At 44.6% G+C, this 57,200-nt stretch carries 59 protein-coding genes and 1 pseudogene (1 of these 60 running past the window's edge); 26 read left to right on the top strand and 34 right to left on the bottom strand.

The window, feature by feature from the left end; genetic code table 11:
- Positions 1–826, bottom strand: partial view of a tripartite tricarboxylate transporter permease gene (locus tag LOR49_RS13935; protein WP_240377365.1) — the 5' portion only. It extends 695 nt beyond the left edge of the window; the window shows 826 of its 1,521 coding nt (coding positions 1–826); its start codon is at positions 824–826; its stop codon lies beyond the left edge, outside the window.
- A 615-nt stretch (positions 827–1,441) separates the two neighbouring features.
- Between LOR49_RS13935 and LOR49_RS13930 the strand changes: the two genes are divergently transcribed.
- On the top strand, positions 1,442–2,686 hold the full coding sequence (locus tag LOR49_RS13930) for a YbfB/YjiJ family MFS transporter (RefSeq protein ID WP_240377364.1): 1,245 nt from the start codon (positions 1,442–1,444) through the stop codon (positions 2,684–2,686).
- Between the two features lie 215 nt (positions 2,687–2,901).
- On the opposite strand, the gene LOR49_RS13925 is transcribed toward LOR49_RS13930, so the two are convergent.
- Both LOR49_RS13925 and LOR49_RS13920 read right to left on the bottom strand, forming a co-directional pair.
- Positions 2,902–3,801, bottom strand: a complete 900-nt coding sequence (locus LOR49_RS13925; RefSeq protein ID WP_240377361.1) for an AEC family transporter — start codon at positions 3,799–3,801, stop codon at positions 2,902–2,904.
- A gap of 518 nt (positions 3,802–4,319) precedes the next feature.
- Entirely contained in the window at positions 4,320–5,789 is a 1,470-nt protein-coding gene (locus tag LOR49_RS13920; protein WP_240377359.1) for a potassium/proton antiporter, read from the bottom strand.
- Positions 5,790–5,946: 157 nt separating this feature from the next.
- Here LOR49_RS13920 and LOR49_RS13915 point away from each other — a divergent pair, with 157 nt between their 5' ends.
- From LOR49_RS13915 to moaC, 3 genes are all read left to right on the top strand, one after another.
- Positions 5,947–6,270: an ion channel gene (locus LOR49_RS13915; RefSeq protein ID WP_240377357.1), complete on the top strand. Its 324-nt coding sequence runs from the start codon at positions 5,947–5,949 to the stop codon at positions 6,268–6,270.
- Positions 6,271–6,441: 171 nt separating this feature from the next.
- Positions 6,442–7,743: an NCS2 family permease gene (locus LOR49_RS13910; RefSeq protein WP_240377452.1), complete on the top strand. Its 1,302-nt coding sequence runs from the start codon at positions 6,442–6,444 to the stop codon at positions 7,741–7,743.
- 45 nt (positions 7,744–7,788) lie between these two features.
- Positions 7,789–8,283, top strand: a complete 495-nt coding sequence (moaC, locus tag LOR49_RS13905) for a cyclic pyranopterin monophosphate synthase MoaC (RefSeq protein WP_240377354.1) — start codon at positions 7,789–7,791, stop codon at positions 8,281–8,283.
- Between the two features lie 163 nt (positions 8,284–8,446).
- Here the strand turns inward: moaC and cynS are convergent, their stop codons facing one another.
- The 4 genes from cynS to LOR49_RS13885 form a co-directional block, all read right to left on the bottom strand.
- A complete protein-coding gene (gene cynS / locus LOR49_RS13900) occupies positions 8,447–8,905 on the bottom strand; it encodes a cyanase (protein WP_240377352.1) in 459 nt (152 codons plus the stop codon).
- 171 nt (positions 8,906–9,076) lie between these two features.
- Positions 9,077–9,403 (bottom strand): DUF1516 family protein, encoded by a 327-nt coding sequence (locus tag LOR49_RS13895; RefSeq protein ID WP_240377350.1) that lies wholly within the window; start codon positions 9,401–9,403, stop codon positions 9,077–9,079.
- A 140-nt stretch (positions 9,404–9,543) separates the two neighbouring features.
- A complete protein-coding gene (locus tag LOR49_RS13890) occupies positions 9,544–10,113 on the bottom strand; it encodes a DUF421 domain-containing protein (protein ID WP_240377349.1) in 570 nt (189 codons plus the stop codon).
- 56 nt (positions 10,114–10,169) lie between these two features.
- Positions 10,170–12,329, bottom strand: a complete 2,160-nt coding sequence (locus tag LOR49_RS13885; protein WP_240377348.1) for a type IA DNA topoisomerase — start codon at positions 12,327–12,329, stop codon at positions 10,170–10,172.
- A 217-nt stretch (positions 12,330–12,546) separates the two neighbouring features.
- On the opposite strand from LOR49_RS13885, the gene LOR49_RS13880 reads away from it, so the two are divergent.
- The 6 genes from LOR49_RS13880 to LOR49_RS13855 all read left to right on the top strand — a co-directional run bounded on the left by LOR49_RS13880 (position 12,547) and on the right by LOR49_RS13855 (position 18,791).
- On the top strand, positions 12,547–13,353 hold the full coding sequence (locus LOR49_RS13880) for a 2OG-Fe dioxygenase family protein (protein WP_240377347.1): 807 nt from the start codon (positions 12,547–12,549) through the stop codon (positions 13,351–13,353).
- A 545-nt stretch (positions 13,354–13,898) separates the two neighbouring features.
- Positions 13,899–14,942: an ABC transporter substrate-binding protein gene (locus LOR49_RS13875; protein WP_240377346.1), complete on the top strand. Its 1,044-nt coding sequence runs from the start codon at positions 13,899–13,901 to the stop codon at positions 14,940–14,942.
- 78 nt (positions 14,943–15,020) lie between these two features.
- Entirely contained in the window at positions 15,021–16,034 is a 1,014-nt protein-coding gene (locus tag LOR49_RS13870; RefSeq protein ID WP_240377345.1) for a FecCD family ABC transporter permease, read from the top strand.
- Complete coding sequence (locus LOR49_RS13865) at positions 16,031–17,068, top strand: FecCD family ABC transporter permease (RefSeq protein ID WP_240377344.1); 1,038 nt, start codon at positions 16,031–16,033, stop codon at positions 17,066–17,068. The genes LOR49_RS13870 and LOR49_RS13865 overlap by 4 nt, the downstream gene beginning before the upstream one ends.
- Before the next feature lie 70 nt (positions 17,069–17,138).
- Complete coding sequence (locus LOR49_RS13860) at positions 17,139–17,963, top strand: ABC transporter ATP-binding protein (RefSeq protein WP_240377343.1); 825 nt, start codon at positions 17,139–17,141, stop codon at positions 17,961–17,963.
- Positions 17,964–18,053: 90 nt separating this feature from the next.
- Positions 18,054–18,791 (top strand): IucA/IucC family C-terminal-domain containing protein, encoded by a 738-nt coding sequence (locus LOR49_RS13855; RefSeq protein WP_240377342.1) that lies wholly within the window; start codon positions 18,054–18,056, stop codon positions 18,789–18,791.
- Between the two features lie 409 nt (positions 18,792–19,200).
- Here LOR49_RS13855 and LOR49_RS13850 read toward each other — a convergent pair whose 3' ends face one another.
- Genes LOR49_RS13850 through LOR49_RS13840 form a run of 3 tightly spaced genes read right to left on the bottom strand, consistent with a single transcriptional unit; the run spans position 19,201 to position 20,327 of the window.
- On the bottom strand, positions 19,201–19,443 hold the full coding sequence (locus LOR49_RS13850) for a hypothetical protein (RefSeq protein ID WP_240377341.1): 243 nt from the start codon (positions 19,441–19,443) through the stop codon (positions 19,201–19,203).
- Positions 19,424–19,939, bottom strand: coding sequence for an RNA polymerase sigma factor (locus LOR49_RS13845; RefSeq protein WP_240377451.1), 516 nt, complete (start codon positions 19,937–19,939; stop codon positions 19,424–19,426). Before LOR49_RS13845 ends, LOR49_RS13850 begins: the two co-directional genes overlap by 20 nt.
- Positions 19,940–19,955: 16 nt before the next feature.
- Positions 19,956–20,327 carry a group-specific protein gene (locus LOR49_RS13840; protein WP_240377340.1) on the bottom strand — a complete coding sequence of 124 codons (372 nt, stop codon included), beginning with the start codon at positions 20,325–20,327 and terminating at the stop codon, positions 19,956–19,958.
- A 312-nt stretch (positions 20,328–20,639) separates the two neighbouring features.
- Between LOR49_RS13840 and LOR49_RS13835 the strand changes: the two genes are divergently transcribed.
- Both LOR49_RS13835 and LOR49_RS13830 read left to right on the top strand, forming a co-directional pair.
- On the top strand, positions 20,640–21,836 hold the full coding sequence (locus LOR49_RS13835) for a cytochrome P450 family protein (protein WP_240377339.1): 1,197 nt from the start codon (positions 20,640–20,642) through the stop codon (positions 21,834–21,836).
- 178 nt (positions 21,837–22,014) lie between these two features.
- Positions 22,015–24,426, top strand: a complete 2,412-nt coding sequence (locus LOR49_RS13830) for an EAL domain-containing protein (protein ID WP_240377338.1) — start codon at positions 22,015–22,017, stop codon at positions 24,424–24,426.
- A gap of 273 nt (positions 24,427–24,699) precedes the next feature.
- Here LOR49_RS13830 and LOR49_RS13825 read toward each other — a convergent pair whose 3' ends face one another.
- Entirely contained in the window at positions 24,700–25,644 is a 945-nt protein-coding gene (locus LOR49_RS13825) for a DUF6612 family protein (RefSeq protein ID WP_240377337.1), read from the bottom strand.
- A 180-nt stretch (positions 25,645–25,824) separates the two neighbouring features.
- Positions 25,825–27,363, bottom strand: coding sequence for an AbgT family transporter (locus tag LOR49_RS13820; RefSeq protein ID WP_240377336.1), 1,539 nt, complete (start codon positions 27,361–27,363; stop codon positions 25,825–25,827).
- 209 nt (positions 27,364–27,572) lie between these two features.
- On the opposite strand from LOR49_RS13820, the gene LOR49_RS17665 reads away from it, so the two are divergent.
- Complete coding sequence (locus LOR49_RS17665) at positions 27,573–28,247, top strand: DUF421 domain-containing protein (protein WP_240377334.1); 675 nt, start codon at positions 27,573–27,575, stop codon at positions 28,245–28,247.
- Positions 28,248–28,330: 83 nt separating this feature from the next.
- Here the strand turns inward: LOR49_RS17665 and LOR49_RS13810 are convergent, their stop codons facing one another.
- The 4 genes from LOR49_RS13810 to LOR49_RS13795 form a co-directional block, all read right to left on the bottom strand.
- Positions 28,331–28,768, bottom strand: a complete 438-nt coding sequence (locus LOR49_RS13810) for a universal stress protein (RefSeq protein ID WP_240377332.1) — start codon at positions 28,766–28,768, stop codon at positions 28,331–28,333.
- A gap of 136 nt (positions 28,769–28,904) precedes the next feature.
- Complete coding sequence (locus LOR49_RS13805; RefSeq protein WP_240377330.1) at positions 28,905–29,951, bottom strand: hypothetical protein; 1,047 nt, start codon at positions 29,949–29,951, stop codon at positions 28,905–28,907.
- Positions 29,952–29,970: 19 nt separating this feature from the next.
- The gene (locus tag LOR49_RS13800; RefSeq protein ID WP_240377328.1) at positions 29,971–30,840 is read right to left on the bottom strand and encodes a permease prefix domain 1-containing protein; all 870 of its coding nucleotides are present in this window, start codon (positions 30,838–30,840) and stop codon (positions 29,971–29,973) included.
- A complete protein-coding gene (locus LOR49_RS13795; protein WP_240377450.1) occupies positions 30,830–31,162 on the bottom strand; it encodes a PadR family transcriptional regulator in 333 nt (110 codons plus the stop codon). The genes LOR49_RS13800 and LOR49_RS13795 overlap by 11 nt, the downstream gene beginning before the upstream one ends.
- Before the next feature lie 278 nt (positions 31,163–31,440).
- On the opposite strand from LOR49_RS13795, the gene LOR49_RS13790 reads away from it, so the two are divergent.
- From LOR49_RS13790 to LOR49_RS13780, 3 genes are all read left to right on the top strand, one after another.
- A complete protein-coding gene (locus LOR49_RS13790) occupies positions 31,441–32,061 on the top strand; it encodes a helix-turn-helix domain-containing protein (protein ID WP_240377327.1) in 621 nt (206 codons plus the stop codon).
- 146 nt (positions 32,062–32,207) lie between these two features.
- A complete protein-coding gene (locus LOR49_RS13785) occupies positions 32,208–32,471 on the top strand; it encodes a hypothetical protein (RefSeq protein ID WP_240377326.1) in 264 nt (87 codons plus the stop codon).
- A gap of 207 nt (positions 32,472–32,678) precedes the next feature.
- Entirely contained in the window at positions 32,679–33,545 is an 867-nt protein-coding gene (locus LOR49_RS13780; protein ID WP_240377325.1) for an SDR family oxidoreductase, read from the top strand.
- A 42-nt stretch (positions 33,546–33,587) separates the two neighbouring features.
- On the opposite strand, the gene LOR49_RS13775 is transcribed toward LOR49_RS13780, so the two are convergent.
- Together LOR49_RS13775 and LOR49_RS13770 are read right to left on the bottom strand one after the other, a co-directional pair.
- On the bottom strand, positions 33,588–34,505 hold the full coding sequence (locus tag LOR49_RS13775; RefSeq protein WP_240377324.1) for a DMT family transporter: 918 nt from the start codon (positions 34,503–34,505) through the stop codon (positions 33,588–33,590).
- A gap of 128 nt (positions 34,506–34,633) precedes the next feature.
- Positions 34,634–34,912: a GNAT family N-acetyltransferase gene (locus LOR49_RS13770; protein WP_240377323.1), complete on the bottom strand. Its 279-nt coding sequence runs from the start codon at positions 34,910–34,912 to the stop codon at positions 34,634–34,636.
- 205 nt (positions 34,913–35,117) lie between these two features.
- Between LOR49_RS13770 and LOR49_RS17760 the strand changes: the two are divergent.
- From LOR49_RS17760 to LOR49_RS13755, 4 genes and pseudogenes are all read left to right on the top strand, one after another.
- Positions 35,118–36,191, top strand: a pseudogene (locus LOR49_RS17760) (HAMP domain-containing protein); the annotation flags it as partial.
- 192 nt (positions 36,192–36,383) lie between these two features.
- Positions 36,384–37,130: a methyl-accepting chemotaxis protein gene (locus LOR49_RS17755; protein WP_420830481.1), complete on the top strand. Its 747-nt coding sequence runs from the start codon at positions 36,384–36,386 to the stop codon at positions 37,128–37,130.
- Positions 37,131–37,255: 125 nt separating this feature from the next.
- Complete coding sequence (locus tag LOR49_RS13760; RefSeq protein WP_240377321.1) at positions 37,256–37,897, top strand: ABC transporter ATP-binding protein; 642 nt, start codon at positions 37,256–37,258, stop codon at positions 37,895–37,897.
- Entirely contained in the window at positions 37,890–38,678 is a 789-nt protein-coding gene (locus tag LOR49_RS13755) for an ABC transporter permease (protein WP_240377320.1), read from the top strand. Before LOR49_RS13760 ends, LOR49_RS13755 begins: the two co-directional genes overlap by 8 nt.
- 357 nt (positions 38,679–39,035) lie before the next feature.
- Here LOR49_RS13755 and LOR49_RS13750 read toward each other — a convergent pair whose 3' ends face one another.
- The 4 genes from LOR49_RS13750 to htpX all read right to left on the bottom strand — a co-directional run bounded on the left by LOR49_RS13750 (position 39,036) and on the right by htpX (position 41,869).
- Positions 39,036–39,251 (bottom strand): hypothetical protein, encoded by a 216-nt coding sequence (locus LOR49_RS13750; protein ID WP_240377319.1) that lies wholly within the window; start codon positions 39,249–39,251, stop codon positions 39,036–39,038.
- Between the two features lie 128 nt (positions 39,252–39,379).
- Positions 39,380–40,306 carry an EamA family transporter RarD gene (gene rarD / locus LOR49_RS13745; RefSeq protein ID WP_240377318.1) on the bottom strand — a complete coding sequence of 309 codons (927 nt, stop codon included), beginning with the start codon at positions 40,304–40,306 and terminating at the stop codon, positions 39,380–39,382.
- Positions 40,307–40,695: 389 nt separating this feature from the next.
- Positions 40,696–40,872: a hypothetical protein gene (locus LOR49_RS13740; protein WP_240377317.1), complete on the bottom strand. Its 177-nt coding sequence runs from the start codon at positions 40,870–40,872 to the stop codon at positions 40,696–40,698.
- Between the two features lie 103 nt (positions 40,873–40,975).
- Complete coding sequence (gene htpX, locus LOR49_RS13735; protein ID WP_240377316.1) at positions 40,976–41,869, bottom strand: protease HtpX; 894 nt, start codon at positions 41,867–41,869, stop codon at positions 40,976–40,978.
- Between the two features lie 144 nt (positions 41,870–42,013).
- On the opposite strand from htpX, the gene LOR49_RS13730 reads away from it, so the two are divergent.
- A complete protein-coding gene (locus LOR49_RS13730; protein ID WP_240377315.1) occupies positions 42,014–43,957 on the top strand; it encodes an aconitate hydratase in 1,944 nt (647 codons plus the stop codon).
- Positions 43,958–44,019: 62 nt separating this feature from the next.
- Positions 44,020–44,190 (top strand): hypothetical protein, encoded by a 171-nt coding sequence (locus tag LOR49_RS13725; RefSeq protein WP_240377455.1) that lies wholly within the window; start codon positions 44,020–44,022, stop codon positions 44,188–44,190.
- A 76-nt stretch (positions 44,191–44,266) separates the two neighbouring features.
- Here the strand turns inward: LOR49_RS13725 and LOR49_RS13720 are convergent, their stop codons facing one another.
- Entirely contained in the window at positions 44,267–45,136 is an 870-nt protein-coding gene (locus tag LOR49_RS13720; RefSeq protein ID WP_240377314.1) for a 2-oxoacid:ferredoxin oxidoreductase subunit beta, read from the bottom strand.
- Positions 45,117–46,880 (bottom strand): 2-oxoacid:acceptor oxidoreductase subunit alpha, encoded by a 1,764-nt coding sequence (locus LOR49_RS13715; RefSeq protein ID WP_240377313.1) that lies wholly within the window; start codon positions 46,878–46,880, stop codon positions 45,117–45,119. Before LOR49_RS13715 ends, LOR49_RS13720 begins: the two co-directional genes overlap by 20 nt.
- 199 nt (positions 46,881–47,079) lie before the next feature.
- Between LOR49_RS13715 and LOR49_RS13710 the strand changes: the two genes are divergently transcribed.
- Both LOR49_RS13710 and LOR49_RS13705 read left to right on the top strand, forming a co-directional pair.
- Positions 47,080–47,595: a superoxide dismutase family protein gene (locus LOR49_RS13710; protein WP_240377449.1), complete on the top strand. Its 516-nt coding sequence runs from the start codon at positions 47,080–47,082 to the stop codon at positions 47,593–47,595.
- A gap of 175 nt (positions 47,596–47,770) precedes the next feature.
- The gene (locus LOR49_RS13705; RefSeq protein WP_240377312.1) at positions 47,771–48,094 is read left to right on the top strand and encodes a cupin domain-containing protein; all 324 of its coding nucleotides are present in this window, start codon (positions 47,771–47,773) and stop codon (positions 48,092–48,094) included.
- A gap of 151 nt (positions 48,095–48,245) precedes the next feature.
- Here LOR49_RS13705 and LOR49_RS13700 read toward each other — a convergent pair whose 3' ends face one another.
- From LOR49_RS13700 to ku, 3 genes are all read right to left on the bottom strand, one after another.
- Positions 48,246–48,671: a CBS domain-containing protein gene (locus LOR49_RS13700; protein ID WP_240377311.1), complete on the bottom strand. Its 426-nt coding sequence runs from the start codon at positions 48,669–48,671 to the stop codon at positions 48,246–48,248.
- A gap of 42 nt (positions 48,672–48,713) precedes the next feature.
- Positions 48,714–49,100: a KGG domain-containing protein gene (locus LOR49_RS13695; protein ID WP_240377310.1), complete on the bottom strand. Its 387-nt coding sequence runs from the start codon at positions 49,098–49,100 to the stop codon at positions 48,714–48,716.
- Positions 49,101–49,264: 164 nt separating this feature from the next.
- Positions 49,265–50,104: a non-homologous end joining protein Ku gene (gene ku, locus LOR49_RS13690; RefSeq protein ID WP_240377309.1), complete on the bottom strand. Its 840-nt coding sequence runs from the start codon at positions 50,102–50,104 to the stop codon at positions 49,265–49,267.
- 123 nt (positions 50,105–50,227) lie between these two features.
- Between ku and ligD the strand changes: the two genes are divergently transcribed.
- Both ligD and LOR49_RS13680 read left to right on the top strand, forming a co-directional pair.
- Positions 50,228–52,042 carry a DNA ligase D gene (gene ligD / locus LOR49_RS13685; RefSeq protein WP_240377308.1) on the top strand — a complete coding sequence of 605 codons (1,815 nt, stop codon included), beginning with the start codon at positions 50,228–50,230 and terminating at the stop codon, positions 52,040–52,042.
- A 47-nt stretch (positions 52,043–52,089) separates the two neighbouring features.
- Positions 52,090–52,734, top strand: a complete 645-nt coding sequence (locus LOR49_RS13680) for a uracil-DNA glycosylase (protein ID WP_240377307.1) — start codon at positions 52,090–52,092, stop codon at positions 52,732–52,734.
- Positions 52,735–52,781: 47 nt separating this feature from the next.
- On the opposite strand, the gene tlp is transcribed toward LOR49_RS13680, so the two are convergent.
- The 7 genes from tlp to LOR49_RS13645 form a co-directional block, all read right to left on the bottom strand.
- Positions 52,782–53,018, bottom strand: coding sequence for a small acid-soluble spore protein Tlp (tlp, locus tag LOR49_RS13675; protein WP_240377306.1), 237 nt, complete (start codon positions 53,016–53,018; stop codon positions 52,782–52,784).
- A gap of 535 nt (positions 53,019–53,553) precedes the next feature.
- Positions 53,554–54,246: an ABC transporter ATP-binding protein gene (locus tag LOR49_RS13670; RefSeq protein ID WP_240377305.1), complete on the bottom strand. Its 693-nt coding sequence runs from the start codon at positions 54,244–54,246 to the stop codon at positions 53,554–53,556.
- Positions 54,239–54,619 carry a GntR family transcriptional regulator gene (locus tag LOR49_RS13665; protein WP_240377304.1) on the bottom strand — a complete coding sequence of 127 codons (381 nt, stop codon included), beginning with the start codon at positions 54,617–54,619 and terminating at the stop codon, positions 54,239–54,241. Before LOR49_RS13665 ends, LOR49_RS13670 begins: the two co-directional genes overlap by 8 nt.
- Positions 54,620–54,623: 4 nt before the next feature.
- Positions 54,624–55,400: a hypothetical protein gene (locus LOR49_RS13660; protein ID WP_240377303.1), complete on the bottom strand. Its 777-nt coding sequence runs from the start codon at positions 55,398–55,400 to the stop codon at positions 54,624–54,626.
- Positions 55,401–55,528: 128 nt separating this feature from the next.
- On the bottom strand, positions 55,529–56,266 hold the full coding sequence (locus LOR49_RS13655) for a sulfite exporter TauE/SafE family protein (RefSeq protein ID WP_240377302.1): 738 nt from the start codon (positions 56,264–56,266) through the stop codon (positions 55,529–55,531).
- A gap of 247 nt (positions 56,267–56,513) precedes the next feature.
- Positions 56,514–56,858 (bottom strand): hypothetical protein, encoded by a 345-nt coding sequence (locus tag LOR49_RS13650; RefSeq protein WP_240377301.1) that lies wholly within the window; start codon positions 56,856–56,858, stop codon positions 56,514–56,516.
- 18 nt (positions 56,859–56,876) lie between these two features.
- On the bottom strand, positions 56,877–57,200 hold a 324-nt coding region (locus LOR49_RS13645), incomplete at its 5' end, for a hypothetical protein (protein ID WP_240377300.1).

Genomic DNA, 57,200 nt, shown 5'->3' with positions numbered 1-57,200 from the left:
CCGCACCTGCTCCAGGCAAAATGCCGACAATTGAGCCAATTAAAGAGGATCGAGTTAAATTGAGTTTACTTTTTCTTAAAATTCTAGCAGTTACTTTTTTAAATATTCCCTTTTTGGCAGTGTAATTTGCCACAGTTGATTTCATGGAAGCAGCTAGGACAAGCATCTGCGAAAATGCAAACAGCCCAATCATAGCAGCGATAATATCAATTCCTTGCATTAAAGGGTAATAATCGAAAGTAAAGCGCGGTGTCGCTGTAATTGGATCCAACCCTATCATCCCAGCTAATAAACCAATGACACCCGAAAGTACTCCCTTAAAGACAGCTCCCTGGGATAAGGATGCGATCGTTGTCAATGCAAAAATAGTTATCCAAAAATATTCAGGTGCTCCAAGCTGCAAAGCTATACGCGAAAGAGGTATCGAGAAAAACATCAAACATATTGAACCGATAATCCCGCCAATAACCGAGCTAATGAGTGATGTATTTAACGCCTTATCAGCTTCGCCTCTTTGACTCATTGGATAACCATCAAATGTGCTCGCAACAGAAGCCGGTGTACCCGGTGTGTTGAGTAAAATTGCTGAATTACCACCTCCATACACTGCCCCAACTCCTATCGCCGCAAGCATAGCCAAACCTGTTGATGGGCTCATTCCAAAGGTAAACGGAACAAGGAGTGCTGTTGCCATCGCTGCCGATAAACCCGGGACAGCTCCAACAATGATCCCAGCAGCCAGAGCCAGAATAATTATTAGCAAATTAAAAGGAGTAAATGTATTAGTAAGACCTATTACAAAAAATTCCAACATTTCACTTCCCATTTTTCCCCTCCTCACAAAAACTAAGTTCATGTTGTAAATAATCTCTGGAATAGTATTGATATAAAACAAGAGATTGATTTTATAAATATATTTTTTGAAAAAAATGTTAATTCATTAAGTTGAAAGCGCTACCTTTCTTATTTTTCAGAAACCATTTTTAATTAAAACAATACTATAACACGGCATTTCTTTACACAAGAGTGCAATTTAAAGCATAAATGCTTTAAACAAAAAAAGTGTTCAGCCATATGAATTACGATATGGAATACATATAATTTTAATAATAATATATTTAAATAGCAACAACTTTTGAATTATTTTGCTTTATCTATACAAAAATAACTGATTTCCTTCCTGAGAGTGCGACTTTTAAGTATTGAATTATAATACATTATTAGCGTCCTCCCATTTCATTTGTTTTTTCTTCATAATTTTTCAAAAGCGTATTATATTCTCTTGATAGATGAAAAATGTACTTGATTATCGATATTGAAGTTTTAAATACTTAAAATCACCTCGAGTAATCTCTACTCTTGTCAATTTAGACAATGGTAGAGCCAACAGTCTATGATAGAATGAGAGTTAGTCTGGAATAGTAGATAGGATGTGTCGAAAATGTCTATTACAGCCTCATCCAAAAAAGAGATGCTTTCTGTCCTCGTGGCAGGGATAACGGTTCTATTGATCGTGATGGGTATCAACCGTTTTGCTTACACTCCGATTTTACCACTGATGGTTGATCACACCTCTCTTAGTAATGAAGCTGCCGGTTACCTTGCTTCAAGTAATTATTTTGGCTACTTAGCCGGTGCCCTGCTTGGTGGTGTCTTTGCTTGGAAAAAGGGAGAGGCTTTTTACGTGTACCTTCACTTAGCAGTGAATATTGCGTCCACTTTTTTAATGGGGTTGACCGAACAAGAGTGGCTCTGGCATATTCTCCGGTTCACCGGCGGTTATACGAGCGGTATCGTGTTCGTGTTAATTTCAAGCATTGTTATGAATGCACTCGTACGTGCCGGCTATTCCCGATGGACGGGGCTCTTTTTCGGGGGTGTCGGGCTCGGCATTATGAGCACCGGGATTCTTGTTCCCATCACTTTTCCGCTTTTCGGCTGGGACGGAGTCTGGATATGCCTTGGTATTTTCTCACTTCTACTTGTAGGACTCATTCGGAAAAGGTTGCCGGCTGATCCACGGCCCACACAACCAGCGAATAAGCAGTCATCTAGTAAAGGGCACAAAAGCAAACTATCATTCCGCAAAAGTTCGCTTCCATGGCTGAGCCTTGCTTATGGACTGGAAGGCATCGGCTATGTAATTAGCGGTACATACTTAGTTGCCTTTGCAGCCGATATTCCACTGCTTGCATCGTATCCATCACTCACCTGGGTTATGGTTGGTGCTGCCGCCGCTCCTTCTTGCGCCTTATGGTCAAAAATATCCGCCCACATCGGCACATTGCCTTCCCTTCAAGCAGCTTTTGCACTTCAAATCGTCGGTGTGCTAGTTCCTGTAGTATTTTTCAACGCTGTTGGGGCATTGATTGGCGCGCTATTATTCGGAGCAACGTTTATGGGTATTGTTAACCTAACGATGGCGGAAGCCCGTGAGATCGCACCCGATTCCAGCAGCGGTATTATCGGAGGACTCACATTCTTATATGGGATCGGCCAAGTGCTCGGTCCAGCCGCTGCCGCCTTTTTCATCTCGGTGACGTCAGCGCTTACTGCCTCGTTTTATTTCGCAGGAGTGGTTCTGATCATCGGTATTTTTGCGCTCGGCATCGCCCATTCTATTGAAAAAAAAACAACACGACTGGGGGATTTCTCTCATAAAAAAACGATTGAATCTTCGAATTAATTCCCCTCCCAATTCGGCTTTCCCAAATCAATAAATACCCTCCGTGCCACATAAAGGAACAGGGAGGGTATGATTGTTAGATCTACAGAATATAATCGTTTACTGGATAATGACAGAAAAACACAAAGTCAATAACATTAAATACGGTTATAAACAACATTACCCAAACCATCACCAAGCCCTCGCAGAAGCAAATATTTTAACCCTATTGCTTTTTATGCCCCAAGCAATGTAAGGAGCAGCCACAACGTCGGGACACTCGCGATCGTCGTGACGAGCGTGATACTGGAGACGAGCTGCGGACTAGAATCAAACTGGACGGCTATCATCGCAATCGTCGCTGCTGTCGGCATTGCAGCTGATACAATAATGACAGTGCTTAAGAGACTATTCGTCTGCAGAAGAATCGTTAAGAGAAACGCAACCACTGGGGATACAGCAAGCCTGAGAGTTGTCCCGATGCCGACCATTTTCCAGTCGAGGGCGCCGAGAGAAATTTTTGCGAGCTGCATGCCAAGCACAATCATGACAACAGGGATTGCCGCTTCCGCTAGCATATTAACCGCATCAAAGTACGATTCTTTAATGTGAACACCAAGCGTCTGCAAGATAACACCCGCAATCAATGCGTAGAAGACTGGCATTTTCAAAACGACGCGAAACGCATCCGCCGGGGTCAAACTGCTGCGATTCGCAAGATACACGCCAGCTGTGTTCATGATAAGCGATTGAATAACCATGAAAATGATGGAATAAGCAAATGCCTCTTCTCCAAACGCAAACAACACTAGCGGTGCGCCGTAATTCCCAGAATTCATAAACGTGGTCGCGAGCGTCATCCCACTCTCCGTGCTCGTTTCCCATTTGAACAAGATACCAAGCAGCTTGTTTAGCAGAATCATAACAATTAAAAAAATGAGGGAAAATGCAAAAATTAAAAATAAATCTTTGTTTGCCTCTGTCGTATAAAAAGTCCGGAACACGAGTGCAGGTGTTAAAATATAAAGCGCTACTGCCGAAACAGAGCGCACTTCTAATACTTGCTTTTTTTGCAAGAGAAATCCCGCCGTAAAAATAAGCACGATTGGAACTAATACATTAATAAATACAGCCATTCTACCCCGCCTTTAAGAGTGCCGGAACACCTTGATGATCATGGATTACTACCTCTGCTTTATTAAGCCCACCTGTTCTCCGTGGACGTCGTTATTTTCAAGAATTTTCTTTTTCGCAACACCAAACGCTTCCTATAACGCTTCTATTTGCAAGTTAACACTTTTTCACAGCGTCATACAGTCGCTATAACGTCGCTATTTTAAGCAAATCGTTTTTTCATGACGTCATACGACCTTTATGAAGTCGTTATTTTTAATAAACTATTTTTTACGACGTCATATACGTACAATGACGCTACTATTTTTAACCAAGTCTCTTTTTCACGACATCATTTGCTTCCTATAGCGCCGTCATTCCACGTAACATCTTATTTCACTGCGTCATACAAGCTAGCACTATAGCGTAGTATACATCAAGTTTTTCTTAACATGGTTAGGACAATACTCTCGGTACACTATTTTTGCGCAGCCGCAACAGACTTCTATTCGCTCTGGACGGAGGCTTCCCGCGGTCCTCATCAATCGGCTCGCAGCAGTTGGCGAAGTTGGCGTTTCTGGCTGCGCGCGACAAGGATGTAGAGATAGTCGTCTTCCTGAATGACGGTCTCGCCGTATGGAGTCACGAGCTGGCCGTCACGCACAATGGCACTAATCAAAGCCGACTTCGGGAAATTAATGTCATTCAGAGTCTCCCCGACGATCGGGGTACTGTCGTCGGTTTTGAATTCAATAATTTCGGCATTTGCCTTTCCGATTGAAACAAGCTCAAGTGAATGATGCGGCGCATCTTTTTTCGGCCCGGACAGCCCGAGTAATTTAGCGATTTTTGAGATAGAAGCGCCTTGAATAAGCGCTGATGTAAGCACAATAAAGAAGACCACGTTAAAAATCATCTTCCCGCTATCGATGCCCGCGACGATCGGAAACGTCGCAAGCACAATCGGCACTGCCCCGCGTAAGCCCGCCCAAGATAGAAACGTCTTTTCTTTCAATGAAAATTTCATTCCTAAAGTCGCGAGAAAAACCGCAAGCGGTCGTGCTGCGACAATTAAAATCGCGGAGAGAACCAAGCCGTTCACTATGACCGGAATCGAAAGTATTTCTTCCGGAAAGGCAAGAAGTCCAAGAATAATAAACATAAGTATTTGCGCCATCCAGGCAAATCCTTCATTAAAGCGAAAAATCGAATGACGATAGGTAATCTCGGAATTCCCAACAATAATCGCTGCGATGTATACAGCTAAGAGGCCGCTCGCTTGAAAGAGCGATGTAATCGAGTACGTCAAAAGTGCAAACGAGAGCGCAAAAATCGGGTACAAGCCACTCGAATCAAGGTTAATCCGATTAATCGCTGCGGTCGCAAGCTTCCCGAAAATGAGTCCCATCAGTACACCTGCACCCATTTGCCAAAAAAAAGAACCTGCGAGAACCCAATAGTTAGGTTGGTCAATAACAATTAATTCGATAAAGATAATGGTCAAAAGCATCGCCATCGGGTCGTTTGAGCCGGATTCTGCCTCGAGTGTTGCTGCCATTTTCGTATTAATATTTCGTTCTTTCAACGACGCAAATACCGCCGCGGCGTCCGTAGAACCGACAATCGAACCGAGAAGTAGCGCCTCGAGCCAGCTCAGATCCATAATGACTTTCGCAGCAATTCCGACAACGAGTGAGGTAATAACCACGCCGATTGTTGCCAGTGACACGGCCGGCTTAATGATCGGGCGCACTGTTTTCCACGTCGTGTGGGTTCCCCCTTCAAATAAAATAATAACGAGCGCGAGAATACCGACAAGCTGCGCCTGTTCGGCATTATCAAAATAAATAATCCCGAGCCCGTCACTTCCAAACAACATCCCAACTAAAATAAACAGAACGAGAGAAGGCATCCCGAGCCGCGACGAAAATTTCGTTACTGTCACTCCTACAATCAATAACAATGCTGCCAATAATATAATTGAATTAATGTCCAAACTCCCGCCGCTCATGGCATCCCCTCTCTCTGCTTTTCTCCCTTTCTTATTATTTTATCATAGTTCCAAGAGGTTCAAGAGAGATTTGCACTGGCCCTCACCTGGAACGTCTTCTTTTTTTCCTTCTCTCATAGGCTATACAAGCTGTTATTTTATACGGGGGTATAAAACGATGAGAGAGCTCACATTATATAGGAAAAAAATAATCTATCTCAGCTTATTATTTCTGAACATCGCGCTTAGTTTCGCGTTCGTCTATCTCATTCTCGAAACCACCGGTGCCGGATTTATTATTGATCATTACAACCAACATGAAGAAATATCGGTTCTCGCGGTACTGTGGAAATTGATCTATTTCAGCGTCATCACGATGGCAGCTGTCGGCTACGGGGATCTCACTCCCATCGGCTATGCACAGCCGGTTGCCACCGTGCAAGCGATCTTCGGCTACTTATTCCCGATCATCCTCGTATTTGTGCTCACGTCTAAAGAATAAAAAAGATTATTTGCAGCCCCTCTCCACTAATAAGTGCCTTTTGGCGAGGCAATTTCTATTCAAGAAGAAAAAATTATTATAAATGCTTGTCACATCATAAAAAAACGAATAATATATGTAATGTGTGTTAAAATAGTTCGTTTTTGAGGTGGTATACGTATGTTTGACAAGCTGTTTAACTTACAGGCTAACAACACAACGATTAAAACCGAAATTCTTGCTGGATTTACAACATTTTTGACGATGGCATACATTATCGTCGTTAACCCGATTATCTTATCGGATGCTGGAGTTCCATTTGAACACGTTTTTATCGCAACGATTATTGCTTCTGTTATCGGAACGCTTTGGATGGCGTTGTTTGCCAACTATCCAATTGCCGTTGCCCCTGGCATGGGATTAAACGCCTATTTTGCTTATTCGGTCGTCGGCGCCAATGATCAGATTGGCTACGAAATTGCCTTTGGGGCTGTCTTTGTATCAGGGATAATTTTCATTATCTTATCGCTTACTCCGTTTCGGGAGAAACTAATTGAAGCGATACCCGCTAATTTAAAGCACGGCATCACTGCGGGGATTGGTTTATTCATTGCTTTCATCGGACTTCGTATGAGTGGATTAATTGTCGCTCATCCGGAAAACCTCGTCGCGCTTGGGGATTTACAGTCACCCCCTGTCGTATTAACATTAGTCGGGCTTGGAATTACGATTGTTTTGATGGCGTTAAATATTAACAGTGCTCTATTTCTCGGAATGATAACGACAGGAATTATTGCCTTTTTCACTGGGCAACTCCGGTTTGACGATGGCATCACTTCCGCACCACCAAGTCCGGAATGGTTTATTTTCGGCTCTCCCTTGCAAGCATTTGTCGATGTCGTTCAATATGGGCTTTATGCGGTCGTTTTCTCCTTTCTCATCGTGACGATATTTGATACAACAGGGACGATGATTGGTGTCGCAGAGCAGGCAGGTCTTATTAAAAATAATAAGATGCCGCGTGTCCGTCAGGCTCTTTTGTCAGATGCAGTCGCGAAAACAGTTGGGTCTATTTTTGGGACAAGTCCCACGAGTGCGTACGTTGAATCCACAGCGGGGGTGGCGGCCGGCGGCAGAACAGGGTTGACAACGGTGACGGTTTCCATCTTGTTTGTACTTGCCATTTTCTTCAGCCCTGCGGTTAATGCCGTATCGGGACTTCCTGCCATTACATCACCGGTCCTTATTATCGTCGGAAGCCTTATGATCGGGGTAGTCGCCGATATTAATTGGAAAGAATTTGACGAGGCATTTCCTGCTTTCTTAATTATATTAAGCATGCCTTTAACGTCGAGCATCGCCACAGGAATTGCGTTTGGTTTTATTTCATACCCGTTGATAAAGCTTGTGAAAGGGAAAGGAAAAGAGGTTCATCCACTCGTTTATATTTTTGGTGTCCTGTTTTTGTTCCAACTTGTCTTTTTGCCTCACTAAACGATCATGCTATACTGAGCGTAAACAACGTAAAAGGGTGAAAACATGACACAATTTACACATTTTAACGAGCAAGGCCGTGCGAAAATGGTCGACATCTCAGAGAAGAAGGAAACAGTACGGACGGCGCGGGCGCGCTCCAGTATCGAAGTGACGAAGGAAGTCTATGAACAGATTCAAGCAGGCACGAATAAGAAAGGTGACGTTTTCGCTGTTTCGCAGGTGGCAGGGATTATGGGTGCAAAAAAAACGGCAGACCTCATTCCGATGTGCCATCCGCTGTTCTTAAATGGAGTGGACATCTCGTTTGAATGGGATATCTCGGAAGACACCTACAGGATTCTCATAACCTCGGAAGTAAAGGTAAAAGGCAACACCGGCGTAGAGATGGAAGCGTTGACTGCCGCCTCTGCCGCAGCCCTGACCATCTACGATATGTGCAAAGCCGTCGATAAAGGCATGGTAATCGGCCAAACCTATCTGTTAAAAAAGACAGGCGGCAAAAACGGCGACTACGATAGAGACAATGCTCCAAAATAAATCGGGAAATTGCACGTAGCGGATCGATCCCAATGAACGTGAATTTGCAATAAAAATTAAAAAAGGAACCGGATTCTAAGTAAAATGTACCCTATAGAGTAGACAGTTAAAAAAGTCTACCTATAGGGTACTTTTTTGTATAAAAAAGCCTGTCACATTTCCATCACCACTTCCGATACGGCAGGAATTTCCCATCCAAGGTGATCACGACTCGGTCGCCGCTTGGATCTTCTTTTCTTTCCACATCTAATTCAAAGTCGATAGCACTCATGATTCCATCTCCAAATTCTTCATGAATAATCTCTTTCATCGTCGTTCCATATACTTGCGTAATCTCATGGAAGCGATATAGTAATGGGTCGGCCGGCACCGTGTCTTCGAGGGAGCCTTTCATTGGGATGTCCATTAAGAATCCAAGGAGAGACTCATCCAGATCCAAGTATTCAATCAATGCCCGTGCTTCTGTCTCATTCATAGAAGCCTGGCCTTGTATGACAGCCGCAACCCACACTTTATGGCGGCCTACCGCTTCAGCTATTTGCTCATATGTAACCCCTTTTTCCTTTTTCGCCGCCAGTATGATATCGGTCGGGTTGCTTAATTCGCCTGCTTTATTCGCCATTCAAAACCATCCTTCCTTGTACAGATATTTTCACTACCATTATAATAAAATAAATAATATTCTGCAAAAAGTGCACGGACAGCACCCATTTGCGTTGAACATTCCTTCCCCTTAACATACAAAAGCACCGGATCGGCTCTTCCTTTATCCAGTGCTTTTTTATCTGCTTATTTATCCGCCAAAACCCATTGATAACACAAGTGCCACGAGAATGATCCACAGAACCCAGAAGAACCCTGTTCCTTTTTGTTTTTTCTTCCGGACGACGAGCATTTCCATGATCCCGATTAATAATATGGCTAAAATCCCTTTGACGATGTAGTGTGCAGGAAAACTGAGAGACACCAACAAACCGATCCCGCTTATAATCATCACAAGTGCGAGCAGACGCTGCAACATCAGCGTAACTTTTTGTCCAGAGGCAAAGTAGCTGATTAAAAAGAATAAAATGAGTAAAAACCACGAGCTTGAATGCAATATACTGAATGTTTCATACATGACTGTTTCCTCCTCTTGTATGTAAAATTCTATAAGGTATAACCCACTCTCTAGCATAATGCACAGCAAACCGCCCCGCAAGCGTTTCTGCGAACGTTAATAGAAGTATCACGATTTCGCTTGCAGGCCAAGCTGTGGTCTTATTGATATTTCTTCCGGTTCGGCATGGGATGGCGGCCGGTCTTAGCTTCGGTAAATATGTTTTGTGGGTTTTCTACCTCAACAAGCTTCTGATTAAAAAACTGCTCCATATCTTCCACGGTAACCGGCCGTTTATGCGGCATCCATTCATAACCAATTTCCCCATTAGGTTCAAGTGTTGCTGTTTTCAAATCAGCGGCATTCGTGATCCCCTGTTGCCGAAGCCGCATTTCGAGTTGGTCCACAGTAAACCGAAGTTTTTTCAAGTCATCATATTGAATCTGACCATCCTTAACGACAACTTTGGACTTGCCTGTTAGAAACTTCTCTAACACATTTGACTTTACTTGTGCATATTCCATGACCAATAGGGCCGTGATGAAAATGGCCGAGGCGACGACTGTTTTCCACACTGACTTTTCGATAATAGGTTGAATAATAATCGAGCCGATTGAGATCATAATGACCGTTTGGGCTACCGTCATTTGGCTAATGGACTTACGGCCGGCAATACGCAGTAAAAGCAGTCCGCTAAATACGAGGATAACGGACTCCCACATGAAATTCATTTACCTTATCCCCCCGCTAGTTTGTTTGCTGGTAGTTTACGTCAATCGCAGGGTATTCATTCTTGGCGAGCGGGAAAGGCAAATTCGATTTTGTTATTTTTCAAAACGAGTTTGGCGTCAAACGTCCGTTTCCCTTTGAAACCTTTTAGCGTGCGTGTTTCGCCTTTTTCACAGAGCTGACGGATCTGCGCCGGGGTGATCTTTTTTCCTAAAATAGTGCGGGCGAACGTTTGACGGCAGCCATTCCGATACTCACTGCATCCATAAAAGCGGTCGTGCTCCAGGATATAGCCTTTTTGACAAGCTGGACAAGTAACAATCGGCTTCTGCCCTTGGCCGCTGCCTTTTCGCCGTGCCGGGGCCGGGAGACTCTCCGGATGAAGCGTCAGTTTCTCCACGTCACGCGGAGCAGATTCGATCAACTTTCTCGTGAAAGCAGCTGTCTGTTCAATGAACGTCTCTTTTTCTGCTTCTCCTTGGCCGATTTTTCGTAAAAACTGCTCCCATTTGGCTGTCATTTCCGGTTTAGACAAAAGCGTTCCGGCCACCGCTTCACATAGGATAGCACCTTTTTTCGTTACTTGGACGATATTTTTCTCGACGTGGATATACTCTTGGCGGATCAGCGTCTTAATGATCCCGCTGCGGGTCGCTTCTGTACCGAGCCCTTCTACTTCTTTTAAGATTGCTTTCGCCTCTTCATCTTCCTCAACAGCGCGTCCGCACGTTTTCATCATGTTGATCAGCTGTCCTTCGGTGTATGGCTTTGGCGGTTTCGTCATCTCTTTGACAATCTTCACCTCAGCCTCTGCTGTCATCCCTTTCGTAAGCGGCGGCAACTTTGGCAGCTCTTTTTCCCGTTTTTTCGGCGTTGAACGTTGAAACAACTCCTTCCAGCCGCGAACCGTTTCAACCTTGCCTTTGCTGTAAAACAAAAGCCCTTTCACATCGGTTGTGACGATTGTTTCTTCATATTGGTAATCGTGATGAAACATGGCCAAAACACTGCTTACAATCTCCAGGTATACATTACGCTGTTCTGTACGTAGCTTCTGCAAAGCTTCCGTTGTTGGGATTTTTTTCGTTGGAATAATGGCATAGTGCTCTTTTACTTTATTATTGTCGACGAAGCGCTTTTTTGGTTGCAAAGAAACCGGGGAAAATGTCTTCCCGGCAATCCGCTGATAATGCTCAATGTTGTCTTTCACATAGGCAAATTCGTTTGTCGTAATATATTCTGTATCCGTCCGCGGGTATGTAATCAGTTTAAGTGGCTGATCATAGAGAGACTGCGCGATCTCAAGCGTTTTTGACGGGCTGTATTTGTATTTTCTATTCATGACCGTCTGTAAACTAGAGAGCGAGTGCAGACGCGGCGGCTTCTCGCGTTTTTCCGTCACCCTCACCTCTTTGACACTTGCAGGGTCACGCCCGGTGATAGCATGCTTATCAAGAAGTTGTTGTCCTTCTTCTTCTTTTTGGCAGCGTACTTTTGCTTTGCCTTTGTACTGCCCTGCCTCCGCAGTGAATGATCCGTGAATTTCATAGTAGGGTTCGGGCTGAAATTGCTCGATTTCTAGCTGGCGGTCATAAATTAACTTAAGCGTCGGGGTCTGTACACGTCCGACACTAAAGACATGCTGTGCTCCCTTTTCTTGTAAAAGAAGCGTATAAAGACGACTTGCATTCATGCCGACTACCCAATCGGACAGTTGCCGTGCCTGAGCTTCATGGAAGAGTGAGAGATACGCCTCTCCCTCGCGCAGACGCTGAAAGCCTTTTTTTACCTCTTCTTTTTCCAAACTGTTAATCCACAGACGCTGTGTCGGTTTGCGGGACGCTCCCGCCTGTTCGATAATGCTGCGGGCAATGTTTTCCCCTTCCCGGTCACAGTCAGTGGCAATGATAATGCGGTCGGTTTCTTTTAAAAGTCGACGAACCACTTCGAATTGCTTGCGGGTCTTCGCATTCATTTTAAATTGGAATGTCTCCGGGATCATCGGCAGTTCCTTTAACTGCCAGCGTTTCCAGGCAGGTGTGTATTCCGCCGGAGCCCGCAATTCAACCAAGTGTCCGATCGCCCACGTCAGTATCGCACCCTGGGGAAACAGACCACAAGACGGAATCTCGATAAAACCGTTTCCTTTCCGTCCTTTCGGAAATGCCTCCGCATACGCTTGTGCCTGGCTCGGTTTTTCTGCTAAAATAACAGGCATGTTTTTCACTCCTTTATGAAAAGTCACAACCGTAATCGTGCTGCACTTGGGACCGTGGGCTGCACGCTTCCGTACGGAACTTATGTTCTTTCTTCTATTATAGAGGATAGCTGGCGCAAAGGGAATAGCAACGCCGTAAAATAAGTGGGCATCATGGTATACTAATAGAAAACACTGCTGTTCTAAGTGATTTATTTACTTGATGGAGGTTGTACGAGTGAGTTCTTTAAAAGAAACAGGATTTGCGTATTATGATCTAGGAAAGAAATTCACCTATGAAGGGGTTGAAAATGATTTAGCGGAGTTGCAAGATGCCTTTGATTCACTGCCTCCTGACGAATACGCCCCTCACTTAAACCGCTACCGTCGCTATGCGAGAGCAATCGTCATGCCGGGCACGCACCGGGTGGAGTGGCTGCCGGAAACAATCATTAACGGCGAACGTTATTATGAATATTTCCAAGGTAGCTTTAACCCTGAGTACAAGGGAGCATATCGCTGCTTCCCTTCCTTAACGAAAAAAACAATGGCAAACCACCTGCTAGAAGAGATCATCCGTTTTGATTTTAAAGAGACGTTTTGGATGAAAGAGGACGCGTTAATGCCAGTCCATGCGGGGATTCACTTTGTTAAATTGGCAGTGGAGAATGAGGGCGAAGTAGCTGTCTCCTCTCCGAACAACCTGCATCAGGACGGCGAACCGTTTACCTTTGCCCATCTCATCCGGCGCCGTAATATAAACGGAGGGATAAATGCGATTGCCACACCGAGAGAGCGCGGGAAAATGCCCAGTGACCTTCATCCCGATCAATTGCTGGCCCGGTTCTACCTTATGGAGCCGCTGGAGTCTTACGGTGTGTATGATCCACTTGTCTCTCATTACGTGGAGGAAGTAACGATCGGAAATGCGGCTGGTAGCGGGGAACGATCCGCTATCTTAATAGATTTCCAACCGACCGTGATCGCGAATCCTGATGAAATCCGGAGTATGCTCGGTGACACGAGCAGCATGCACCATGTGTGAACACAATTTTTTTGATGTTCTCGGCTGATAGCAGTAACAGCGGCGTTTCGCAAATAGTGTGGCGCCGCTATTTTTAAGATTGCTTGATTTCACAACGTCATACACTCCCTATGACGTTGCTATTATTGAGCAGTTCCCATTTAGCGACATCATAAGCTTACTATGATGTCGCTATTTCGGCTCTACTCTAATTTCACAGCTTCATACAGCCCCGATGACGTCTCTATCTTCGCTTCCCTCTGAAATAGAAGCATCATAGTCTTCCTAAGACACTGCTACTTCGTTCCTGTATGCATGTCACGATGTTTCCCTGCTTTGATTCCACTATTCCTTCTCTCATTCTCAGCTCTGATTTTTATTTTTAACATTTAAATGTTGCATAATCCCTTGACTTACACTCTAAATTTGCTTTAGAATAATCCGCAGATATTGATAATCATTATCATTTAGTTATTTTGCCTTGCGAATGTATTTATTTTTTTATCATCGGGAGGGACAATCACTAAACTCTTAATGTCACCCTACATAACTTAAGGAGGAGAAAAATGGCTATATCATTCCGTAAATGTGTTTTCACTATTCTTACGCTTGCATTGTTAAGTGTCCTGCTGGCAGCTTGTGGCAGTAAAGAAACATCCCAGAAAGAAGAAACGGGTAACGCAGCTCAGAATACAGAAGAAGCAAGCGCAGGTAACACAGATGCTTCGGAATCGGACGTCCGTGTGATTGAACATGCCATGGGAAAAACAGAAATTGAAGGAACCCCTAAGCGAATTGTCACCTTGTATCAAGGCGCAACAGATGCAGCAGTTGCATTAGGGGTCACTCCGGTCGGCGTTGTCGAATCTTGGGTGGAGCAGCCTGTGTACAAATATCTCCGTGATGATTTGGACGGCGTACAGCAAGTAGGCTTGGAAACGCAACCGAACATAGAAGAAATTGCCAAGCTTGATCCCGACTTAATTATTGCCTCAAAGCTTCGCCACGAAAAAGTATACGACCAACTTTCAAAGATCGCCCCGACGGTTACGCATGAGACAGTTTTTAAATTTAAAGACACCGTTGAACTGATGGGAAAAGCAATGAACAAAGAAGATAAAGCGGAGCAGCTATTGTCCGATTGGGATAACCGCATCGCAGACTTTAAAGAAAAAATCAATGCCAAATTAGGGGACGAATGGCCGATTGAAGTATCTGTCTTGAATTTCCGGACCGACCATGCACGAATTTATGTGACCGGTTTTGCCGGTGATATTCTGAGCGAGCTCGGGTTTGTCCGCCCTGAAAATCAACAGAAGGAAGCAGAGGCCGGTAACGTCGTGATGAAACTGACGACGAAAGAAAGTATTCCATCCATGAATGCAGATGTTTTCTTCATTTTTAACTCCGACGGTCATAACGCTGATGCCGAAGCCATTCAACAAACATACGATGAATGGACGAGTCATCCGCTCTGGCAGAACCTGGACGCCGTCCAAAACGACCGCACCTATATTGTCGACGATGTAGCCTGGAACATGGGTGGCGGCTATATAGCAGCCAACAACATGCTAGACCAGATATATGACCATTTTGAGTTAGAGAAATAAGTTACCGTGTTGTTAATCAGGCAGGGGCCGTGTCCCCCGCCTCCTTTTTATTAAAAACTTGTTGGAAAGAGTGCGACTATGAATCCGTTATTTCCGCGAACTTCATTTAAATTTATTGGCCTTGCCATAGGTCTAAGTATCTTTTTTATTTCGTTTGCCGCGAGCGTTGTGCTCGGCCAGACACCAACATCGATCAGTACAGCGATGGACGCGTTTCTTCGTTATGATGCGTCTTCCACAGAACACATTGTCATTACGACTACCCGTCTGTCTCGGGCGGTAATTGCTTCTGTGATCGGCGGGGGACTGGCGATGGCCGGAGCGCTCATGCAGGCATTGACGCGTAACCCGCTCGCGTCGCCGAGTATTTTTGGCATCAATGCAGGCGCGCTCTTTTTTGTCGTCACCGCTACCGTTTTATTCTCGGTCAGCTCGCTCTTACACTTAATGTGGATTGCTTTTTTAGGAGCCGCTGTTGCCGCCATCCTCGTTTTCTTTCTTGGATCGCTCGGCAGGGATGGTCTCTCCCCGATTAAAATTGTCCTGGCAGGAGCCGCGCTGACTGCTTTTTTCACCTCTTTCACGCAAGGTCTATTAGTGATCGATGAACAAAGTCTGGAGGGCGTTTTGTTTTGGATTGGCGGCTCCGTCGCGGGCAGAACGCTTGAGATGCTTGAGCCTGTCTTGCCATTCATGGCCGGGGCAGGTATCGGTGCCCTTCTTTTGGGGAGACCGATTAACATCTTAACGTCAGGAGAAGACATCGCCAAAGGGTTGGGACAAAAAACGATTCTAATTAAATTACTAACCGGCCTTGTCATTGTCCTGCTTGCAGGCGGAGCGGTAGCAGTCGGCGGTTCTATTGGTTTTATCGGTCTTATTGTCCCCCATATTGTCCGTGGTTTGATCGGGATGGATTACCGCTGGATTATCCCTTACTGTGCCATTTTTGGAGCAAGTCTGCTGCTTCTCGCAGATGTAGGAGCCCGGTTTGTCATTATGCCGGAAGAAATGCCCATTGGCGTGATGACGGCAATACTCGGGGCACCATTTTTCATCTACATCGCACGAAGGGGGTTCAGTAGAGAATGAGCAAACGTACAACCATCCGGAACCGCTCTGATTCGATCTCTTTTTTAGTGGAAAATAGATCTATGTTTGTCTTTCTCGTTTTCATTCTGCTCTCCTTTCTGTTATTCATTATCGGCTTATCCATCGGAAGCACGATAATTCATCCGCTGACTGTCCTAAAAGAACTCATTGGGATTGGAAACGGAGAGCATGCTTTTGTGATTGAAACACTGAGGCTGCCGCGCTTATTGCTTTCCTTCTTCGCTGGCATCTGCCTTGGTATTTCGGGGCTTATTCTACAAGGGATTGTCCGAAATCCGCTTGCCTCCCCTGACATCATCGGCATTACAGGCGGAGGCGCAGTTGCTGCCGTGGTGATGATTACCTATTTCCCAACTATCGATATTACACTTTTGCCGTTTGTGGCGATTGCCGGTGCTGGCACAGTCTCCTTTTTCATTTATACATTGGCATGGAAAAAAGGAGTAACACCGATCCGGCTTGTATTAATCGGGATTGGTGTTCAAGCGTTAACCGGATCTTTCATAACGATGCTCATGGTGCTCAGTCCGTCCTATTCAACGAGTGAAGCCTATATTTGGCTGACAGGCAGCGTATACGGCGCTAATTGGGGAAACGTCCTGAGCATGCTGCCGTGGATGATCGTCTTCGTACCACTCGCCTTCTTGTTTTCGCGAAAAGTTAACGTACAAGAGCTCGGTGACGATGTGGCCGCCAGTCTCGGAAGCCACGTGCAGCGAACACGATTCGGTCTTATCGCCATTAGCATCGCTTTAGCCGGAGCAGCAGTGGCATTTGCCGGCGGAATCGGCTTCGTCGGGCTAATCGCACCGCACATCGCACGCAGGCTCGTCGGCAGGTCATTCGGCAGTCTTGTGCCCGTCTCTGCACTAGCGGGAGGTATTATTGTCATGCTTGCAGACATCGTGGCCCGGACGGCTTTTTTGCCACTCGACCTCCCAGCAGGCGTTTTCGTATCCGGCATGGGAGCCCCTTTCTTCATTTACTTGCTTTACAAAACTCGTAATTCTTAAAGATCATCATTTAGAACTCACGCAAGTATGTTATGTTTCTCTTATTTCATTAAAAAAGGAGCGGTATAAGATGAATGCTTTGGAAACAAATTCACTGACGCTCGGATACGGTAATACGAAGATTATCGATGACCTGAACCTCGAAATTCCAACAGGGGAAATTACTGTTTTTGTGGGTGCAAATGGCTGCGGAAAATCAACATTACTGCGCTCACTCGCACGTCTCTTGAAACCACAGGCAGGGGATATTTTCCTGGAAGGAGATGCAGTAAAGGAGCTGTCTACAAAGGAAGTAGCGAAACGGCTTGCCATTTTACCGCAGGGTCCGACTGCTCCGGAAGGGCTGACCGTACTGCAACTTGTCAAACAAGGAAGATACCCGCATCAAAGCTGGCTGAAGCAATGGTCTCGGGAGGACGAGAAGATCGTCAAAGAGGCGCTTTCCGCAACGCAAATGCAAGGCCTGGAAGAAAGGTCCGTGGACTCGTTATCCGGCGGACAGCGGCAACGAGCGTGGATCGCGATGACCCTCGCGCAAAAAACCGGTACGATTCTTCTCGATGAACCGACAACGTATCTAGACATGGCACATCAAGTGGAGATTCTAGACCTTTTATTTGAATTAAATGAAAAAGAAAGCAGAACGATCGTAATGGTGCTCCATGATTTGAATCTCGCCTGCCGTTATGCGCATCACATCGTCGCGGTTCGTGATAAAAAGGTCTATGCACAAGGACGTCCGGAAGATGTCATCACAACCGATATGGTGAAAGATGTTTTTCAGATGAACTGTGATATTGCCGCTGATCCGCTTTTCGGGACACCAATCTGTATTCCACATGGTAAAGGCCGGTGTATCAAGGAAAAACGCTTATTGGAACATCAGATTCTGTAAGCGGGTAGGGGGATACATGACGAGGATACGTTCTGCCGCCGAGGACGTGCCTCCCCCGCTTCCGACCAATAATCAGGAAGGATGGAAAAAATGAGCAGTCTTGCTTTAGAAGAATTAAAGACTTTTCACATTGAAATAAAAACCGACCAGTCTCCTGGAACCACAACCGAGCTGTCTGATTTGCTTGAGGAAAAACAGTGCTTTTCTTTTTTGGAAAAACAACGGATAGCCTTTCATGCGCCCAGTATTCCCGTGGCCGCTTCCATGTTCTCCAAAAGATATGCCCACCTTGTTGTCGCCTCGACGTTATACAGCATGGCTGTCTACAACGGTGCTTTTCACCTTCCTGTCAAAGCGTGCTCCCTGAGCGAAGATCGCAAACTTTGTATCCGGCAAGAGCTATGCCCCTGGGAGGAAGCCAGACACCTAGACCGCGAACCGTGGCGAAAAAAGGTGCTTGGAAGACTTTTTATGTGTCACCTTACCCCTATTTTTCATATATTAGAAAAAAACTCCCGCCTGCCCGCTTCGATTTTATGGGAAAACGCCGCCACCCGCATGAACTCCGTATACAGAAAAATTCTGACCAGTAAACCCGGCCCGGTGGTCGAAGAGCGCCTTTACAACGATTTTTGTTTTTTGAAAGAAACGGACGGGACACTTTTCCAGCTCGCTGAAAACCCGCTTGCTCCCTACCTTAAAATAGAGGAGAACTTAGAACTGCCACAACGAAAAACATGCTGCCTGTACTACACGCTAGAGAAAGAAACGGAAGACCTCCGTTTTTGCCGTAACTGCCCTACGAAGTCCCGTCGGTATGCTGACTAAATCACTATTAACTCGCACGAAAAACTGTACGATACTGGTGAATCGAGACGACTGTTGCTTTTGGAGCATAGCGTCTTCCAGATTGTGTCTCGTCATTCTCCCACTAGCCAGCCGCTATTTTCTACCCCATCGATTTTCACGACGCCATTCGCTCTCTATAAATGTCGCTGTTTTCCCGGTCACTCACTTTCAATACATCATACACTTGCTATGACGTTGTTATTTTCGGGTTCTCTCATTTTCATATCGTTATACACTCGCTATGACGGTGTTATTTGTTCAGTCACTCCGTTTTACGGCTCCATACACGCTGGAATTCATCGCACGCATCCTCGATAGTGACGCCCTTATCGTCATGGGCGGAACGGCTTCCAAAGTCATTGGCGACATTGTCGGGGCAGCTTTTGTATTAATGAATGAAAATGTGCGTTAATGTAATAGCGGCTACTCCCATAATTGGAACAAACTTTAACATCATAACCCCATTTTCTGAGGATATGAATGGCTCAAGTGGATCTTTTGCGGGCGATGCCATAAATCGGATAAAACGTGCCCACCTGCTTGGTTTCATAGGGAAGTCAGGTATATCTACATGATATTCTTCCAACTTCGCAGACAGATGGTGATCTTCTTTAAAAGACTCCTGAGTCATATTCGTTCCCCTCCAATTCTTCTCTTAATCTCTTGATTGCCACGTGTAATCTAGATTTAACCGTTCCTTTTGGAATGGCAAGAATTTGAGCTACTTCATCTTGAGATAGCTCATGGTAATAGTAGAGTAATACAACAGCGCGTTGTGTGTCAGGCAGCTTTGCAATGGCTTCCCGAATCGTTATTCTATCTGACAGATGGAGTCCGTCGTTCTGTACCGGGGTAAGAAAGGGTAAAAGTTTCTTCCATCTCTTGCGACGGTTTAATTTTGTTATCAACAATCGATAAGCAATTTGGAACAGGTACGACTTTAGTTTACCCTTCTCTGGATTGTAATCATGCTTATGCCGCTGCAGTTTGACAAATGTATCTTGAACAATGTCAATACTTAAGTGCTCATCTCTTGAATAACGGAAAACGAATGAATAAAGAGGCGGTTTTAATAAAGTGTAAATTCCTTCTAATGCTTCATTATCTCCTTTTTGATAAGCGATCATTAATTCATCTTCACGATCATTCAATCTCATCGCCCCAGCGTTCCTTTATAGCTTTCAGGGTCATAGATACCCGGCAAATTAGATAAATAATGGATACCAATGTCCACACTTGTGCTTGGTTTGTAAAAAATTGTACCAAAACATTTTCAACAGTTTTGCCACTAGATACCAGAAAATTAAGAGCTTGAACACAAATAACGGAATATGCAGCCAGGACAATCGTAAGTGTATCAAAGACATTCCATCTTAAATATATTTTCGATTTTTTGTAATTGATTTTACCATTCTCGCGAACAACATATTTACGCTCCATTGGAATAGCAATCGCTAAAATAACAATTATTAAACAACCGCCAACAATTAGAGAAACGATCCAGCCAGTATCCATTCTTCCCATCCCCTTTACTCTCTTTTCTAACTATACAAACGAGAGAGCAAAAAGGTTCATTTAGAGGGAGGAAAAAATCATTATCATCCTTACGAAGTAAATGTGCTATCATTGGCTAATTTATCTTCATCATTTAGCAATTCAAAAACGGCATCGTTATTTCAACAGGTGCTTAAAAATTTTTTTCTTTTTGACAAATAGAATATATGATGTTAAATTATTAAACAGTTAATTAAATAAACTGTTTAATAAGAGTGAACAAACTAGAACACACTGAAGATGCCAACTATATATAAAAAGGGGATATGCTGCGTGTCGAATCAAGACCACCCAGAGAGCACCGAACTATTTTCAACGGAATTTAATCAAAATCCATATCCTGGCCTGTCATCATTACGAAAGAGTGATCCCATTTACCGCACACTCATGCCGAACGGGCAGTATGCTTGGGTGGTGACCCGCTATGAGGACGCTGTTGAGGTTTTGAAAGACCAACGTTTTAGTAAAGACCGCACAAAGCTGTTTGATGATGGTGCCGGCTATGATGTAATGGGCAAGAATATGTTATTTTCCGATCTCCCTGATCACAAACGGCTGCGAAGCCTCGTCCAAAAAGCATTTACACCGCGGATGATTGAAGGCCTGCGTGGCCGGGTTGAGGAAATTACGAATGAGCTGATTGATGATATGGAAGGCCAAAAAGAGGCCGATTTTATCAATGCTTTCGCCTTTCCATTACCTATCATAGTCATTTGCGAAATGCTCGGCGTTCCGACAGAAGATCGTGACAAGTTTCGTGAATGGTCCAATACTCTCATTGAAGCTTCGAACAATCCAGAACAAGCAATGAACACCGGACAAAGCTTAATGGCTTTCATGGCGTATATCCAGAACTGGATTACAGAGCGCCGTAAAGATCCGCAAGACGACCTCATAACTGACTTGATACAAGCCGAAGAAGGCGGAGATCAGTTCACAGAAGAAGAGCTTTGTTCCCTCGTCTTTTTGCTAATTGTTGCGGGACACGAAACAACCGTCAACTTAATTAGCAATGGACTTCTTGCCCTGCTTGAACATCCGGATCAAAAGAGAAAATTACAGGAAAACCCTGAACTCATTCATACCGCTGTCGAAGAATTTTTACGTTATGACGGCGCTGTTATGTTCAGCACCGACCGCTGGGCGAGCGAAACGATTACATGGGGAGACAAGGTTATCTCTCAAGGAGACTTGGTGATAGTGGCCCTTGGTTCGGCCGACCGTGATCCCGAACATTTTGCAGACCCGGACGTTTTTGATATCACACGGGAAAAGAGCCGTCACCTTGCCTTCGGAAAAGGGATTCACGCTTGTCTCGGAGCCCCACTTGCCCGCTTAGAAGCGGAAATTGCCATCAATACGGTATTACGTCGACTGCCACACATCAAACTGAACACCACTATTGAACAATTGAAATGGCGTCCAAGCACGATCATTCGCGGAATGGAAGAATTCCCCGTTACCTTTTAGGTAACCACAAGCCTGTCCGGTTTATAGCCTGGACAGGCTTCTTGGTTTAGTTTTACGCACAAAATTATGCCAAAATTGCCACATATTTTGTCACAGTGCGCTATAATAAAAAAATATTCTAAATGCGCTGCTTTCTTCTTCCATGATGAAGCAGCTTTAAGAAACAGAGGTGCCAGCCATGGAAAACATCTTTCCCCATATCCAGCATGATCCGTTTCTCGTTTTTCTCTCTTATGTTATCGCAACCATTTCGGCCTACGCATCTATTGATTTAGCAAGAAGAATGAGAATATCCGACGGAAAAGGTAAAATCATATGGCTCGTTTCTGGCGCGTCCGTTCTCGGAATCGGTATTTGGTCGATGCATTTTATCGCTATGTTAGCTCATCATTTTCCTTATCCCGTCTACTACGAGGTGGGACTTGTCATTGTTTCCGTTATCGTCGCGGCTGTCGGCTGTGTTATCGGCTACTATATCGTATCGGCTAAGCCGTTTAACATTTCCCGTTTTCTAGTGTCGGGAGTAATCATGGGACTTGGAATTGCCTCCATGCACTATATCGGAATGGAAGCTATTCAACCGGTGACTGTCACATATGAGAAATCGCTTTTCTTCCTCTCTATTTTTATTGCTGTGTTCGCCTCAGCTGCTGCCTTGTGGATCGGTTTTCTATCACCTTATGCAGAACGGGGGATGTCTTGGAAATTAAAATTAATTTTTTCTCTACTGATGGCAATCGCAATTTCAGGCATGCATTATACCGGCATGGCAGCAGCGCGATATTCCATGACTTCCACTCTAAGCGATACGCTGATAGACTCAATGCTTGACACCAGACTTCTCGCTTGGATCGTAACCGCTGTTACTCTTATTATTTTTTTATTATTCTTTTTTTCCATCACCTTCGACCGTATGTGGCGAAAACAGGAGGTAGTACAAAGCTCGATTCTTGATGCGGCACAAGACGGGATTGTTGTATCGAGTAGCGACGGCAGAATCTTACATGCAAATCCAGCGTTTTACAACTTACTGGGGCAACCTGTAAAACCACAACTGTCAGACCAGCTGCAAGCCTATCACCCCGATTTCAAAAATGATATCGACGTCAATCGGGAATACCATATTGAAGTGACTAACTCCTTGTTAGAGGTGAAACGACATCTCATTGAAGGGGAGAATGTCGATCATTCGCTTTGGTTTTTCCGCGATATCACAGAGAACATGCAGGACAAACAAAAAATTGAATTCATGGCTTACCATGACACGCTGACACAACTGCCGAACCGCTTTAAACTGGAGGCAGTACTTTCGGAATGGTTGGACGCTGATTACGAGGTTGCCTGTATTTTTCTTGATCTCGATCGATTGAAGTTCACCAATGATACTCTTGGCCATGAAGCAGGAGATGAACTGCTTCAACACGCTGCTGAACGTTTGAAAACCATCATATCCAGCAATGATCTCCTCGCACGATTCGGTGGCGATGAGTTTATCATTCTTTTAGCTGGAGATCGTGCAAAGGCAGCCATGGAAATCGCACATGAATGCGTAAAGACGATGGAGGTTCCTTTCACCGTTAACGGTGTAAACCTGCGTATCACCATCAGTGCCGGCGTGTGTACATATCCGCAAAATGCTGATTCAGCAACGGAATTAATTCGTTTTGCCGACTTTTCCATGTACGAATCGAAAAGAAACGGTAAAAACCAAGTTACTCTATTCAATTCGGTTATCAAGGAACAGACACGGCGAGCTGTTCAAATCGAGGAGGCGCTCTTGACAGCGATCGACCGCGGCGAATTCCATTTGCTCTATCAACCGAAGATTTCTGTCAGAACAGGGAGGTTGGACAGCGTTGAAGCGCTCCTCCGCTGGAACCATGCGCAACTTGGGGCAATATCTCCCGCAGAGTTCATACCAATCGCAGAGGAAAGAGGTATAATTGATGAAATCGGAGAGTGGGTACTACGAGAAGCATGCCGGCAGTGGGGAGATTGGACAAACGAGCACGACCAGCCTATTGCTGTCGCTGTGAATATTTCACCCCTTCAATTTTCAAAGGATGATTTTCTGCCAGTTTTAAAACAGATTATCGAGGATACCCAGATCGATCCTCATTACTTAGAACTTGAGATAACCGAGTCCGCTTCGCTTGCATTTGAAGACCACATGAAAATAAAACTACAGGCACTTCGAGAAATGGGGATAAAAATTTCACTGGATGATTTCGGAACAGGCTACTCGTCTTTTCGACATTTAAAAGAGATGCCAATTGAAGTGTTGAAAATTGACCGATCCTTTTTAAACGAGTTGATAGGTAACAGTGGGCAAGAGGCGATCGTCCGTTCCATGATCCAGCTCGGTCATAACTTAAATCTTCAAGTACTTGCAGAAGGTGTGGAAGATCAATTACAGGCTGATTGGCTTAAGCAGGAAGGCTGCGACATCGTACAGGGGTTCTTCTACAGCAGACCGGTTCGTCATGATGTTATTAGTGACATTGCCCATTACTCAAAAACCAACAATCTAAGCCCCTCTCCAACAGTTTGGAGATCACTATCTGCAGGGACTGAATCGAACAGAGTCTAAAAAACACTTCGATTTTATCCCATCTCTATCACCACCTAATGGAATCAAAGCCAATCCTCGTGACTTTCGATAAACGAGCAGACAGGTTGTTGTTCTCCAACGAAAACCTTCTGCTCTTTTGTTTCCTCGCAACGTGCTCGATTGCCTCACCTGCAAGAAATCTAGTTTATCGATCACTTCAGAAATTAGTCTGTAAGGTAAACATAACTAAAAAAGAAGAACCTGGAATAGATCCTTCTTCTCTCCGTATAAATTGGTCTCCTATCGTCTAAATCACATCGGTGCTTCCATTTCCTCCATGCGTCCCACATCTTCCATCTGTGCCCCTACATCCACGGCTTGCTCGATTGCTTCATGAGGGATCTTGATTTCGTCTATTCCATCCAGTTTAGAGAATTTCCCTTTAGAAGATTGCGTCAAGCTCATCGTCTGACCATCCTGTTCCATCGCCATGTCCATTTTCAATTCAAATTCTTTTTGATAAAACGTTTCTTTGTCAATGAACATCACATATGATAAGTTTTCGATATCGAGCTGATTCATCGCCTGTTCCATATCAGCCTGCGTTTGCGGATCGTTGTTCATTGGAGAAAATGTTTTTGCGATTTCTTTTAATTCTTCCCCGGATCCGTTCACGGTAAGTTTATAGAATTCGCCTTCCTCATTTAATTTCAAGTTCTGAGAAAAATCCTGCAGCATCTCTAATTGCTCCTGAGGAGACATCTGCATGTTTTCAAGATTAGCCATCCCCATGCTTTCCGCACTCATGCTCATCCATTGATTTGTCGTCGGTTCATGTAAATATACCGTACCATCTTCATTCATATATTGTTCCATTTCCATCATTTCGCCATTTTCGGGATTCGGCATCGAAATGACTTGATGGAACATCATCGGTTTTTGCGTGACGTCCATCTGAAGTTCCATACCCATTGGGATTTCTTCACCCTGAATTTGCGTGGCCTGATCCATCGTCATGTCGATACGGTAACTGTTAATAGCCTCCATTGCTTCGATAGACTGTGCTAATATAGTCTCAGCCGACACCGTGTCAGTATCTGCCTCCGCCTCTTCCGTTTGCTCTACAGAAGGGGTCTCTGATTCTACTGACGAAGCTTCCTCTACTGGTTCCTCACTCGTCTCAGTTTCTGTGCCTCCACAAGATGCTAGCAGTAAGGTACATCCTGTCAACACAGCTAACCACATTAACTTTTTCAACCGGCTTCCTCCCTCTAACTTGACAGCCTTTTCTCGTGAATTATTCATTGACAATATATTGGCTGGTAATCATTTTGGTGATAATTATAGCATTAGCACTTTCAAAAGATGAGTTAGCAAAGAACTAATTATTGCGAAGACTTTGAACCTAGTCGTCTTGCTATTCGTTAGTCTATCGTGCTAATAAGTAAGATTCGCTCCCGGCCCTACAGGAATACCAAGTAAATACCAAGCAACAAAAAAGATTGTCCAGATGACGAGAATAAAAAGAGAATGCGGCAGCATGAGAGAGACAACCGTACCCACTCCGTTATGTTTGCCGTAACGCTGCGCAAAGGCTACGATGAGTGGAAAAAAAGGCATTAACGGTGCAATAATATTAGTAGCCGAATCCCCAATACGATAGGCAACTTGTGTAACTTCAGGCGCAATACCAAGTTGCATAAACATAGGAACAAAGACAGGAGCCATGATCGCCCATTTTGCAGAATCCGCTGCAATAAACAGATTAATCAGGGCGGTTATAAAAATTAAGGCAACGAGTAACATGACTCCAGTGATATGGAGCGCCTCCAGCAAGTTCGCTCCTTTTACAGCGAGAATTGTTCCTAAATTTGTGTAATTGAAAAACGCAACAAACTGGGCTGCAAAAAAGATCAGTACGATAAAACCTGCCATCGTCTCAAAAGAAGAGGTCATCAAATTCGCGACATCCTTATCATTTTTCACCGCCTTTGTGACAATTCCGTACACCACACCAGGAACAAGAAAAATCAGCATCATAATAAAAATGATACTACCCATAAATGGGGATTGGACAAAACCACCCTGTTCACCTCTTAGCAAACCGTCCTCTGGAATCACCATCAGTAAAATCCCAATAACAACGGCCAATACAGAGAGATTTCCCCATAAGAGCCCTTTCTTTTCTAAAGCAGAAATGCCCTGGTTGTTCCGATTTTCTTCAGATACATACTTCCCCAATTTCGGTTCTACAATTTTGTCCGTCACGAATGTCCCGATCGCTACTACTAGAAAAGTAGAGATGAACATATAGAACCAATTATCCGTCGGAAAAACTGTATATTCCGCATTTAAAATTCGGGCTGCTTCGGTTGAAATACCACTGAGTAACGGATCATTGGTCCCTAGAAACAGGTTAGCCGAATATCCTCCGGAGACTCCGGCAAAGGCGGCAGACAGACCGGCTAGCGGGTGGCGTTTAAACCCAACGAAGATAATAGCGCCGAGCGGTACGAGAATAACATAGCCGACCGAGGCTGCGACATTGGACAATACCCCCATGAGCACTACAATCGGCGTTGCAAATTTCTGTGGCGCTCTTGTCACCGTATGAGTCATTAGGGTACTAATATAACCACTTTTCTCCGCCACCCCCACACCGAGCATTGCCACAAGTACGGGGCCAAGAGCCACGAAGGACGTGAAATTATGTACGACACTCGTAAACATGTACCGAATGCCATCTGGCACAAGCAAGCTGACAGTTTGGACATGAAGCATTTCCTTTTCCATCGTTTCACGGTTAATTCCTTCAAATTGAACACTTACCTCCAAAAGATACAATACATGCGAGGCAACTATCACCAATAAAGTAAACAACACAAAGATAGTAACTGGATGCGGGAGCTGGTTTCCCCTTTTTTCAATAAAATTCAATGCTCTTATAACCATGGTCGGCTTCTTCGGTTGACTCATATCACCCCTCCTTTCGATATATTTCCCAAAGTTAAGTATACCGATAAGAATTGAAAAATGACAAGCGAAACACCTAATTTACTTACCTACACCACAGATGAAATGTTGAAGTTACTAACATGCGTACTATCTGGATAGACGATGCATACAATATAGACAACCCGCAGAAGGTAATGCAGGAGAGGTAAAAAGAAGCGGAGATGATTACTGTGCTCACATTTATAGGTACACTACTGTTTTTATTGATGATTACGATTATTGTAGTGCGATTTATGGGAAAGTCTGCTTTAGCTCAATTTACTCCTCATGATTTGATTGCCATCTTTTTCATCGTAAGTCTTGCCGTGAGTTCCATCGAGGTGAACGGACTATTGCAATCGGTGATCGGCATCGGGCTCGTGATTATTGTACATATTTTACTTTCAAGACTAAGCCTGTATAACCGCTTAAACCCAGTGATGATCGGGGAACCGCTTATTCTTATCAAAAATGGAAAAGTCATTAAATCAAGCCTGAAGCGCAGCCGTTTTTCGTTAGCCGAGCTGCTGGCCAGTATAAGGGCGAAAGGTTATGCCGATATTACCCACATTCAATACGCAATCCTTGAACCAAGTGGCGATATCAGCGTGTTGATAAAAGAAGTTTCAGCCCCTCTTACCCCCGCTTCGCTGGGATACCAGACAAATGATCAAGGGCTTCCCATTGCTGTCATTATTGAAGGTAAAATCCAGCCCCGTAATTTGCAATTGATTCATAAAGATAAAGAATGGCTGCGCACAAAGCTACAAGCAGTCGGCGTTAAATCACTTGATGAAATTTTCTATGCTGCCGTAAGAGAAGAAGATCACTCTTTAATCGTTGATGATGGAAAGGGTTGTTTTTAATGACTATGCCTAAGAATAAAAAGTCGATTCCCACCTATAAGGAACCGACTGATTGCAAATGAATCAATAATTTTTTTATCACTTTATCGATTGCGGACAATCAAAACATCACACGGAGCATGGCGGACAATTGCTTCGGATACGCTCCCGATAAATAGCCGCTCTACCGCATTCAGACCAGTGGCTCCGGCAACAACGACGTCCGCTTTATACTCTTCAGCTAACCCTCGTGGTATTTTCCCTTTCGGCGTACCGTGCTCTATTACGGTCGTCACCTTTTCTACACCTGCTTCCTTAGCCTCTTTTTCGTGGTCTTGAAGCAGCTTTTCTCCGTAATCTTCGGCCTGAGAAATAACCGTATTGTTATACTGTTCAATTGTTGCTAATGCTCTTGTATCGACAACATGAGCAATAATTAAGTGAGCGTCACTGCTTCCTGCAAGATCAATTGCTTTAGATAACGCACGTTTCGATTCATCTGATCCATCAACTGCTACGAGAATGTTTTGATATACTGCCATACTATTAGGCCTCCTAAGTAATTAAACTACTATACTAAAAAGTTTACTAAATACGCAGGTTTTCCACTATCAGGACTTTCCCTATATTTCGTAAACACTTATACTTTTTGTCACCTCTATGGAAACGACAATCATCTTATTCAATTTTTATTTCCTCTTCCCCTTTTTCCCCATTCAGAGCAAAGCGAAACAGATTATACTGGTTAGTCTGGTTCGCTTTCTGGCTCATTTTGACGTAGTACAAGAAGGTTTCGTGTTCATTCAGCTTGGAGTTCATGACGGCCTCATTAATGTGGAGTCGATCCCCCTCTTCCTTTTCTGCGCGGTCGAACCATACAAGATCATACAAAAATTTCCCGCCTTCTCCCCAATTCATAATAGTTTGGTAAAGTAAAGTGGTCTCATCTTCGAATAAAACAAACTCACTAATCGGGATATCACTTTTTTTCTTTGAGACGAGATCCAGTGCGGCCGGATCGTCAATTTCCATTTCATAAATTCGCTCGGTTGCTTGAAACATTGATTCCGGTGTAGATTTTGCAAAATCATCCGGCAAGATCATTAGCAGTTTTTTCCCATCATCTACCAATCGCAAGGAGCCGGGAGCGTAAGCTTCAAAAGATCGTATTTTTTCCCAATTGCCATCCCGTTTTAATGTATATAGATCCGATTCAAACGGAATAAATCCTGCTTCTGGTTCTGTGCTAGTGCTCAAATGGACACCATTTACAATCATCCGGTCATGAGTGGCATCGTACAGTATCTCTTCCATAAAGCCTCTCGCATGGAGAACGTTCGTTTTTTTCCCGGTTTCGGTATTCACTGTCATCACATCGCTATACACCAATTGGAATTCTTGCTCCCCCGGCGGCTCTTCCGGGGCTCCGGTTGTCGATATAAAGGTTACTTCTTCCTCTCCGCTAAAAACAGGACTGAGAATTTCCCGTCCTTCTTCCGATTCATACACAAGCTGTGACACGCCATCCTCTGATTGAACGAAAAGAGACTGCACTCCGTTCTGGGCTGTCACATAGAGAAGCTGGTCCTCCTTACCCAAATCGTATTCCCCTGTGAAGGCAGGACGCGCTTTTTCTTGCGATGTAATAATCTGCCCTGCCGCCACAAGCCCTCCTGTTAATACTAGAATCATGCTAAATAAAATGATTAATCCTTTTTTATTCATCGTCTCCTCCTCTCCTTTATCAGAATCCAATCTCAAAACCAAAAAATGCAGCCAGCCAAGGCATAAAAATGAATCCCAGCACCCCTGCAGATAACAGGAGACTAACTAAGGCTCCTTTTGGGTGGCGACGGGCCAGCATAACTTGTGCAGTATAAAGAAGCACCCAAACTAAAAGAGGTACGATAACATAGAAAAGAACAGAAGCAGGGGCTCCAAATCCGATCGCAATCAAAAGTAGGTACAAACCCGGTAGCGCTGTTAACAGTCCAAGCGTAATATTAACCGCATGAATCACACGACGGGCTCTTTTGTTGTGACTGTTCGTTTCATAGGTAAGGGCCGTTCGGTAAAGAAGAAACACATTTAAGAGAACCATTAATAGAAAACCAATCATCCAAAAGATGTTGTTTCCTAAAGGAGCAGGGGTGCCAGTCGCATTCCCAACGAGCAATAAGAAATTCAAAAGGAGCGCCAGGCTCAGCCATATCTTTCGGTTAATGCTATAGGAACGGTTGAGCGCGAAGAATAGAACGAGAGAATGACCAATTATCCCACTTAATACGTGGAAGAGCGCTACCTTTTCTTCGATTAGAACGATCAAGTACTCCCCGATTGTGAAAAGAAAACCTAGAATTGCTAGCAAAAGCAGCAATTCTTTCCGGAATGGAAACATTGCCTGCTGTAGCCGATCCCCTATTTCTGCTTCTTTCCCAAATGATTTCATCGCGTATTCAGTTGCCTCCTCCTTCGATTTTCCTTGCTCGAGCTGTTCATCACAGATCATATAAACATGGATCAGCATTTCTTCATATAAATCGTCTCGTTCCGTTTTGCTGCAATCGGTTTGATCGACGATCCGCTTTACGTAATTCTCCAATTCATGACTCATAGGAACCGCCCTCAAATACTCTCTTCATCAGTTCGTTTAGAGTGGCCCACTCCTTACGCTTCCGCCCTAATTCCTTATCACCTGTTTCTGTCAAGGAATAATATTTCCTCCTCCCGCCAGCGGGCTCGCTCCAATATGACCAAATCCACCCTTTCCTCTCCATCCGCTTTAAAGCCGAGTATAGTGTTCCTTCACTCATATCGTACGTGTCCTCACTAAGCTCCTTAAGTTTCTTCGTCATTTCGTAGCCATACAAATCCTTTTTTGCAATCAAGGAAAGCAACAGTACATCAATACTACCCTTCATCATCTCTTTATCCATCCCAACCAAATCCTCTCTTCGAAGATGGTTCCATTGTATATGTTCCATACCTCGTAATACAAGGGTTGGTTTTTAACCAAGGTAAAAGCACGTCTCTCCTTAAGGAATGTGTCTTTTTTTCGTGGACATAGCTTAAATAAGCACTTGCGTGATTTATCCAACCGTTAAAAAATAAATATTTGTTGTAAATTGTTGAATTTACTGACTTTGGATATATACTGAAAGATAAACAGGGGCTGGTCGTTTGGTTCCCGGATGAGAGAAAGGAAGAGAAGAAAATGGAGACTAATACTCACTTTGGTAAACGTTTAAAAAATCTCAGACAGCAACGAAGACTGTCACAAATAGATTTAGGCAGCGCTATCGGAGTGTCGCAGGCGACAATCGCTTCGTATGAAAGCGGCGGAAGAAGACCGCGATACTCACGAATACTCACGATCGCCGAATACTTTTCTATCTCTCCTAATGCACTCCTCGGTTACAAGTCTGGGCGCCGTGCGATTGACGGTTTGCTTACTGTGCCTGTTTACAAATTTCTCCCCGCTCACGTGAAGATAGGGGACAAAAAACATCTTCACCACTATTCTTATTTGCCAGAAGACGGGCGATATAAAGAAGACAAAGTCTTTATGTTAAATAATCTTGATGAAGCGATGAGCTCACGTATTCAAAAAGGAGATTCACTGGTCGTCACCGTCACCGATACGATCGAAGAAGGTGTACCTTTCGTCGTTCATATCCATAAAGAAAAGGCTACGATAAGGCGAATTTATCAGGAGGAGCGAACAAACTCTTTCATCTTAACTGCCGATCATCCGGACTACCCGCCACACTTGCTCAAACGAGAGGAGTTCCTCATTCGCGGCAAAGTTTCTCAAGTTATTTTTGAACCTCGTTAACAATAGAAAAGCCGTGCTTCTCTTAAGAAGGGATTCGTATTCTTTGCATCCTCTCCGCTGAACGCGTAAAATGGGAGTGGTATCATTCCAGTGCAATGATTGTTTCTTTGCACCTTTGCATTCATTCAGACGTGAGGAGGGTTTCCATGCAAAATAACGATGACGAAAAAAATACAAACAATCCTAATAACAATACAACGAACAATAACAATGCTAATAAAGAGAAGGAAGAACCATTGTTTGAAAAAGGGGAACTTCTTTATTTTCAAGATAAAGCGTGCCGAGTAATCGCAGAATATGACCGTACCGTGTGCGTGGAATATTCGGATTATCCATTTGCCGGAGAGGAAGAAGAATTTCCGTACCCGCGTGTCATCCTCTTAAAAAACGAGGTCCGACGTCCTTCCTAAGTAAACAGACGTTACCGTAATAGCATCACTCGATAACAACGCTTGGATATCAATATCCAAGCGTTGTTTGTGTTCATGACCCCCTTACAGAAAAGCCCACTCCGAACCTGCTCTGTACCTGATACCACCATGTTTCTATCTATGAAGTTTAACAAATGCTATGTGGTGGTACATAAGGGGCAGATATTACAGTGGGAGGAGATTCGTATGGATCCGAGAAAACAGCAGATTAATGGCCAGCCCGCGCAGACGCAGGCGAAACAGCCCGGCATTGAGTCGCAGATGGACCCGTTACCAATACAGCCTAAGACGTACAGAGGTAGCGGTAAGCTAAAAGGGCGCACTGCGCTCATTACCGGAGGTGACAGCGGGATCGGACGCGCGGTTGCTCTTGTATATGCAAAGGAAGGCGCTGACATTTCCCTCGTATACCTAGAAGAACATGGTGATGCTGAGGAGACAAAAGCGCTTGTAGAGGCGGAAGGTGTTTCTTGTTTCTTATTAGCCGCCGATCTAAAGAAAGAATCTTTTTGCAAAGAAGTGGTTGAAAAAACGGTTACTGAACTTGGCAGGCTTGACATCGTCGTGAACAATGCCGGCATTCAATATGTTGTCGATGATATCGCTGAGATATCAGCTGAGCAACTTGAAGAGACGTTTCAAACGAATTTTTACTCTTATTTTCACGTCACGAAAGCGGCGATTCCTCATCTACAAGAAGGCAGTGCCATTATCAACACCGCCTCCATTAACGCCTACAGAGGAAATCCAAGCTTAATCGATTATTCCGCAACAAAAGGGGCAATCGTCTCTTTTACACGCAGCCTTGCCCCGCCGCTAGCAGAAAAAGGCATTCGCATTAACATGGTCGCTCCTGGCCCGGTATGGACACCCCTCATCCCGTCTACTTTTCCTGCAGAAGGCGTCGAAAACTTCGGAACCGGAAGCCTGTTTAAGCGTCCCGGTCAGCCATCGGAACACGCAGGCGCCTATGTCTTTTTAGCCTCCGATGAGTCATCATATATGACTGGACAAGCGATTCACATTAACGGGGGAGAATACCTTTCTTCCTAATCAACGAAGGCAAGCATTACAAAAAAGAGACAGTTATCATCATTACTTGGATAACTGTCTTTCTTCTATGACCGCTTCAGGGATATATTTTTTCTTTTTCGTCGTTAGTAACACACCTGTTATAACAACGAGCGCACCAATGGCTTGGATGGGTGTAACAACGGCCTCAAGAAAGAGTACTGCGCCAATTATCGTAAACACCGGCAGGAAATTCAGGAATACAGACGCCTGCGATGGCCCGATAGCTTCGACTCCTTTATTCCATAAGATCAAGGCAATCACTGATGGGAAAATTCCTAGATACAAAAGACCGAGAAGATGATCCTGCTCTAAGATGTTCGGGAAGCCGTAAGCCCGCCACTCTAAGGCAGCAATTGGTAATAAGGCGAAATTGGCGATCGCAAGCATGATAAGCAGGCTGCCGTAAACCGGAAACTTAAACATGTGGTATTTCACAAGTATTGAATAAGCAACCCACATCCCAACAGCGCCAAGCATGATAACGTCCCCGATATTAAAGGCCAGGTTGCTGACAATCTCCCAAGACCCCTCTGTAATCACCCAAAAAGCTCCTCCCACCGAGAGAATAACTCCAACCCATTGAACAGCACGCAGTCTTTCTCTTAAGAAAAGTACACTGACCAAAATTGTAGCGATGGGGATGGATGATTCCATAATGGCGACATTCGTCGTATTCGTAAACTGCAAGGATGCGTAAATAAACGTATTAAAAAAAGCAACCCCCGTCAAAGCCATGCCTAAAAGCGGCTTCCACTCTCTCTGGAACGTTTCTCGGTAGCGGACAGCCTGCCGCCAGCCGAACGGAAGTACCACTAAAAAGGCTATCAATACGCGGAAAAAGGCTATTGTATATGGAGGCAGATCATTGATCGCTTTCCCTACAATAATATTGGCCGCATATAGAATAGCTGTAATCAGTAGAAACACGTACGCCTTCACGAAAGATCCCCCATTTCTCCCTCGGTCCAGTGTAACGCTTTTCTCCACTTTCGTTAACCACTTAAACTCAGGTAAAATGGGAGAATACTAAGGTTACTTCCTATTCTTGATTTCTTTCCTCTTACTAACTAAACGGTTTTTAACACGTCATGATATTCCTCGTTTTTCTTTAATTGTTTAAGTGCGTATGGACATTGTGCGATAATTTCTTTATTTTCTGCACGAGCTTTGTTAACGACTGCTGCGACCAGCTCCTTGCCGATCCCCGCACCGGCTAATTCATCAGAAACATGGGTATGCTCGATGACGAGATCACTTTCCCTGTCATGTCTGTACGTAATCTCCGCTTTTTTCTCCCCATCTTTCTCCACAAAAAATTCTCCATTCCCTCGCGTTATCTGTGCCATCGATTCTCCTCCTTCCCTTGCTTCCTATCCTTTACCCGATATAGAAAAGATGCAGACAAAAGATACGAAAAACAATTAATTTTTAATATCATCATTTATCATACACAAAAAAATATTAACAAAATTGGGTCAATAACTAAATTAGTGGTACTTTTATACCGATATAGAAAAGGAGGATACTATTGAGAGGCAGGGGAGAGGTAACATGCTTAATTTGAAATTCAGCCACAAAATTACACTGATTACGATTTCAATTATCGTGGCGACAGTTGTGTCACTAGCTGCATTTACGTATCAATCACAGCACCGGTTAATTTCACAGCAAATGGAAACGGAAGCGGAGAATGTACTCGAACAGCTCGACGGGGACGTGGAGTCGTACCAGCACACTCTTCAGATCGTAGAAGACAGTTTGAAGACGAATTACTTAAAGCTCGCGCATTCGGTAGCGGAAACGTTGTCCGGGAAGGAAGATCTGAGCGTCGAAGAATTGCAGGCACTCGCCGATCAAATTGACATCGCAGAAATCCATATAATGAACAGTGAAGGAATGCTTGAATTTAGTAACCAAGCAGATGTCATCGGCTACATGTTTGATTCAAGTGAACAGTCGGCACCGTTTATGGAAGCGATCACAAATAAAAACTTCGAAATGGCTCAGGAGCCGACCGTCCGCGGAAAAGATGGAAAGTTGGCCATGTATGCCGGTGTAGCTACACAGGACAAGCCTGGAGCTGTTCAAATCGGCATTGAACCGAAAGAGTACCAGGCATTCGTTGACTCCTTTGATCTTCAAGAGGAAGTGCAGAAAAATTCATTCGCAGAGACCGGGATCACCTTCATAGCCGACAAAGACGGCGTGATCACTGCACACCCGAATGAAGAAAAGGTAGGAACGCCCGTAGATAAACTTACTTTTGCGTCATCAATCACCGACCAAGAAAACGGCGGCTTTACCTATGATGAAAACGGAACAGCAAAATATGCTGCTTTTCAACGTGCGGATGACGGCACCCTACTACTGGCAACAGTCAACCAGAACGATTATTTTGGTGCATTAAATGAGTTGCTTATCCAATTTGCCATTACGGCTCTGATTATTATCGTAGTGTCGATTATTTTATTGTTGTTATTTGCTAAATATAACATTTCCAAACCAATTGATGAATTAAAAGAGGCAATGGCCGGGATTGCCTCTGGTGACTTAACGAGTGAGCACACGCCAAAACGCCGTGACGAAATTGGAGAAATGTTTAATCACTTAAATGAAACACAGCACAGCTTGCGACAATTGATCGGCAGTATTTCCTCCACCTCGGAGAATATTGCATCATCCGCCGTACAGCTTGCAGCAAGCTCCGATGAAACGAGCCGGGCCGCCGAACACATATCCCAGACGATTCAAGAGGTAGCATCTGGTACGGAAAAACAGAGCGCAAGCGTCGAACAAACAACGCAAATTGTCGCGGATATGTCGCAAGGCGTCGAACAAATCACGGTTAATGCGCAAAACGTCTCTGCAAATGCGCATGACACATCCGGAAAAGCAGAAGCTGGAAACCAGGCTATTCAAGAAACGATCAAGCAGATGAATTCGATTCAGAAGGCAGTTACAGACCTTTCCGCGGAAGTGAAAAATCTGGGAGATCAGTCGAATAAAATTGGGGATATTATCCAAACAATCACCGATATTTCTGGAGAGACCAACTTACTAGCGCTTAACGCCTCTATCGAAGCAGCCCGTGCTGGAGAGTCTGGAAAAGGGTTCGCAGTTGTGGCGGAAGAAGTACGTAAACTGGCAGAAAAATCCGCCGTATCTGCTGAACAGATCACCCAGCTCATTTCGACGAATAAAGAACAGACTGAAAAAGCGGTACAAACGATGGAAGCGACGACAACGGAAGTGGCCTCCGGGATTGAACTTGTCAATACAGCTGGTGCGTCTTTTGAAGACATTCAATCAGCAACCGACTATGTAACGAAACAGACCGAGGAAGTGGCATCTGCCATTTCGCAAATTGCCGAAAGTGCTAAAAGTATTGCAAGCTCCATTGATGTCATCTCTGAAGTTGGTTCCCAGTCTGCTTCTGAATCACAAAACGTCTCTGCGGCAACCGAAGAACAACTTGCCGCCCTTGAAGAAGTCTCAGCGTCTACCGCCTCCTTATCCGAAATGGCTGACGAACTTCAGACGCTCGTCCGAAACTTTAAAATTTAACAAAGAGAAAGAGTGCTTTCCAGACAAAGGAAGCACTCTTCTTTTTTCATTCCTTTTTGACCAACGGTTGTTTGTTTGCGACTATATTAAGGGAGGATAATGCAAGAAAGAGAGGATGTCCAAGAGTGTTCACTTTGAAAGATGCAACATATAAAGATATACTTTCTATTCGCAAGCTGACGTTTTCTGACAAGGAGGTCACAAGTATTATCGGGGAAAGTGGGACTGGAAAATCGACACTGTTAAAAATGTTGAACAACCTTATTTCCCCTACAGGCGGCTCCATTTTTTACAACGGAACGAACCTTACGGAAATAGATCCGATTGCATTGCGTCGAGAAGTCGTCATGCTTTCTCAAACCCCTGTTTTGTTTGGGAAAACAGTTAGGGAAAATCTAGAAGCCGGTCTTCATTTTGCCGAAAAGCCTGCTATTGCAGATGAAAAGCTGACAGAGGCACTTCATTATCTTTACCTCGACAAGGACCTGGACGAAAAAGCGGAAAAACTCTCAGGCGGTGAGCAGCAACGACTGGCCCTGGCCCGCATCTTGCTAATGAAACCCAGCGTTTCTCTCTTAGATGAACCAACGTCGGCGCTTGATGAAGAACTTGAACAAGGGGTAATGGCGCGCTTCATCGAGCAAGCGCGCGCAATTGGCGCAGTGGTTATCTTCGTTACCCATTCAAAAGCGATTGCCGAGACTTATTCCGACCGTATGATTGACCTTACGCCATTTTCCTATAAAGGAGGCCACCAGGATGAATGACACGCTTCTTGAGCTCGGCTTTTGGCAATTGCTCTCGGCCTACCTGTTCATCGTCGTGTTGCTTGTTATCGTTAAAGTAAGAAAAATTTCGCGCAGCAAAGAAATTTTTATTGCCACCCTGCGGATGACACTGCAGCTCTTACTCGTCGGATACGTGCTCATGTATTTATTTGAACATCCACACCCGCTTTTCACCGTGGTCGTTGTCCTTTTAATGCTGACATTTTCCATTTGGAATATTTATAAACGGATCAGCCGCGATTTGAACAGAAAAATGAAACAGATAATCGCGGTTTCAATCGCTTGCGGAACGCTTTCCAGCCTTCTATATTTTAACTTCATTGTTATTCAATTCTCACCATGGTATGAACCGCGTTATTTTATCCCGATTGCGGGGATGATTATCGGAAATTCCATGACAGGAGTGACACTTGGAGTCCAGACGTTAGTGGAAGGAATGACCGAGCAGCGGACCCGTGTCGAGGCTGCCTTAATGTTGGGAGCGAGTCCAAAAGAAGCATCTCGGAAAATTGTTAACCAAGCATTTGATACGGCGATTCTTCCGACAATCAACAGCATGGTTGGTACCGGGATCGTATTTTTACCGGGTATGATGACCGGACAAATTCTTGCCGGAGTGAACCCGCTAACGGCGATCGAATATCAAATCGCCGTTCTGCTCGGAATCGTCGGAGCCGTCTCCCTGACTGTCATTCTTTTCGTACAAAACGGATATAAGGTGTTTTTCAATGAGAAAAGCCAGCTTATTGAATGGGAGTAATGAAAAAGGCCACCCTGTTCATATTGAGACAAGGTGGCTCGACCTTCGAAGACTCTACCCGTCTGAACGGAGACTTTCTGAACCATCTTTTATGAAAGCATGCCCTGACGATCCTGCCCATTAATGAAACGACGTCCTATATTCCTTATGACGGCGTTATTTTGCATGGCACCCGGTTTCGATACATCATACGCTTCCTATGACGGCGTTATTTTGCGTGGCGCTCAGTTTCGATACCTCATTCACTCCCTATGACATCGTTACTTTGCACGACACTCGGTTTCACTACGTCATTCACTCCCTATGACGGCGTTATTTTGCACGGCGCTCGTTTTCGCAGCACCATACCCCCGTTTTCTAATGCAGCAATTTATTAAGGTCAACACTTGGCGAATGATTGCCTGTTAATTTATCCGCCAAGCGGTTCGCCTCGTATCGTTCTAACTTGCCTGTTGCCTGGCAGTAATGGCAGTTATCGAAAATCGTTGTCTCCAGATAAATCGCATTGTTTACTTTGCCTGTTCCCGCACAATTCGGACACTTTGTCATTTCCACTTGTTTGTTGTAGGCCATCCCCTTATCCCCCTATCGTTCCTTACTGTTGCTGTAAAATTAATAGTTTACCATAATATGAATAGGAGCTATCCTCTTGAGAAAAAAGAGAAGCGGGATATAGTTCCATCCCACCTTTTCCCAGCTGTTCAACCGGCATTTTTGTTAGGCTCTTTCGCTTTGCGTTTTTTGATCGTAGCATTAGAGCGAGAGTAAGTAAAAAGTACTAGACCAGTCCAGACGATAAGAAATGAGATCAACTGCCCTGTGCTAAATGGCTCCTGAAATAAAAACACTCCGAGCACGAGCATTATCGTTGGCGCGATATATTGCAGGAAACCAAGCAGCGAAAAAGTAATCCGCTTCGCTCCGGTTGCGAACAGCAAGAGTGGCAAAGCGGTCGCCGCGCCAGTTCCAACTAACAAAAAGCCAATCTCCCAGCCATAATGAAAAATCCCCCCACTCTCACCGCGGAAAAAGAAGAGAAACAAAAGAGCAAACGGCGCCATCAACAGCGTCTCGATCATGAGACCTGCCCACGCGCCAACGGTAACCGTCTTTTTTATAAGTCCATAAAGTCCAAAACTTAAGGCAAGAGCAAGCGCCGCCCACGGCACATATCCGTAATGAAAAGTTAAAAGAATTACCCCTGCTGCTGCCAAAAGAAATGCACTTTTTTCTACCTTTGACAACCTTTCTTTTAAGAAGACTGTCGCGAGCAGCACGTTAATAAGGGGATTAATATAATACCCTAAGCTTACTTCAATGACCCGGTCGCTGTTTACGGCAAATACGAAGATAAACCAGTTACAGCTGATGACAAAAGCAGCGGCAGTAATACCCAGAGCTGATTTCCTCGTGGAAAAAGCGTGACGGATTTCCTTCCAAACGCCTGGAAACCAGCCAATGGCTGCAAGCACTGCCGTTATAAGAACGAGCGACCAAATAATCCGATGAGCAAGTACCTCGCCTGCCGGAACCTCCTCGACTAACTTCCAATATAACGGCAAGAATCCCCATATGAGATAAGCAGAGGTTGCCGCGATGACTCCTGCTTTCTGTTGCATTTCATCCATGCTGCTCACCCGATTCTATGACCTATGATAGAATAATAACCTTCGCCTAAGTATAGTACGAAACGGTCACCCCTTCCAAAGGAAAAAACTCCAAAGCGGCTACGCCTTGAAGGGGTATAAAAATTATGCCGGATATTTAATTGGTAGTACGCGGTTTGGCAGGATCACATCCCGGTGCTTCGGTTTTGGTGGATTCCTCTAGTTTCCATAAATATTAACATTCTTTTCTTGCCATATGGTCGGCCATCAGCGGGATAAGCGTTCCCAGCATCAGCAAGGTTTGTTTCAATCTTATCCAGACTTCCAGTAATGGCATCCTCATGTACTCTTCTATCTCATTGACCATGTGATTAAAAAAGTCGGAGTCAGGTGGATCATAATTTTCCCGGTTAACTGTGCCTGGATGATCTGTAGCTTGAAAACCGAAGATCTCTCGCTCCCTCGTAGGCTTTTTCTGTCAGCTGCTCCGCGTCTTCCCCGTTTCGCGTCGCCGCTACCAACTGATCGAAAAGTGCGACATAACCGGCCGCGGCCTTGATATACTCTGTTTCCCAGTCTTCCTTCAAAAACAGGCCCTCCTTCTCTGTATCATTCTTTTACAGATTTGAAGGAAGAGCCTGTTTGTAGAACTCTTTTCTTAGTGAATGTTTTTAGAATTATTTTTACTTGTTATTTTCCTTGAAGGCGGCTGATGCGTTCTTCTAGAGGAGGGTGCGAGGAAAAGAGTGCCCCTAAAGAAGCCTTGCTGTTAATCTTTAGTGTCTGCAGAGACTTCTGACTTGTGTCAATACGGCGCACGTTCGACTGAAGCGAGCGAAGGGCGTGAACCATCTTATCTTTCCCGGCTATATCCGCACCACCCCGGTCGGCATGGTATTCGCGGTAGCGGGAGAATCCCATTACCACAAGGCTTCCAAGGATAGAAAACAGAATTTGAAACACAATAATCGCGCCGAAATGGACGGCTGTGCGCAGACCATCATTTTGAACGAACCGGGCGACGATAGCCGCCGCAATCCGGGCGAGAAAAATGACGAACGTGTTCACGACGCCTTGGAGCAGGGTCATCGTTACCATATCGCCGTTTGCAACGTGAGCGATTTCATGGGCGAGAACACCTTCCACTGCATCTTCGTCCATGCTGTTTAAGAGTCCTCTTGATACGGCAACAAGGGATCTTTTTTTTGATGGGCCGGTTGCGAACGCATTCACTTCTTCGGACTGATAAATACCAACTTCCGGCATGTGTACAAGTCCGGCGTTACGCGCAAGCTGATGCACTTTCTCAACTAGGAATTGTTCATGCCCGCTGCTCCGGTCTGGATCAATAACGCGGACCCCCATCACTTTCTTCGCCATAAATCGCGACATCAAAAGCGAGATAAATGATCCGGCAAAGCCGATAATCGCACTAACAATAAATAAAGCGGTGAAGTCGATGCCGCCTCCGGCTGTGTAAGTAGACAGATCGACCCCCATGGCCGAAAGCGCGATAAATACAATGGAAATTGTAGTAATAACTAGAATGTTGGTTAAGATAAACAAAACAATTCTTCTTCCCAAAACCGTTACCTCCTGCTTGTTATTTTTGCTTGTTTTTCGGGTAATCTTGCGTGTAGTACGTCTTTAGTTTATCACAATCTCACTGTTTCGCTTAGCAGGACGGCTGCACGGTATAGTTCAATTTTTCGTTAAGGAGGTTTTTTCATGGCGTTAAATGCCGCACAGAAATTAATTCAAGACCATCTGGTGGAAGGCAAGATGATACCAGGTGAAGAAATTGGGCTGTCGATTGACCAAACGTTAACCCAAGATGCGACCGGCACCATGGTTATGCTTGAACTAGAAGCGATGAAAGTAGACCGAGCCAAAACAGAGGCTTCCGCCCAATACGTTGACCATAACATTATTCAAGAAGACAGTAAAAATCCAGACGACCATTTGTTTCTCGAAAGTGCCGCGAAGCGTTTTGGCATTCATTTCAGCCGTCCCGGTAATGGTGTCAGCCATCCGGTACACATGCAGAGGCTGGCACGACCGCATCGTACTTTGCTGGGATCGGACAGTCATACGTGTGCGAACGGCTGTATGGGAATGCTTGCGATTGGCGCCGGGGGCATTGACGTGGCGATGGCCATTGCCGGAGAGCCCTTTTACGTTAAAATGCCGAAGATTTGGGGAGTGAAATTGACAGGAAAGCTCCCTGACTGGGTTAGCGCGAAAGATGTTATCCTCGAACTTTTGCGTCGCCATGATGTGAAAGGTGGCATCGGGAAAATCATTGAATACTACGGCCCTGGATTAGACGAGTTAAGCGCGATGGACCGCCACGTGATTGCAAATATGGGTGCTGAGCTCGGAGCCACGGCGAGCGTTTTCCCAGCAGACGATGAAGTTAAACGTTTTATGAAAAGCCAAGGTCGTGAAAAGGAGTGGCAAGAGTTAAAAGCGGATGACGGAGCAACTTATGACCTCGAAGAAGAGATTAATTTATCTGAGCTCGTTCCGCTTATTGCTAAACCATCCAGTCCTGGTAACGTGGTGCCCGTTGATGAAGTAGCTGGTGAAAGCATTTATCAATCATATATTGGTTCTTCTGCCAATCCCGGCTACCGCGATTTTGCAGTAGCTGCTGAAATTGTAAAAGGCCGGTCCATCGCAAGCGGACTTTCCTTTGATATAAACCCTACTTCCCGGCAAATGCTCTCTGATTTGGTAGCGGACGGCCACATTGCCAGCCTGCTGGCAGCTGGTGCCCGACTTCACCAAGCGGGGTGCAACGGCTGTATTGGTATGGGGCAGGCACCCGCGACCGGGAGAAACAGTTTGCGCACGACGCCGCGAAATTTTCCGGGACGCTCCGGAACACGAGAAGACAGTGTGTTTTTATGCAGCCCCGAAGTTGCTGCTGCTTCTGCGTTGACTGGCAAAATCACCGATCCTCGCACGCTTGAAATGGATTACCCCACCATAAAAGAACCAGAAGAACCTACAGTCGATGTTCGTCTCTTGGAAGAGCCGCTTCCTTATGATGAAGCCAAAGTTGCCGAGTTACACAAAGGTCCGAACATCGCCTCTCTGCCGGATATGGAGCCGCTTCCTGATTCGATGGAAATACCGGTCATGCTGAAAGTCGGCGACAATTTTTCTACCGATGAAATTCTCGCAGGCGGGGCACGTGTTCTCCCTTATCGAAGCAACTTACCTGAGATCAGTAAGTTTGCTTTTGAGATTCTCGATCAGGACTATTACAACCGCTCGATGGATATTCGGGAACGAAGCGGCCATGCTATCATCGGCGGCTTTAATTACGGACAAGGATCGAGCCGTGAACACGCAGCATTAGCGCCACGCTATCTCGGGCTACGCGCCGTTATTGTCAAAGACTTTGCCCGCATCCACTGGCAAAACCTCGCGAACTTTGGCATCCTCCCACTGACCTTTGTCGAAGAAAGTGACTATACCAAGCTAGAGCCAGGTGACGTTCTTCAGCTTAGTAATATCAGAAAGACCATTCAAGAAAGTAGCGAGCTAACTGTCACTGTCAAACAGAAAAATCACAAAATCAACGTCCGTCATGCATTATCAAAACGCCAAGTGGACATCATGTTAACAGGCGGTCTTATCAATTGGGTCAAACATAGGCAGTAAAACCAACTTTCTTGGCAGCAAAACATGGTTTAAAAGTAAATGGGATAAGGAGCGAGAAAATGATGCAAGACCATCGATGTAAAGCGTGTGACGGTACCGGCTTATTAATGGACGATGAACAATGGCAATACTCCTGCACCGTTTGTGGTGGCGATGGCGAATTTCGCTCAGGAGACAGCCCTGAGCCAAAAACCGCATTTGATGTAGATGAAATGAATCGAACCCTGGAATAGGAAGTGAAAACGTGTGACCCGACGTTACAAAAACACAGGTCACACGTTTTGCTATTTGATATCGAAGCCTTCGCTCTTACATAAATTCGCTAACAAATTCCTGAAACTTGGCAGGTTCCAACTGTAAGGAAGAATGGGCTAACGGCTTCTCTGCATATCCTTTTACCATCTCTTGATAAGAAGGGCGCTCTTCTTGATAAATAATCCCTGTCACGAGGCTGTTGTGCTCCATTAGTGTATTCATAGCCATCGCCCGATCCGTATTGTCGTATCCGGCAACGTCACTCAATTTCGTTAAATTTTCTTTAAACCAGTCATACGTATTTACTTTGTTATACGTCACACAAGGGCTGAATACGTTAATGATAGAGAACCCTTTATGATTGATTCCTGCCTCAATTGTTGCGGTTAAGTCTTTTATATCTGCGGAAAAACTTTGCGCTACAAATGTTGCCCCGCTCATCAAAGCCGTTTCCATTGGAGGCAAAGCTTGTTCAATCGATCCTTCCGGTGTAGAGGATGTGACAAATCCGTCATCTGAACGCGGAGATGTCTGGCCCTTTGTCAATCCATATATCTGATTGTCCATCACGATATAGGTGATATCCATATTACGTCGCATCGCATGAATCGTATGCCCAATGCCAATTGCAAATCCGTCGCCATCGCCGCCCGCTGCGACCACTGTCAGGTCCCGGTTTGCCATTTTCACACCTTGTGCTATCGGCAAGGCGCGTCCATGAGTTCCATGAAATCCATAGGAACGTATATAACCGGAGATCCGGCCCGAGCAGCCAATTCCAGAGACAAGGGCAAGATCCTCCGGGGTGAGCCCGATGTTAGCAGCAGCACGCTGAATCGCAGATTGGACAGAAAAGTCTCCACAGCCCGGACACCAGTTTGGCTTAACACCATTTCTAAAATCTTTAATTGTTGATGTAGTCATGTTCTAACAACTCCTTGCTTCCTTGATATATCTCTTCCGGGTGGAAAGGATCACCATCAAATTTCAACTGGCTCTGAATTTTTTCGACGTGTCCGAGGTTCATTTTCATAATACTTGCCAATTGGCCGGTAGCATTGTTTTCTACTACTAATACGTGTTTCGCAGACTCTATATACGGTTTCATCTGTTCTGTTGGGAAGGGATGAATTAATCGTACATGGACATGATTTACCTTAATATCTTCTTTCTCCAAATCCATCATCGCTTCTTCAATGGCACCCCGAGTCGCATTGAATCCAACGATCAAAAGGTCTGCTTCCTCGTACGGGGCGTTGATTGCCAGTGGATTCGTAAATGTCTCTGCAAAGTTTTCAAGTTTTCGCATTCTCTTTTTCATCTGTGCCTTCCGATTCGACGTCTTTTCCGTCGGCCGTCCCTCTTCATCGTGCTCAAGACCTGTTACGTGGTGAATGCCATTTTTCGTTCCTGGAACAACACGTGGGGAAATTCCATCTTCCGTGACTTCATAACGCCTAAAATAGTCATTCTTTTCTTCTCTTTCTTCTACTTCATCAATCAGCTTGCCTCTTCGAATCTCTACTTTATCAAGATCAAACGGTGCAACTGTCTGCTTGGCTAATGAGAGCTGAAGATCGGACAGGAGAATCACCGGACATTGATATTCTTCCGCAATGTTAAATGCTTCTACTGCGTCATAAAATGCTTCTTCTACTGTACTTGGTGCAAGTACCACTTTCGGAATTTCCCCGTGAGTGCCATATACCATCTGCATTAAATCCGACTGTTCTTGTTTTGTCGGAAGTCCTGTAGATGGCCCGCCACGCTGGGTGTCCACTACAACAAGCGGTGTTTCTGTCATTCCGGACAAGCCAATTGCTTCCATCATTAGCGATAATCCTGGACCTGCAGAAGCAGTTAAAGAGCGTGTTCCTGCGAAATTTGCGCCAATTGCCATCGTGCAAGCTGCAATTTCATCTTCGGTTTGAATAACTGTTCCACCGACTTTTGGCAGTTTCTTAATTAAATATTCCATAATATCAGATGCAGGGGTGATCGGATAAGCCGGCATGAGACGAACTCCTGCTGTCAAGGCACCTAAGGCGATCGCGTCATTGCCAATCATAAACATGCGTTTCATACCGTCCGCTGCTGCAAGCGATAAGGAATCACTCCCATCCCCAATACTTTCTTTCATATACTGAAAGCCTTCCTGCATGGCCTGCATGTTCTTCTGCACCATATCGTCGCCTTTACGCCCGAATATTTCTTTAATGACACTTGTAAAGACCTCTACTTCAAGGTTCATCACCGCACAGGTAGCGCCAATCGCAACCATGTTCTTCATTAAAGAAGTGCCTTGCTCTTTCGCAATTTCTGTAAAAGGAACAGGATGAAGTTCAGCTTTGGATGTTTCCGGGTTCACTGGCTTACATTTTGTATCCGCAATAATAACACCGTTTTCGTTCAATTCATGATAGTTTAAATCAATTGTTTCCTGGTCGAATGCAACAAGGATGTCTAAGTCTGTAGAAACTGCATTCATTTCTTCCGTACTTACACGAATTTTATTATTCGTATGGCCGCCTTTGATTCTAGACGAGAAGTGGCGATACCCATATAAAAAATAACCCAGTCGGTTCATGCCAACCGAAAAGATTTCACCCGTGCTTTCAATACCTTCCCCTTGCTGGCCGCCGACTTTCCATATAATTTGATTTCTCATTAATTCCACTCCTATATGATTTAGGCTCATAAAAATTAGGTTCTTAAAAATTGTATACCAAACCGCTGAATTATTCAACTAATCAATATTTTAAAAATATATTTTATTTTGATCTTACATTTTTTTGTTACTCCGCACCAATCTAGACGATCTGCATAGAATGGGAAACAGCCTAGAAGAAAATGGAGGTTTTCCTGTGATGTATGTTTACAATCAGATGCCATATTACCAATACTATCCGTCAAGAAATGAAGTTACCAGATCATATGCCGAAATTAAAGGAAGCCGATTAGCCCCCAATTTAAGAGGGTATGTGGTGTTTACGAATGTACCAAATGGAACGGACGTGTATGTAGAAGTGGCCGGGTTGCCGCCATATCAGCCAGGAACCGAAAGCGAAGACCCAGTTGGGCCGCATGGTTTTCATATTCATGAGAATGGTGACTGCAGTGTCGGAGACCCAGCCAGTCCTTTTCAAGCAGCCGGCGGTCATTGGAATCCGACCAATCAGCCACATGGCAATCATGCGGGTGATTTTCCCGTGTTATTCTCCAATGATGGGTATGCAAGAATGTCTTTTTTCACAAATACTTTTAATGCGGCGGATGTTATTGGAAAGGCCGTTATCATTCATCAGAACCCGGACGACTACCGTACCCAGCCCGCCGGAGACGCCGGCAAGCGTATCGGCTGCGGCGTCATCCAAGCCTTTTAACGTTGCCTCATCCCCCTCGGGCCATTAGGTACCTGTGACGGGGCTTTTTTTCGTTAGATTTTCGTCGATATCCTTTATATCTTTTTAGTATCTGAAGGGCCTTCGGTTGATTAACAACCTATGTATGAGAGAAGATAGACAGGAGAGGTTTATTTATTTCAAAAGAGGTGACAAAATGGAGGCCCAAAATTTAAGCCAATTCCAAATTTTCGACGAAGAGCGCTTAACAAAAAAAGATGTGTTTAAAGAAGGAAAGACGAAAGCCTTCGTGTTGAACTTCATGCCCGGGCAACAGCTGCCAACACATAACCATCCGAACACACAGGTGTTTATTACGATTCTTGAAGGTAATGGCATTTGTATGATCAATGACGTGAAGCACCCTATTTCAGAAAAAGACGTCTTCCATTGTAACAAAGATCAAATGATTGGCTTTGAAAATAATAGTGCCGGCCGTTTAAGCGTCTATGTCATCTTAGCCCACGACGGTTCCGCTTAAACCGCAAAAAACCATCTCAATAAAGAGATGGTTTTCTTGTCAGAAGCTCTTTTTTCTGGTATAAAGGAAAACAAAGCATCCATGAAGGGTTACGTCCATGAGGGTGGATCTGACTTTCATGGATGCTTGCTTTTATTTAAAAAGCTTTCCCCTAGTGTGGGTGCGGCTTGGAGATTTCACTCATTGCGTTTCCAGCTGCTTGGTCCGCTTTCTTTGAGGCAGCCATATCTCCTAACGTGACAACACCTTTTAATTTCAGGTCTTCCGTCACGATTAACCGTTTTATTTGATGATCCTGCATCAGCCTTGATGCTTCTTCTACCGGCATATCTGGATATCCGGTAATCACTTTTTCTTGCATAATACTCTCGGCATGCACGTCCCCAGGAGAGACTCCTTTATTCAAGCCTTTCAAGACAATGTCCCGATCCGTGACGCAACCAGTCAATTCATCGTTCTCTACAATGGGGAGAAACCCTAGATCACAGTCATGCATCGCTTTCGCCAGCGTGTATACATTATCAGAAGGGGAGCAGTGTTCTACTTCTTGTGTCATGAGTTCACCAATTGTTGTCATGAGAACCTCTCCTTTCGTGACTAAAGCTGACGTCGAAACGATTTAGTTTCTGCGCTGGCGACTCCGAGCTTCTCCGCCTTTTTGGCCGATGTCTTTATAGAACTCTTTATCGTGCTCATCGGACGTTGTTTCGCCGCCCTTTTGGCCAATCTCTTGATAGAATTCTTTTTCATGTTCGCTCGACGTCGTTTCGCCGCCTTTTTTACCTATATCACGGTAGAAAGATTTGTCGTGCTCACTAGATGTGGTTTCGCCGCCTTTTTGACCAATCTCTTGATAGAATTCTTTGTCGTGGTTTTTGGCAGTTGTTTCCCCGCCTTTTTCACCGATCTCCTGGTAGAATTCCTTATCATGATTTTTAGCAGTTGTTTCGCCGCCTCTGCGTCCTGCTTCTTCTACACTCATTTTTCTGTTATCTCTTTTTGCCATGTTTCCCATCTCCTTTCAAAAATATGAAATGGTTTTTGATGTTGCATGGTTCTTTATAGACTTTTTTGGAGAAGTTGAAACATCTAATTTGGCATTTTTTTAAGAATAAGACTAAAAGCCTATTCCCCCGTAAAGATAGTGAATATAGAAAATAGGACGTTTTATTAAGAGGTGGCCTTTTTCTTGGCAGGGCTGGTACGTTTTTTTGTTGCAGCGGTTTTTCCAGTTTTTTTCTTATTTTTCTCAACAGATGCCTGCAATGCCTCCATTAAGTCCGTAACATTGTCTTTCTTCGGTGCTGTTTTAGCCGAGACTACTTCTTCACCTTTTTCTTTTGCTTTAATTAAATCCATAAGCTTCTGACGATATTCATCTTCATATTGAGCTGGCTTAAACTCGGTTGTAAGCTGGTCAATAAGCATTTTAGCGGTTTCCAGTTCCTTTGCGACGATTTTTTCTGTTGCTGGTACGTTCGGGACGTCTGCAGCAGAGCGAATCTCGTCCGGATAATGAAGCGTCTCCATTAAAAGCGTGTCCTCATACACCCGTACCACAGCCAGCTGTTCTTTCGAGCGAATCATTATTTTGGCGATACCGACTTTCCGTGAATCGGCAAGGGCCTGACGCAGAAGTGCATAGGCACGTGACCCGCCTTCATTGGGACCAAGGTAATAACTGCGATTAAAATAAATTGGATCAATTTCATCGATGTTAATAAAATCGAGTATCTCGACTGCTTTATCCTCCGCTTCCTTTTTCAATGAGGCCAGTTCCTCATCCGTTACGATAATAAAATTCCCACTCGTTGTTTCGTACCCTTTCACGAGATCCTCTTTGGCTACTTCTTCTTCACAAACGGGACAAATTTTTTCATATTTAATTGGGGTGTGGCATTTCTGATGGAGCGATCGAAATGAGACGTCTTTGTCCTCTGTCGCTGCATGCATTTTGATCGGGATGCTGACGAGGCCAAACTGAATGCTTCCTTTCCACATCGTATGCACGATTAAACACTCCTTTTATTGTGTGTAGAGAGAACAGGTCGAAGCTTTTATTCTTATTTTGCATGATAACAAGGAAGCTCATTCATACTATTTGTTAGCAGGAGGAAGAAGGGACCGACAAAAATGAAATGGATGAAGCCGACACGCATTACCGAACTGCCTAGTGGCAAATACTGGGTCTATGAAATGAAATACGACGGCTATCGCGCTAAATTTGTTTGGGACGGTGAACGTGCTGCACTTCTCAGTAAAAGCGGCCATTCTTTAGAAAACCGCTTTCCAGAGATTGTTGCCACAGCGCAAGACACTTTTTCTAACCGGCCACCGTTCGCACTGGACGGGGAACTCGCTGTACTTGTCAACCACGGGCGTGCTGATTTTTACGCATTGCAGCGGCGTGCTCTGCTACGTACCAGCCGCACGATACAACAGGAAATGAAGGCAAAGCCCGCTGTGTTTCTTGCTTTTGATATTTTACAGCTGGATGATGCTGACCTGCGTCCACATCCCTGGAGCACCCGTCAGAACAAACTGGAAGATTTATTGAATAAAGCAGATCTTCCCCTTTTACCAGACCCCCACGCTGAAGCGCGGCTCCAAGGCATTCCGTCTTTCAAAGATATGTCATCCGCTCTTGAAGAAAACCGAATCTGCTGCGGGGAAGGGATTGTAGTAAAAAACAAACGATCTTCCTACAAGGAAGGACGTACAGACCAGTGGTTAAAATATAAGACCCCATTTGTAAGTGAGTTTTTCATCACCGCCTATGACCCTGCCAATGATTACTTCTACCTTGCCGTCTGGGAGGAAAACACAATAGTGCCCGCCGGCAAATGCTCCCACGGGTTTCTGGATGAAGAGAAAAATGCACTCATCGCGACAATCAAAAAGAATGGGATTTGGAATGAAAAGAAAAAGGTGTATGAAATAGCGCCATCGATTGTGGTAGAAGCAGCTTACACGACACGGAAAAAAACTGAACTGCGAGAACCCCGTTTTTCGCAGTTTCGCTTTGATACTCCTGTGACCTTCTGTACAGCGGAGAACTTAGCACTTTCCGATCTCCGTTTTCCTGAGGACGTGGAGGTAACAAATCCGGATAAAGCCCTGTGGCCCGGACGAACTATCCGGAAAGTATACTTCCTCGGTTATGTCCGCCGTGCCGCTCCCTATATACTACCCTTTTTAAAAGCACGACCACTCACTGTTATTCGTTATCCGCACGGCCTTTTTGATAAAGGTTTTTTTCAAAAAGACTGTCCAGATTACGCACCGGATTATGTGGAGACGGCAATACTTGACGACAATGACTACATCGTCTGTAATAATATAAAGACATTGTTATGGCTTGCGAACCAGTTGGCGCTCGAATGGCATGTCCCCTTTCAGCGCCTCGAGAGCGATCACGTCGATGAAATCGTGTTTGACCTCGACCCGCCTGGCACTGACTATTTTAAATTGGCCATAAAAGGCGCCTTACTTCTGAAAGAACTGTGCGACTCTTTTGGGATTGTTTCATTCGTCAAGTTTTCCGGGAATAAAGGACTGCAAGTATACATTCCCCTTCCTGAAAATACGTTTACGTGGACGGAGACAAATAAGATTACAGAAACGTTTGGTACCTTTTTGACTGAAAAACATCCTGACTTATTTACACAAGAACGTCTGAAAAAGAACCGCGGCCGCAAGCTATACCTTGACATCCCACAGCATAGAGAGGGAAAAACCATCATTGCTCCATACTCGCTGCGAGGCAAAGAAGACCCGCTCATTGCTTGTCCCCTTTTCTGGGAAGAAGTGTCTCCAAAGCTAGATCGCACAGCTTTTACGATGGAAAAAGTGCTCGACCGGCTCATGGAAAAAGGATGTCCCTTCCAGGAAATGGAGAATGCGAAAAAAGAACAGCCCATCCACGAGCTACTCCGCGCTTTAATGTAAAGACTCTCGAATCCCATTGTCGCAGTCCAGAAAGGAGATGACACACGATGCTACCTGAACAACTGATCGAACGATGCAAAGAACGGATAAAACCTTATGCCTGCGAGGGGTTTGTGTACGGAAAGGGTCCTCGCCATCCAATACTCATGTTCGTCGGAGAAGCACCGGGTGAGACTGAAATAGAAAATGGCATTCCGTTCAGCGGCAGAGCCGGTAAGGAGTTTAATCATTTTCTCGACCACCTCGGCGTAACGCGTGAAGACATTTTTATAACGAGCGCCGTACGAAGTCGACCGTACAAATGGGGACAGCCGCGCGGAAAAGAAAAGCGCAAATATAACCGCACCCCGAACCAAAAAGAAATCGCCGCCCACGCACCAATTTTAGATGCCGAAATTGCGTATGCCGAACCGAAAGTCATCGTACCGATGGGGCGAATCGCTTATTGGCGCCTGCTCGGTGAGAATCCTCGTATGGAAGAAGTGACCGGATCGTTTATTACCTCGCCGATTCGCGAACTGGATGACTGGGATAAAAACACATACCGAATTACTGCAGACACATACACGCTCTTTCCCATTTATCATCCCGCCGCCATTCTATACCGACGCCGCCTAGAAACCGCAATGTATGAACACCTTGACCGTTTAAAAGCTTACCTTGCCATCGAGAAAAAAGACAAATCGCCATAAAAATACGGCAGACGCTTTGCTTTTACGTCTGCCGCCCTATTTTTATTTTACTCGTAACGCTGTTGATGTGCTGCTTCGTCTTTTATTTCCTCACGCAGCCCTTCAATGCTTTCCTCGCGCCGCTTATTCTTTTCCTTGATTTCCTGCTTTGCTTCTTCACTCATCTCATCCGAATGTGCCTTCAAAAAGTCTCGCGCTTCATTCATGTTCTGAAGCGTGTGTCCAATCGTATTCTCGATGCGCTCTACATTATTGGAACGGTCATCCGGCTTCGGCTTTTCCATTATGCATCCCTCCTTAAGAAGTCATACATAGTATGCCCGCGACCGGAGATGATATGTAATAAGGTGGCGAGGAAAAACATGAAAATATCCGCGGATGAATTGTATCCCACATGGGTTTGACGTCTCTATTTTTGACTCCAGTCCTTTTTACAACGTCAAATCTGTGCTATGACGACTTTTTTTCTTGTCCTAGGATTTTCACGACATCATACCAAGGTATTGACGCTGCAATTTTGTGCCTTCCTGTTTTTCGTGACGCCATACACACTCGATGACGTTGTTATTTTTCGCTACCTTGATTTTCACGGTATCATACACGACTTTTAACGTCGTTATTTTCCACTGTTGTCGTTTTCACTACGTCATCCGAACACTATGGTGCCTTTATTTTCAAATTGCTTAATTTTCACGACACCATACGTATTCCTTGCTCTCGCTTTATTCAATTGGTCAATTTTTAAGCAGCCACTACCCTGTAGTTATTTATCACTTTTTCCGCTTTCTTAACTTCGCTCATACGCTACTTTACCGAACATCATAATTGATACTGTTCTTTCAACCAATCAACCACACGCATTCCTTGTTCACCACGGATCTTCTCTGCATCGGCAATACCAAGGAGACGACCTTCTCGTATGGCTACAACACGGTCAAATATTGGCTCCATTTCATTTACTTCATGTGTCGTGATTAACACGGTCTGTTTTTCAACATCCACAAAGGAAATTAAGCTTGTTACAATGGAGTCCCGTACCATGGGGTCAAGACCGGAAAGCGGCTCATCCATTAAAATAACAGGAGCTTCACGAGCAAGTGCGAGTACTATTTTCAGCCGCCCACGGTTGCCCTTTGATAATACTTTGATTTTGCTATTTGGATCAAGCTTCATAAAGGTAAGCATATCATCCGCACGTTTTCGACTAAAATCCGGAAACTGTGATGCTTGAAAATCTACCATATCTTTCACTTTATAAAAACTATAAAACGTATCGAGTTCAGATAGGTAAGCGACGTCAGCAGCAATTTGCCGTTCGGTCTTCTTTTCATTAATGAAAACCGTCCCGGTTGAAGGCTTCACAAGGCCGGCCAGTATCTTTAAAAGCGTTGATTTGCCGCTCCCGTTCTCACCAATAAGACCGGTGATCCCACCTTGCGGCAAAGTCAGCGTAATATCATGCAATGCCGTTTTAGCCAAGTAACGCTTCCCTACCTGATTGAGTTCAATCATTTTCCCCACGTTCCTTCCCTAAATGATTCTTCAGCCCATTCACCATTTCTGCAGCTGTATAGCCCATTGCCTCCATCTCCGTGACAAACTGTTCGATCTGTTGTCGCATTTTCTTCCCTTTCAAATCATTCAGAACGTCCTGCTTCTCGGTTACAAATGTTCCCAGCCCGCGTTTTGTCTCTACGACATTCGCCCGCTCCATTTCATTATACGTCCGGGACACCGTATTCGGATTGACACGGAACGCGACTGCCGTATCACGGACGGATGGCAATTTATCTCCGGCCTGCAGGTCTCCCCTGATGATCTTCCAGTAAAATTGATCCGCAATTTGCTTATATATCGGCTTGGACGCATCAAAATTATCTACCATCTACTTACACCTCAGCCCTTCTCTCAATAAGAACCGTCGAAACCCAAAAGAGAACGACTCCCCATATGGCATGGAAAACAATGGTTCCAAAAAACGCTTCCGGAAAACCAAACGAGAAGTCTTTAAAAATTGCAAATCCACCCCAATGAGTCAATGCTTGAAACCAGCCGCTTCCAGCTATTCGCTCACTGGCGACATTCAAGAGAATAAATAACCCTATTACAACGAGCCATGACCACTTTCCGATCTGGCCGCGCAGTGTCAGATAAATCGCTACAAACAGCAGAATATACAGGGAAAAATACACGGACATGCCCACAACAAATAGTCCTCCCCGCACAGCAAGCGGCAGTAAATCTAATGAAGCTATTTCTCCTCTTAAGGAACGGAACATTACAAACAGAACAATACCAGCATTAATACATAGCGAACAGATCATACAAAATAAACCACTTGTCAGTTTAGCCGTGAGCAGCTTCCACATCGGCTGCGGCGAGTGCAACCACCACTGAAGCGTATTTGCCTCCTTTTGCATGCTAATAATCAAATAAACAGGCATATAAAGAATATGTAGTATCACACCAGCAGTCATCAATGACAACATAGCCGGACCGGCAAACCTATGAGCATTCACCTCCCAAGTGAAAGCATCGTCTATCGTATTCAAACTGTCTATTACGTAAGAAAAAACCCATACCAAAAAAATAAACCCAAGTGCCGCAAAAAAAATGAGCCGTGTAAGTAAAAATTCTTTTCTAACAAGTGCAAACCAACTTCCCATATTCTCAACCTCCAGACATGCCACATTACTAGTGAACTACGCACATAGTACACTAATATTTAAAAAATGTACAGTATGATAACATACAAAAAGAGCCAATCCGCACGGGGGTTGGCTCTTCCTATGTTCTACGTGAAAAATATTAAGTTAAGACCTGCTGCGGCTACGAGTCCGCTGGCAATTTTTTTGATCTTATCCTGCGACAGGCGGTCAAACCATTTCATTCCCAGCCGCGATCCAATGATGACACTGGCGATGCCGGCAAGGATATAAAGGATAAACTCGCTTTTCAAGTCTCCGCCTATACCGTGTAGAATCAGGGTAACAAGGCCGGTGAGAAAGAAAGCTGCCTGGAGGTTGGCGGTGTATGAATATTTATCTCGACACGCGACTAACAAGTAGAAAACGAAAAAAGGTCCTCCTGTCATAAAAATGCCGCCGATAAAACCGCCAAGAAGTCCCATGATAATTGGCAAGACCGCTTTCTCAGCCCGCTCATCTGTCTGTTTTTGATTCTTTGATAGCAGAATGTACCCTACCATCGCAATGAGTACGACTCCGAGAACTTTTTTCATGATTTCCAATTCTCCGTAAGTGTGAAGCACAAAAAAAGCACCCACGCGGCCGACAATTGCTGCGCTTAAGAGCAGAAGCAGCCGTTTGTAATCAAGGTGCTTATACACCTTGATTAAAATGGTAGTGGACGTTACCAGTGCGAGCGAAACGACGATCAACGTACTGTCTTTTAAGGTAAACACGAAGGGGAGGAAGCTCATTGAAAACAGTCCGAAGCCAAATCCGCTTGCTCCTTGCAGAAAACTGCCTATAAACAAAATTGCTACTACAAATATTAGTTCACCGATCATATGTCATAACCTTTCTAAACCTAAGTAAATGTATATCAAGAATAAAGTGTCGACATCTCCTCTGTCGGTAATAATTAGGCTGCTGTTTTTAGGAAGTTTGTTCTCCAAACTATAACATAACATGAGGTGGATTTCTTTTATATTTCCTCTTCATTCCTCTCCAATGTGATTGTCTGCTACGACAAGAAGCCAGGCAGAAACCGTTGTTTCTGCCTGGCCACTTTTGAACAAACGAGGGTTTTCTCTATTATTTGATTCCAATTTCGGAATGAATCGGTCCACTGCTTCGAGAGGAGACGGATAATCCTGAACCGCCGCCTGTTTGCGTACATTCGAAAACTACTTTTTTAGCTACGTTGGTTACATCAATTTCACAAACTTTTGCTTCTGCAGGTTTTAAAGTAATTGTCTCGGCACGTTTCTGATCTACAAAGATGGGGATGTGCTTTTGATCTTCGTCATTTTTATCATAGGCTGCTATTGATAATATTCGCTTTTCTTCGTTGGCATTGTTATTGGTTATTTTAACAAATGCCTTTTTTTCATGTCGTTTTACAGGTATTGAACATCTCGAAACGTTCTTTTTCGGCATACAATCTCCTCCATTTTTTTATTCTTCTCTAAGGGAGTTAATAGCGTCTAACAGTTCATCACTTCGATTATTATTTTGTTGTGACAATATATCCAGTACATTAACGAGTCTAGAGACAAGCGCATCCACGTCGCCAGCATTGCCATCCTCTCTTAAAGCCTCTAACATTGTTAACGTGGAGATCGCCATGGCAATTGCAGTGTAGCTTCCACTACTGCTGTCACTCACGTTGTACACAATATTGTTACCTGTTCTGAGTGTATTTCCTCCGGCTTCTGCGGTTATCGTGTTGTCATCAAAGCTCGTGGTAGAATCCGCATCGGCATCTGAGTCGGAACTTGA

Source organism: Bacillus piscicola, from assembly GCF_022458745.1.
In the GTDB taxonomy this organism is placed as follows: domain Bacteria; phylum Bacillota; class Bacilli; order Bacillales; family Marinococcaceae; genus Alteribacillus_A; species Alteribacillus_A piscicola.
The sequence above is the reverse complement of the archived record's forward strand: the minus strand, read 5'-3'. Positions and strand labels throughout refer to the sequence as shown.

Bases quoted from the DNA above. Each gene is read 5' to 3' on its own strand.
- LOR49_RS13930 (WP_240377364.1), top strand. From the start codon at position 1,442: ATGTCTATTACAGCCTCATCCAAAAAAGAGATGCTTTCTGTCCTCGTG.
- LOR49_RS13925 (WP_240377361.1), bottom strand. From the start codon at position 3,801: ATGGCTGTATTTATTAATGTATTAGTTCCAATCGTGCTTATTTTTACG.
- LOR49_RS13920 (WP_240377359.1), bottom strand. From the start codon at position 5,789: ATGAGCGGCGGGAGTTTGGACATTAATTCAATTATATTATTGGCAGCA.
- LOR49_RS13915 (WP_240377357.1), top strand. From the start codon at position 5,947: ATGAGAGAGCTCACATTATATAGGAAAAAAATAATCTATCTCAGCTTA.
- moaC (WP_240377354.1), top strand. From the start codon at position 7,789: ATGACACAATTTACACATTTTAACGAGCAAGGCCGTGCGAAAATGGTC.
- cynS (WP_240377352.1), bottom strand. From the start codon at position 8,905: ATGGCGAATAAAGCAGGCGAATTAAGCAACCCGACCGATATCATACTG.
- LOR49_RS13895 (WP_240377350.1), bottom strand. From the start codon at position 9,403: ATGTATGAAACATTCAGTATATTGCATTCAAGCTCGTGGTTTTTACTC.
- LOR49_RS13890 (WP_240377349.1), bottom strand. From the start codon at position 10,113: ATGAATTTCATGTGGGAGTCCGTTATCCTCGTATTTAGCGGACTGCTT.
- LOR49_RS13885 (WP_240377348.1), bottom strand. From the start codon at position 12,329: ATGCCTGTTATTTTAGCAGAAAAACCGAGCCAGGCACAAGCGTATGCG.
- LOR49_RS13875 (WP_240377346.1), top strand. From the start codon at position 13,899: ATGGCTATATCATTCCGTAAATGTGTTTTCACTATTCTTACGCTTGCA.
- LOR49_RS13870 (WP_240377345.1), top strand. From the start codon at position 15,021: ATGAATCCGTTATTTCCGCGAACTTCATTTAAATTTATTGGCCTTGCC.
- LOR49_RS13865 (WP_240377344.1), top strand. From the start codon at position 16,031: ATGAGCAAACGTACAACCATCCGGAACCGCTCTGATTCGATCTCTTTT.
- LOR49_RS13860 (WP_240377343.1), top strand. From the start codon at position 17,139: ATGAATGCTTTGGAAACAAATTCACTGACGCTCGGATACGGTAATACG.
- LOR49_RS13855 (WP_240377342.1), top strand. From the start codon at position 18,054: ATGAGCAGTCTTGCTTTAGAAGAATTAAAGACTTTTCACATTGAAATA.
- LOR49_RS13850 (WP_240377341.1), bottom strand. From the start codon at position 19,443: ATGACTCAGGAGTCTTTTAAAGAAGATCACCATCTGTCTGCGAAGTTG.
- LOR49_RS13845 (WP_240377451.1), bottom strand. From the start codon at position 19,939: ATGATCGCTTATCAAAAAGGAGATAATGAAGCATTAGAAGGAATTTAC.
- LOR49_RS13840 (WP_240377340.1), bottom strand. From the start codon at position 20,327: ATGGATACTGGCTGGATCGTTTCTCTAATTGTTGGCGGTTGTTTAATA.
- LOR49_RS13830 (WP_240377338.1), top strand. From the start codon at position 22,015: ATGGAAAACATCTTTCCCCATATCCAGCATGATCCGTTTCTCGTTTTT.
- LOR49_RS13820 (WP_240377336.1), bottom strand. From the start codon at position 27,363: ATGAGTCAACCGAAGAAGCCGACCATGGTTATAAGAGCATTGAATTTT.
- LOR49_RS13810 (WP_240377332.1), bottom strand. From the start codon at position 28,768: ATGGCAGTATATCAAAACATTCTCGTAGCAGTTGATGGATCAGATGAA.
- LOR49_RS13805 (WP_240377330.1), bottom strand. From the start codon at position 29,951: ATGAATAAAAAAGGATTAATCATTTTATTTAGCATGATTCTAGTATTA.
- LOR49_RS13800 (WP_240377328.1), bottom strand. From the start codon at position 30,840: ATGAGTCATGAATTGGAGAATTACGTAAAGCGGATCGTCGATCAAACC.
- LOR49_RS13795 (WP_240377450.1), bottom strand. From the start codon at position 31,162: ATGGATAAAGAGATGATGAAGGGTAGTATTGATGTACTGTTGCTTTCC.
- LOR49_RS13790 (WP_240377327.1), top strand. From the start codon at position 31,441: ATGGAGACTAATACTCACTTTGGTAAACGTTTAAAAAATCTCAGACAG.
- LOR49_RS13785 (WP_240377326.1), top strand. From the start codon at position 32,208: ATGCAAAATAACGATGACGAAAAAAATACAAACAATCCTAATAACAAT.
- LOR49_RS13780 (WP_240377325.1), top strand. From the start codon at position 32,679: ATGGATCCGAGAAAACAGCAGATTAATGGCCAGCCCGCGCAGACGCAG.
- LOR49_RS13770 (WP_240377323.1), bottom strand. From the start codon at position 34,912: ATGGCACAGATAACGCGAGGGAATGGAGAATTTTTTGTGGAGAAAGAT.
- LOR49_RS17755 (WP_420830481.1), top strand. From the start codon at position 36,384: ATGTCGCAAGGCGTCGAACAAATCACGGTTAATGCGCAAAACGTCTCT.
- LOR49_RS13755 (WP_240377320.1), top strand. From the start codon at position 37,890: ATGAATGACACGCTTCTTGAGCTCGGCTTTTGGCAATTGCTCTCGGCC.
- LOR49_RS13750 (WP_240377319.1), bottom strand. From the start codon at position 39,251: ATGGCCTACAACAAACAAGTGGAAATGACAAAGTGTCCGAATTGTGCG.
- rarD (WP_240377318.1), bottom strand. From the start codon at position 40,306: ATGGATGAAATGCAACAGAAAGCAGGAGTCATCGCGGCAACCTCTGCT.
- LOR49_RS13730 (WP_240377315.1), top strand. From the start codon at position 42,014: ATGGCGTTAAATGCCGCACAGAAATTAATTCAAGACCATCTGGTGGAA.
- LOR49_RS13725 (WP_240377455.1), top strand. From the start codon at position 44,020: ATGCAAGACCATCGATGTAAAGCGTGTGACGGTACCGGCTTATTAATG.
- LOR49_RS13720 (WP_240377314.1), bottom strand. From the start codon at position 45,136: ATGACTACATCAACAATTAAAGATTTTAGAAATGGTGTTAAGCCAAAC.
- LOR49_RS13715 (WP_240377313.1), bottom strand. From the start codon at position 46,880: ATGAGAAATCAAATTATATGGAAAGTCGGCGGCCAGCAAGGGGAAGGT.
- LOR49_RS13710 (WP_240377449.1), top strand. From the start codon at position 47,080: ATGTATGTTTACAATCAGATGCCATATTACCAATACTATCCGTCAAGA.
- LOR49_RS13705 (WP_240377312.1), top strand. From the start codon at position 47,771: ATGGAGGCCCAAAATTTAAGCCAATTCCAAATTTTCGACGAAGAGCGC.
- LOR49_RS13700 (WP_240377311.1), bottom strand. From the start codon at position 48,671: ATGACAACAATTGGTGAACTCATGACACAAGAAGTAGAACACTGCTCC.
- LOR49_RS13695 (WP_240377310.1), bottom strand. From the start codon at position 49,100: ATGGCAAAAAGAGATAACAGAAAAATGAGTGTAGAAGAAGCAGGACGC.
- ligD (WP_240377308.1), top strand. From the start codon at position 50,228: ATGAAATGGATGAAGCCGACACGCATTACCGAACTGCCTAGTGGCAAA.
- LOR49_RS13680 (WP_240377307.1), top strand. From the start codon at position 52,090: ATGCTACCTGAACAACTGATCGAACGATGCAAAGAACGGATAAAACCT.
- tlp (WP_240377306.1), bottom strand. From the start codon at position 53,018: ATGGAAAAGCCGAAGCCGGATGACCGTTCCAATAATGTAGAGCGCATC.
- LOR49_RS13670 (WP_240377305.1), bottom strand. From the start codon at position 54,246: ATGATTGAACTCAATCAGGTAGGGAAGCGTTACTTGGCTAAAACGGCA.
- LOR49_RS13665 (WP_240377304.1), bottom strand. From the start codon at position 54,619: ATGGTAGATAATTTTGATGCGTCCAAGCCGATATATAAGCAAATTGCG.
- LOR49_RS13660 (WP_240377303.1), bottom strand. From the start codon at position 55,400: ATGGGAAGTTGGTTTGCACTTGTTAGAAAAGAATTTTTACTTACACGG.
- LOR49_RS13655 (WP_240377302.1), bottom strand. From the start codon at position 56,266: ATGATCGGTGAACTAATATTTGTAGTAGCAATTTTGTTTATAGGCAGT.
- LOR49_RS13650 (WP_240377301.1), bottom strand. From the start codon at position 56,858: ATGCCGAAAAAGAACGTTTCGAGATGTTCAATACCTGTAAAACGACAT.